51 protein-coding genes and 1 tRNA gene (2 of these 52 running past the window's edge) are annotated in these 57,023 nt (G+C 64.9%); 29 read left to right on the top strand and 23 right to left on the bottom strand.

The annotated features are described in order from the left end of the window. Positions 1-329 carry the 3' portion of a YbjN domain-containing protein gene (locus LDB29_RS07370; RefSeq protein ID WP_244968672.1) on the top strand. The gene continues 181 nt to the left of window position 1, outside the view, so only the last 329 of its 510 coding nucleotides appear in the window; the start codon falls outside the window, past its left edge; the stop codon is at positions 327-329. Between the two features lie 23 nt (positions 330-352). On the opposite strand, the gene moaB is transcribed toward LDB29_RS07370, so the two are convergent. The 3 genes from moaB to LDB29_RS07355 are packed head-to-tail and all read right to left on the bottom strand — an operon-like array spanning position 353 to position 3,392. Beyond that, positions 353-880, bottom strand: coding sequence for a molybdenum cofactor biosynthesis protein B (moaB, locus tag LDB29_RS07365; protein WP_025547406.1), 528 nt, complete (start codon positions 878-880; stop codon positions 353-355). After that, a complete protein-coding gene (locus LDB29_RS07360) occupies positions 880-2,679 on the bottom strand; it encodes a lytic transglycosylase domain-containing protein (RefSeq protein WP_099185769.1) in 1,800 nt (599 codons plus the stop codon). The genes moaB and LDB29_RS07360 overlap by 1 nt, the downstream gene beginning before the upstream one ends. Continuing rightward, positions 2,676-3,392, bottom strand: coding sequence for a uracil-DNA glycosylase family protein (locus LDB29_RS07355; protein ID WP_052816653.1), 717 nt, complete (start codon positions 3,390-3,392; stop codon positions 2,676-2,678). The genes LDB29_RS07360 and LDB29_RS07355 overlap by 4 nt, the downstream gene beginning before the upstream one ends. Before the next feature lie 128 nt (positions 3,393-3,520). Between LDB29_RS07355 and LDB29_RS07350 the strand changes: the two genes are divergently transcribed. From LDB29_RS07350 to LDB29_RS07320, 7 genes are read left to right on the top strand one after another with little or no spacing between them, the layout of a single operon-like run. Continuing rightward, positions 3,521-5,173: an electron transfer flavoprotein-ubiquinone oxidoreductase gene (locus LDB29_RS07350; protein WP_025547403.1), complete on the top strand. Its 1,653-nt coding sequence runs from the start codon at positions 3,521-3,523 to the stop codon at positions 5,171-5,173. Between the two features lie 31 nt (positions 5,174-5,204). After that, the gene (locus LDB29_RS07345; RefSeq protein ID WP_257556749.1) at positions 5,205-6,827 is read left to right on the top strand and encodes a tetratricopeptide repeat protein; all 1,623 of its coding nucleotides are present in this window, start codon (positions 5,205-5,207) and stop codon (positions 6,825-6,827) included. Continuing rightward, positions 6,814-7,713, top strand: coding sequence for a 4-(cytidine 5'-diphospho)-2-C-methyl-D-erythritol kinase (locus LDB29_RS07340; protein ID WP_025547400.1), 900 nt, complete (start codon positions 6,814-6,816; stop codon positions 7,711-7,713). Before LDB29_RS07345 ends, LDB29_RS07340 begins: the two co-directional genes overlap by 14 nt. Then, positions 7,710-8,426: an N-formylglutamate amidohydrolase gene (locus LDB29_RS07335; RefSeq protein WP_025547399.1), complete on the top strand. Its 717-nt coding sequence runs from the start codon at positions 7,710-7,712 to the stop codon at positions 8,424-8,426. The genes LDB29_RS07340 and LDB29_RS07335 overlap by 4 nt, the downstream gene beginning before the upstream one ends. A 37-nt stretch (positions 8,427-8,463) precedes the next feature. Then, entirely contained in the window at positions 8,464-8,805 is a 342-nt protein-coding gene (locus LDB29_RS07330) for a hypothetical protein (RefSeq protein ID WP_257556746.1), read from the top strand. Then, complete coding sequence (locus tag LDB29_RS07325; RefSeq protein WP_025547396.1) at positions 8,805-10,199, top strand: bifunctional ADP-dependent NAD(P)H-hydrate dehydratase/NAD(P)H-hydrate epimerase; 1,395 nt, start codon at positions 8,805-8,807, stop codon at positions 10,197-10,199. The genes LDB29_RS07330 and LDB29_RS07325 overlap by 1 nt, the downstream gene beginning before the upstream one ends. Continuing rightward, on the top strand, positions 10,196-11,401 hold the full coding sequence (locus LDB29_RS07320; RefSeq protein ID WP_025547395.1) for a class I SAM-dependent RNA methyltransferase: 1,206 nt from the start codon (positions 10,196-10,198) through the stop codon (positions 11,399-11,401). Before LDB29_RS07325 ends, LDB29_RS07320 begins: the two co-directional genes overlap by 4 nt. Before the next feature lie 74 nt (positions 11,402-11,475). On the opposite strand, the gene LDB29_RS07315 is transcribed toward LDB29_RS07320, so the two are convergent. The 6 genes from LDB29_RS07315 to LDB29_RS07290 form a co-directional block, all read right to left on the bottom strand. Beyond that, complete coding sequence (locus tag LDB29_RS07315) at positions 11,476-12,669, bottom strand: type III PLP-dependent enzyme (protein WP_025547393.1); 1,194 nt, start codon at positions 12,667-12,669, stop codon at positions 11,476-11,478. A 148-nt stretch (positions 12,670-12,817) separates the two neighbouring features. Next, the gene (locus tag LDB29_RS07310) at positions 12,818-13,990 is read right to left on the bottom strand and encodes a carboxynorspermidine decarboxylase (protein WP_025547391.1); all 1,173 of its coding nucleotides are present in this window, start codon (positions 13,988-13,990) and stop codon (positions 12,818-12,820) included. 118 nt (positions 13,991-14,108) lie between these two features. Continuing rightward, complete coding sequence (locus tag LDB29_RS07305; protein WP_025547389.1) at positions 14,109-15,314, bottom strand: saccharopine dehydrogenase family protein; 1,206 nt, start codon at positions 15,312-15,314, stop codon at positions 14,109-14,111. 142 nt (positions 15,315-15,456) lie between these two features. After that, positions 15,457-15,807, bottom strand: coding sequence for a GFA family protein (locus tag LDB29_RS07300; RefSeq protein ID WP_025547387.1), 351 nt, complete (start codon positions 15,805-15,807; stop codon positions 15,457-15,459). Positions 15,808-15,919: 112 nt separating this feature from the next. Then, positions 15,920-17,503 carry a cisplatin damage response ATP-dependent DNA ligase gene (locus LDB29_RS07295; protein ID WP_025547386.1) on the bottom strand — a complete coding sequence of 528 codons (1,584 nt, stop codon included), beginning with the start codon at positions 17,501-17,503 and terminating at the stop codon, positions 15,920-15,922. Then, positions 17,503-18,495 carry a ligase-associated DNA damage response exonuclease gene (locus LDB29_RS07290; RefSeq protein ID WP_099185770.1) on the bottom strand — a complete coding sequence of 331 codons (993 nt, stop codon included), beginning with the start codon at positions 18,493-18,495 and terminating at the stop codon, positions 17,503-17,505. The genes LDB29_RS07295 and LDB29_RS07290 overlap by 1 nt, the downstream gene beginning before the upstream one ends. A gap of 133 nt (positions 18,496-18,628) precedes the next feature. On the opposite strand from LDB29_RS07290, the gene LDB29_RS07285 reads away from it, so the two are divergent. Both LDB29_RS07285 and LDB29_RS07280 read left to right on the top strand, forming a co-directional pair. Then, positions 18,629-19,846, top strand: coding sequence for a DUF3419 family protein (locus LDB29_RS07285; RefSeq protein WP_025547383.1), 1,218 nt, complete (start codon positions 18,629-18,631; stop codon positions 19,844-19,846). After that, positions 19,846-20,493 carry a class I SAM-dependent methyltransferase gene (locus tag LDB29_RS07280; protein ID WP_025547381.1) on the top strand — a complete coding sequence of 216 codons (648 nt, stop codon included), beginning with the start codon at positions 19,846-19,848 and terminating at the stop codon, positions 20,491-20,493. The genes LDB29_RS07285 and LDB29_RS07280 overlap by 1 nt, the downstream gene beginning before the upstream one ends. A 146-nt stretch (positions 20,494-20,639) precedes the next feature. Here LDB29_RS07280 and hemA read toward each other — a convergent pair whose 3' ends face one another. Together hemA and murI are read right to left on the bottom strand one after the other, a co-directional pair. After that, a complete protein-coding gene (hemA, locus tag LDB29_RS07275; RefSeq protein WP_025547379.1) occupies positions 20,640-21,860 on the bottom strand; it encodes a 5-aminolevulinate synthase in 1,221 nt (406 codons plus the stop codon). 153 nt (positions 21,861-22,013) lie between these two features. Next, positions 22,014-22,817 carry a glutamate racemase gene (murI, locus tag LDB29_RS07270; RefSeq protein WP_025547377.1) on the bottom strand — a complete coding sequence of 268 codons (804 nt, stop codon included), beginning with the start codon at positions 22,815-22,817 and terminating at the stop codon, positions 22,014-22,016. 183 nt (positions 22,818-23,000) lie between these two features. On the opposite strand from murI, the gene plsY reads away from it, so the two are divergent. The 3 genes from plsY (at position 23,001) to topA (ending at position 27,360) form a co-directional block, all read left to right on the top strand. Beyond that, entirely contained in the window at positions 23,001-23,615 is a 615-nt protein-coding gene (gene plsY, locus LDB29_RS07265; RefSeq protein WP_037481602.1) for a glycerol-3-phosphate 1-O-acyltransferase PlsY, read from the top strand. Next, positions 23,612-24,694 carry a DNA-processing protein DprA gene (gene dprA / locus LDB29_RS07260; protein WP_099185771.1) on the top strand — a complete coding sequence of 361 codons (1,083 nt, stop codon included), beginning with the start codon at positions 23,612-23,614 and terminating at the stop codon, positions 24,692-24,694. The genes plsY and dprA overlap by 4 nt, the downstream gene beginning before the upstream one ends. Before the next feature lie 113 nt (positions 24,695-24,807). Then, positions 24,808-27,360 (top strand): type I DNA topoisomerase, encoded by a 2,553-nt coding sequence (topA, locus tag LDB29_RS07255; protein ID WP_099185772.1) that lies wholly within the window; start codon positions 24,808-24,810, stop codon positions 27,358-27,360. 117 nt (positions 27,361-27,477) lie between these two features. Here topA and era read toward each other — a convergent pair whose 3' ends face one another. The 4 genes from era to lepB form a co-directional block, all read right to left on the bottom strand. Next, the gene (gene era / locus LDB29_RS07250) at positions 27,478-28,386 is read right to left on the bottom strand and encodes a GTPase Era (protein ID WP_025547371.1); all 909 of its coding nucleotides are present in this window, start codon (positions 28,384-28,386) and stop codon (positions 27,478-27,480) included. 36 nt (positions 28,387-28,422) lie between these two features. Then, complete coding sequence (locus LDB29_RS07245) at positions 28,423-28,710, bottom strand: GIY-YIG nuclease family protein (RefSeq protein WP_099185773.1); 288 nt, start codon at positions 28,708-28,710, stop codon at positions 28,423-28,425. A gap of 79 nt (positions 28,711-28,789) precedes the next feature. Continuing rightward, on the bottom strand, positions 28,790-29,503 hold the full coding sequence (gene rnc / locus LDB29_RS07240) for a ribonuclease III (protein WP_048578033.1): 714 nt from the start codon (positions 29,501-29,503) through the stop codon (positions 28,790-28,792). Beyond that, positions 29,458-30,279, bottom strand: a complete 822-nt coding sequence (lepB, locus tag LDB29_RS07235; RefSeq protein ID WP_025547367.1) for a signal peptidase I — start codon at positions 30,277-30,279, stop codon at positions 29,458-29,460. The genes rnc and lepB overlap by 46 nt, the downstream gene beginning before the upstream one ends. 234 nt (positions 30,280-30,513) lie before the next feature. Here lepB and pgi point away from each other — a divergent pair, with 234 nt between their 5' ends. Next, entirely contained in the window at positions 30,514-32,019 is a 1,506-nt protein-coding gene (gene pgi, locus LDB29_RS07230) for a glucose-6-phosphate isomerase (RefSeq protein WP_025547365.1), read from the top strand. A 164-nt stretch (positions 32,020-32,183) separates the two neighbouring features. Beyond that, the gene (gene gor / locus LDB29_RS07225) at positions 32,184-33,530 is read left to right on the top strand and encodes a glutathione-disulfide reductase (protein ID WP_025547364.1); all 1,347 of its coding nucleotides are present in this window, start codon (positions 32,184-32,186) and stop codon (positions 33,528-33,530) included. A gap of 3 nt (positions 33,531-33,533) precedes the next feature. Here the strand turns inward: gor and LDB29_RS07220 are convergent, their stop codons facing one another. Both LDB29_RS07220 and LDB29_RS07215 read right to left on the bottom strand, forming a co-directional pair. Further along, a complete protein-coding gene (locus LDB29_RS07220; protein ID WP_048578029.1) occupies positions 33,534-34,241 on the bottom strand; it encodes a 2OG-Fe dioxygenase family protein in 708 nt (235 codons plus the stop codon). A gap of 89 nt (positions 34,242-34,330) precedes the next feature. Beyond that, positions 34,331-35,116, bottom strand: a complete 786-nt coding sequence (locus LDB29_RS07215) for an SDR family NAD(P)-dependent oxidoreductase (RefSeq protein ID WP_025547360.1) — start codon at positions 35,114-35,116, stop codon at positions 34,331-34,333. Positions 35,117-35,224: 108 nt separating this feature from the next. Here LDB29_RS07215 and LDB29_RS07210 point away from each other — a divergent pair, with 108 nt between their 5' ends. Then, a complete protein-coding gene (locus LDB29_RS07210; protein ID WP_025547359.1) occupies positions 35,225-36,121 on the top strand; it encodes a LysR family transcriptional regulator in 897 nt (298 codons plus the stop codon). Positions 36,122-36,158: 37 nt separating this feature from the next. Here LDB29_RS07210 and LDB29_RS07205 read toward each other — a convergent pair whose 3' ends face one another. Next, the gene (locus LDB29_RS07205; RefSeq protein ID WP_025547357.1) at positions 36,159-37,574 is read right to left on the bottom strand and encodes a short-chain fatty acyl-CoA regulator family protein; all 1,416 of its coding nucleotides are present in this window, start codon (positions 37,572-37,574) and stop codon (positions 36,159-36,161) included. A 121-nt stretch (positions 37,575-37,695) separates the two neighbouring features. Here LDB29_RS07205 and LDB29_RS07200 point away from each other — a divergent pair, with 121 nt between their 5' ends. From LDB29_RS07200 to alr, 8 genes are all read left to right on the top strand, one after another. Beyond that, a complete protein-coding gene (locus LDB29_RS07200) occupies positions 37,696-39,228 on the top strand; it encodes an acyl-CoA carboxylase subunit beta (protein WP_025547356.1) in 1,533 nt (510 codons plus the stop codon). A gap of 114 nt (positions 39,229-39,342) precedes the next feature. Next, positions 39,343-39,783, top strand: a complete 441-nt coding sequence (mce, locus tag LDB29_RS07195) for a methylmalonyl-CoA epimerase (RefSeq protein ID WP_025547355.1) — start codon at positions 39,343-39,345, stop codon at positions 39,781-39,783. 1 nt (position 39,784) lies between these two features. Further along, a complete protein-coding gene (gene scpA / locus LDB29_RS07190) occupies positions 39,785-41,950 on the top strand; it encodes a methylmalonyl-CoA mutase (RefSeq protein WP_061934215.1) in 2,166 nt (721 codons plus the stop codon). Next, complete coding sequence (gene bioB, locus LDB29_RS07185; protein ID WP_025547353.1) at positions 41,950-42,948, top strand: biotin synthase BioB; 999 nt, start codon at positions 41,950-41,952, stop codon at positions 42,946-42,948. Before scpA ends, bioB begins: the two co-directional genes overlap by 1 nt. 228 nt (positions 42,949-43,176) lie before the next feature. After that, complete coding sequence (locus LDB29_RS07180) at positions 43,177-45,177, top strand: acetyl/propionyl/methylcrotonyl-CoA carboxylase subunit alpha (protein WP_099185774.1); 2,001 nt, start codon at positions 43,177-43,179, stop codon at positions 45,175-45,177. 277 nt (positions 45,178-45,454) lie between these two features. Next, on the top strand, positions 45,455-45,826 hold the full coding sequence (locus LDB29_RS07175) for a tRNA-binding protein (protein ID WP_099185775.1): 372 nt from the start codon (positions 45,455-45,457) through the stop codon (positions 45,824-45,826). A gap of 247 nt (positions 45,827-46,073) precedes the next feature. Continuing rightward, on the top strand, positions 46,074-47,666 hold the full coding sequence (locus LDB29_RS07170) for an MFS transporter (protein ID WP_099185776.1): 1,593 nt from the start codon (positions 46,074-46,076) through the stop codon (positions 47,664-47,666). A 40-nt stretch (positions 47,667-47,706) separates the two neighbouring features. Then, positions 47,707-48,753 carry an alanine racemase gene (gene alr, locus LDB29_RS07165; RefSeq protein WP_099185982.1) on the top strand — a complete coding sequence of 349 codons (1,047 nt, stop codon included), beginning with the start codon at positions 47,707-47,709 and terminating at the stop codon, positions 48,751-48,753. A gap of 59 nt (positions 48,754-48,812) precedes the next feature. Here the strand turns inward: alr and LDB29_RS07160 are convergent, their stop codons facing one another. Together LDB29_RS07160 and LDB29_RS07155 are read right to left on the bottom strand one after the other, a co-directional pair. Further along, the gene (locus LDB29_RS07160; protein WP_025550859.1) at positions 48,813-49,985 is read right to left on the bottom strand and encodes an acetyl-CoA C-acetyltransferase; all 1,173 of its coding nucleotides are present in this window, start codon (positions 49,983-49,985) and stop codon (positions 48,813-48,815) included. A 50-nt stretch (positions 49,986-50,035) separates the two neighbouring features. Continuing rightward, entirely contained in the window at positions 50,036-51,124 is a 1,089-nt protein-coding gene (locus LDB29_RS07155; RefSeq protein ID WP_025550861.1) for an alpha/beta hydrolase, read from the bottom strand. On the opposite strand from LDB29_RS07155, the gene phaR reads away from it, so the two are divergent. Further along, positions 51,123-51,719 (top strand): polyhydroxyalkanoate synthesis repressor PhaR, encoded by a 597-nt coding sequence (gene phaR / locus LDB29_RS07150; RefSeq protein WP_025550863.1) that lies wholly within the window; start codon positions 51,123-51,125, stop codon positions 51,717-51,719. The genes LDB29_RS07155 and phaR overlap by 2 nt on opposite strands. Positions 51,720-51,928: 209 nt before the next feature. Beyond that, positions 51,929-53,455, top strand: coding sequence for an aminoacyl--tRNA ligase-related protein (locus tag LDB29_RS07145; RefSeq protein ID WP_025550865.1), 1,527 nt, complete (start codon positions 51,929-51,931; stop codon positions 53,453-53,455). Positions 53,456-53,577: 122 nt separating this feature from the next. Here LDB29_RS07145 and hslU read toward each other — a convergent pair whose 3' ends face one another. Together hslU and hslV are read right to left on the bottom strand one after the other, a co-directional pair. Then, positions 53,578-54,879, bottom strand: coding sequence for an ATP-dependent protease ATPase subunit HslU (gene hslU, locus LDB29_RS07140; protein ID WP_025550866.1), 1,302 nt, complete (start codon positions 54,877-54,879; stop codon positions 53,578-53,580). A 117-nt stretch (positions 54,880-54,996) separates the two neighbouring features. Beyond that, a complete protein-coding gene (gene hslV, locus LDB29_RS07135; RefSeq protein WP_025550868.1) occupies positions 54,997-55,563 on the bottom strand; it encodes an ATP-dependent protease subunit HslV in 567 nt (188 codons plus the stop codon). Positions 55,564-55,734: 171 nt separating this feature from the next. Here hslV and LDB29_RS07130 point away from each other — a divergent pair, with 171 nt between their 5' ends. After that, complete coding sequence (locus LDB29_RS07130; protein ID WP_025550870.1) at positions 55,735-55,923, top strand: hypothetical protein; 189 nt, start codon at positions 55,735-55,737, stop codon at positions 55,921-55,923. 17 nt (positions 55,924-55,940) lie between these two features. Here LDB29_RS07130 and LDB29_RS07125 read toward each other — a convergent pair whose 3' ends face one another. Then, complete coding sequence (locus tag LDB29_RS07125; protein WP_007685859.1) at positions 55,941-56,069, bottom strand: entericidin A/B family lipoprotein; 129 nt, start codon at positions 56,067-56,069, stop codon at positions 55,941-55,943. 134 nt (positions 56,070-56,203) lie between these two features. Here LDB29_RS07125 and LDB29_RS07120 point away from each other — a divergent pair. Together LDB29_RS07120 and LDB29_RS07115 are read left to right on the top strand one after the other, a co-directional pair. Further along, positions 56,204-56,278: transfer RNA gene (locus LDB29_RS07120), tRNA-Val, on the top strand. Positions 56,279-56,396: 118 nt separating this feature from the next. Beyond that, on the top strand, positions 56,397-57,023 hold the 5' end (the start) of the coding sequence (locus tag LDB29_RS07115; RefSeq protein ID WP_025550871.1) for a S9 family peptidase. Its footprint extends 1,593 nt past the window's final position; the window shows 627 of its 2,220 coding nt (coding positions 1-627); the start codon lies at positions 56,397-56,399; its stop codon lies off the right edge, out of view.

Here is a 57,023-nt window from a genome sequence, read left to right as displayed (position 1 = left end):
ATCCGAAGATCGAAAGCGCGGCGAGCGGTTATGATTACTCGATCTTCTTCTATGAATGCGAGCAGACGCGGCATTGCGGGTCGCTGCAATTTCAGGTGAGCTTTGAGGATGACGGCGGCAATACGCCGGAGCTTGCCAATAAATGGAACAAGGACAAGAGGTTCGCGCAGATGTCCGTCTGGGACGACGGATCGCTGGCGGTTGCCTATGACGTGACGACCGTCGGCGGGCTTAACCAGAAGAATTTCGCGGATGTGATCGACTGGTGGACGGTCATGCTGGGTGAGGCCAGCAAATTCTTCAAGGAGAACCCTGCGCCGACCAAATGAGGCCGCAAATTGTGGCGATGTCCTCAGCGTTCGGTCAGGCGCGGCATGAGTTCCACGAAATTGCAGGGCCGGAAACGATTGTCGAGTTGGCTGGCGAGGATGCCGTCCCAGGCATCCTTCACCGCGCCCGTCGATCCAGGCAACGCGAAGATATAGGTGCCCCGAGCGACGCAGGCGGTCGCCCGCGACTGGATGGTGGACGTGCCGATGCTTTGATAGCTGAGCCAGCGGAACAACTCTCCAAAGCCCGGAATTTCCTTGTCCTGCACCTGCGCCAGAGCCTCCGGGGTGACGTCGCGGCCCGTGACTCCCGTTCCGCCTGTCGTGATGATGCAGTCGATCTGCGGATCGTCGATCCATGCATGCAGGCGCGCGACGATGGCCGAGCGTTCGTCCCGCTCGATATGACGATCGGCCAGGACATGGCCGGCGGCGGCAATGCGATCCGCCAGAATGTCGCCCGACCTGTCGTCGGCGGCCGTGCGGCTGTCCGACACTGTCAGCAATGCAATCCGAACCGGCAGGAAGGGCCGGCCTTCGTCGATCGGCATCAGTCGGAACCGCCGGCAATGCTGGCGGCAATGCTTGCGCTGGCCATCGGCTTCCTGGGAGCCAGGCGCACCAGGCGCGTGCCCTTCGTTCCCGGAAAGGTCGGCCAAAGTCCCTGCGCCATGCCAGCCAGCGATTCCGCACTGCCCTTCGCCTGGATCTGATACATCCAATAGTTGCGCATCACGATGTTCACATAGGCGCGCGTTTCGTAATAGGGCAGGGATTCGATGAACAGCAGCGGGTCGCCATTGTCCTTCACTTCGCTGTTCCAACGCTCGACGGGCATCGGCCCGGCATTATAGGCGGCCATCACCTTGGGCAGCAGCCCGCCGGTCGCGCCCATGTCGCGCAGATTTTCGAGGTAGCGCTGGCCATATTCCATATTGGTCGACGGCACGAACAGTTGATCGGACGCGGAAAGGCCCATCAGGCTGCCCGTGCTGGGCAGCACCTGCATCAGTCCGCGCGCGCCTGCGCTGCTCACGACATCCCGGCGGAAACCGGATTCCTGGAGCGCATGGGCATAGATCAGCGCCGGGTCGACCCGCCATCCACCATCCGGCCGCCAATCGGGTGCGGGGAAGCGCGCGAAACTGCCCGGCTGCTTGCCAGCAGGACCGTTATGAGCGAGCCAGAGCTGGGTTTCCGGCAGGCTCAGCGCGCCCGCCAGCCGGATCAGCGCATCATATTGGCTGGTCCCGCCGATCTTCGCCTGATAGCGCAGGATCTGGTCCGCTCGTGCCGTTTCACCAATGGCTGACAGGGTAACGGCCGCCCGCACATTAGGGCTGTCCTTGAGCTGCTGCCATTCCGTAGCGCCGAAGCGAGGTGCGGCAGGCGCGCCGCCCAAGGGCACGGCCAGCGTTTCGCGGGCCAGCAGGCCGTAAAAGCTCTCTTCCGAGCGCGCAGCGGTCTTCAGCAGGGCTTCGACCCGCTCCGGTTCTCCGCACACCATATAGGCGCGCGCCGCCCAATAGGCGCCTGCTGCGCGCATGTCGCTATTGCCGGCCAGCGCCGCGACATTGCCGAAAGCGGGCGCAGCGGCCCGGCAGTCATTCTGGCGCCAGGCCGCAAGGCCGGTGGTCCAATAGGCCTGAACAGCCCAATCGCCGCCGCTGCGGCCTTCAAGGGCCTTCGCCGCCATGCGCCGGGCGTTGGCGTCGTCGCTTTCGATATAATAGGCCCAGGCGATGCGCTGCCGCACTTCGGTCAGGCCCTCCGGCGTCAGCCCCGCCTCACCGGTGGAAAGCAGGGCTTCGGCGCCGGCCGGATCGTCATTCTTGATGAAGGGCTGGATTTGACCGACCAGTGCCTGAGCCAGCGCATCGGTCTTCACCGCCGACACATATTCGCGGCGGGGCGCGCCACCCAGCCAGACCATCTTCTGCACCTGGGGCAGGGCGGGCAGGATCGTGGCGCCACGCTTCTGCGCCAGCCGGGAAAGCTGATCGGCCTTGTCCAGCCATGGCGCCTTGTTGATGAGGTCGAGCAGTTCGAACAGCTCGACCCTGGGGGAATTCCTTGCGAGGTAGAGTTCGGCCAGGGCGACCGGGCGGAAAGCGTCCTGCGCGTCCAGCGCGCCGATCATCGCCTTCGCATCCATCCATTTCTGGTCCCGCAAGGCGGCGTAAATGGCGCTGTACCGGCCCTTGTCGGCCTCGCTCAGCTGGAGAGGCGATGAAGGCAATTCCCGGGCAATCGCGGGAACAGTAACCGCCGTGTCGGCGTTTGCCGGCATGGCCGTCGCGGCGAAAGCCAGCGCTGCCAGGCATGATGAAAGGGTGGTTGCGCGAATCACTCAGTCATTTCCTCGATCAGACCTTGCAGCACACGCCAACATTCTGCCTTTGCTGCGGGTTGGCCAAGCAGCAAACGCGGGTGAAATGTGGCGAAGGCGGGTAAGGTGCCGCCATCATGGTTAAAATTCCGTAAACCTGTCTCCGGCGTTGGCAGAAGGGTGCGGATCGTTCGGTCGCCCAACAACAATAATCTTCGGGGGGAGGCAAGCATCACATGTGTGCGCATGCGCGCGGCGGCCGCCGCCAGATCCGACGCCTCCACCATCGCGCCCGGCGGACGGGACAGGAAGAGCGACCCCAGATGGATGTCCTGCCGCTTGAGGCCGATCGTCCGCAACATGGCATCGAACAATTGACCCGCGCGCTCGCTGAGCAGGGCTCCTGCCCCGATGTCTGCGGGATCGGGCATGTCGGTGATGACCATGAGAGGTGCGTTGACGGGCCCTGCGGGCATCAGCGCGGCGCCCGGCCAGCGCCGCTCCGGCTGGGCGGCGTCCTCCGCAAGCCAGGTCAGGAAGGAGTCGAAAGACTGGGGCTTAGTCTGGGCGGGAGCATCGTCGGGCGCGGCGATCCGCGTTCGCGGCGGCTCCTGAACGGGGCGCAACCAGTTGGTCGGTTCCTCCCCGATGGCGCAATCCACGCCGGCCAGCCTCCACCACGCCATATAGGCATTGGCGGTCTCCGCCAGATTTTCCTGCAATAATCCCCGCATCGATTGTCTTGGGCCAGAGGTTGACGCCGTGGTCAAGTTTCTTCATCGCGCTCAATGGCAAAACGTTTGGGTAGCGCGGCGACCGGATCAGGAAGGAAAACCGGCGGCGTCGACGAAATGGAGGGAATATGAGCGAACGGGATTCGATGCCCTATGACATCGTCATCGTCGGCGGGGGACCGGCGGGGCTGTCTTCGGCCATCAGGCTGAAGCAACTCGCGAACGAGGCTGGGCAGGAATTGTCGGTTTGCGTGCTGGAAAAGGGCTCGGAAATCGGCGCCCATATCCTGTCGGGCGCGGTGGTCGATCCCAAGGCGCTGGATGAGTTGTTCCCCGAATGGCGCGACATGGGCTGCCCGATGGCCGAAGTGCCGGTGACGGACAATCAGCACTGGTTCCTCAGCAAGGGCGGCAAGATGAGCATGCCGCACATCATGACGCCGGGATGGATGCACAACAAGGGCACCTATACCGGATCGCTGGGCAATCTCTGCCGCTGGCTGGCCGAACAGGCCGAGGGGCTGGGCGTCGAAATCTTCCCCGGCTTCGCGGCGGCGGAAATCCTCTACAATGAGGACGGGTCGGTGAAGGGCGTCGCGACCGGCGACATGGGTATCGACAGGGAGGGCAATCGCAAGCCTGACTATCAGCCTGGGCTGGAACTGCATGCGCGCTACACCTTCTTTGCGGAGGGCGCGCGGGGCCATCTCACCAAGATATTGAAGCGCCAGTTCGCGCTCGATGCCGACAGCGAGCCGCAGGTCTATGGCCTGGGCATGAAGGAATTGTGGGACATCGATCCCGCCAAGCACAAGCCCGGCCTCGTCATCCATACCCAGGGCTGGCCGCTGACCGACGCCTATGGCGGCGGCTTCCTCTACCATCAGGCCAATGGGCAGGTGGCGCTGGGCTTCGTCGTGGGGCTGGGCTATCGCAACCCCTATCTCTACCCGTTCGAGGAATTCCAGCGCTGGAAGCAGCATCCGGAAATCCGCAAATATCTGGAGGGCGGGCGTCGCGTCTCCTATGGCGCGCGGGCGATCAACGAGGGCGGCTGGCAGTCGATCCCCAAGCTCGCCTTCCCGGGCGGCGCGTTGATCGGTTGCTCGGCGGGCTTCGTCAACGTGCCCCGCATCAAGGGCACGCATACCGCGATGAAATCGGGCATGCTGGCGGCGGAGGCGGCCTTCGCTGCGATCCGGGCCGAACGGTCGAGCGATGTGCTGGACGATTATGAGGCCAATCTGCGGTCGAGCTGGATCGCGGCCGAACTGCAACTGGTCAAGAATGCCGAGCCGCTGCTGTCGAAGTTCGGCAACACCATCGGCACGGTGCTGGCGGGCATCGACATGTGGATGCGCACGCTGAAGATCGGCCTGCCCTTCACGATGAAGCACAAGCCCGATGCGGAGAAGCTGTGGCGCAAGGACGTGTCGAGGAAGATCGATTATCCCAAGCCCGATGGCGTGATCAGCTTCGACCGGCTGTCGTCGGTGTTCCTCAGCAACACCAATCATGAGGAAGATCAGCCGGTCCATCTCCAGCTCAAGGACCCGTCCATCCCGATTTCCTACAACCTGCCCCTTTATGACGAGCCGGCGCAACGCTATTGTCCGGCGGGCGTCTATGAAGTGGTCGGGCTGGAAGAAGGCGAACCCCGCTTCCAGATCAATGCGCAGAACTGCGTCCACTGCAAGACGTGCGACATCAAGGACCCGACCCAGAACATCAACTGGGTGGTGCCCGAGGGCGGTGGAGGACCGAACTATCCGAACATGTAGGCGCCTACCTCAACAGGCATTTGCTGCAATCATGCTGGTGCTGCCCGCCGCGGCGGGCGCATCGGTGGACCCCGGCAGCGCATTGCATGCCTATATGCGGGGGCGCCTGGCCGATGACGACGGCGCTCCCGGCCTTGCGCTGACCAGCTACCGGCAAGCGCTGGCGGGCGATCCCGCCAGTCTGGAGGTTGCACGCCGATCCTATTTCCAGGCGGTGATCAGCGGCGATATGGCGCTGGCGCTGCGCTCCGCCGCCGTGCTGGAAAGCGACGGCATCCTGCCGCGCGACGGCACCCTGCTCCAGATCGCGGACGCGCTGAACCGGAAGGATTGGGCAGGTGCAAGGCTGATCGTCGACCGCATGGTGGCGGAAGGCAATTTCGCCTTTCTGGCGCCGATCATGCGCAGCTGGATTTCGGTGGGGGAGGGGCGCTATGCGGCGCCTGTCATCGATCCCACGGATCGTTTCGCCTCCCTCGCGAAACGTTATCTGGACGAACATCTGGCGCTGCAGGCGCTGCGTAACGGCGACCTTCAGACTGCCCGGCCATCGATCAACCAGGCGCTTGCATTGCGGACCGCAGAGGCAGACGAACTGCGGCTGCTCTTCGCCGGACAATTGGCGGCGCGGGGCGCCAGGGCGGATGCGCTGGCGCTTCTGCCCGAAACCCACGCCAATTTCGCGCAGGCCCGCGAGGATATTGCCAGGGGCAAGGCGCTTTCGTTCCATGGCAAGGCCCTGACGGCGGGGCAGGGGTTCGCCCGGCTGCTTACCCGGCTGGCCGCCGACATATCCTCGGACGGCAGCACGGGGTCGCTGGGGATCAGGCTTGCGCGCATCGCCGCCTTTGCCGATCTTGCCGGGGCCGCGCCCCGCATCGTCGCCGCCGATTTGCTGAGCCGGGGCGGCTATGCGGCCTATGCGGTCGAGGAAGCCCGCAAGGTCCCCGGCGCCGGCTGGTACGGCGCGCTGGGGCAGGCCGAACTGGTCGAGGCATTGGCGGCGGCGGGCCAGCGGCCGGAGGCGATCACCCTTGCCCATGCGCTCGCAGCCGTCCCCAATGCGGAGCCGGAACGCCATGTCCGGCTGGGTCAGTTGCTGATGCAGGAAAAGGATTACCGGGCGGCCGCATCGGCCTTCCGCGCGGCGCAGGCAGGCTATTCGGACGATGCCGTTCCCTGGGCGCTGCTGCTGTTCGAAGGCAGCGCGTTGGAACAGGGCGCGCAATGGGACCAAGCGCGGGCCGTGCTGGAGCGGGCGGCCAAGCTGGCGCCGAACGAACCGGCCATACTCAATTATCTGGGCTATGCGCAGATCGAGCGGCGGCAGAACATGGATGCGGCGCTGGAGTTGCTGAAGAAGGCGAGCGCGCTGAAGCCGCAGGATGCATCGATCACCGACTCCCTGGGCTGGGCGCAGTTCGTGACCGGCGACATCGATGCCGCCGTGCCGATATTGGAGCGGGCAGCAGCGGGCGCGCCCTCAGACGCGACCATCAACGAACATCTGGGCGATGCGCTCTGGGCAGCCGGACGACGGTATGAGGCGCGCTATGCCTGGCGCGCCGCGGCCGTCTTTGCTGAGGGAGAGACGGCGCAGCGACTGGCCGCCAAGACCAGAGAGGGGATGAAGCCGGAATATGCCGCACGTTGAAGCGGAGGATGTCGCCGCCCGCCCCGTGGACGCGGGCGAACTGGTCGAAACCGCCTTTGCCAAGATCAATCTGGCGCTCCATGTCCGGGGCAAGCGGGCAGACGGCTATCATGCGCTGGAGAGCCTGTTCGTCTTCACCGAGTTGGGCGACAGGCTGACGGGCCGCATCCGCGCGGACGGAGAAATCAGGCTGGAGATGGATGGCCCGTTCGGTCCCTTGCTGGATGGCGGCCCGGACAATCTGGTGGTAAAGGCCGCCCGCGCGTTGCAGGCCCATCTGGGGGGAAGTCCCGGCGCCGATCTGAGGCTGACCAAGATATTGCCTGTCGCCTCGGGCATTGGCGGCGGTTCCGCCGATGCCGCGGCTGCGCTGCGTTTGCTGACCAGGCTCTGGAATGCGCCGATGGCTCCGCAGGCTCTGGAGCGCATCGCCCTTTCATTGGGATCGGACGTTCCCGCCTGCATCGGCAGCATCCCGCAAATGGTGCGTGGACGCGGCGAGATATTGCAGCCCCAGGCTGTCGAAGGCCTGACCGCCATGCCGATCCTGCTCGTCAATCCCGGCGTCGCCCTGTCGACCGCGGAAGTCTTCGGACTTTGGGATCGGCTGGACCGGGGTCCGCTTGCGGCAGAGGGGCTGGAACAGTTGATCATCGAGGGGCGCAACGACCTGGAGCAGGCCGCCATGGCGGCAGCGCCGGTCGTCGCGGATGTACTGGCGGCGCTGGGAGCCTGCGCCGGAGCGCGCCTTGTCCGCATGTCCGGGTCGGGCGCGACCTGCTTCGCCCTCTTCGATAGGGATCGGCAGATGGCGGAGGCTGCGGCAGTCTTGCGCGCTGGTTGGAACGGATGGTGGGTCGCGGAAACGAGGATCAGGGCGGCATGAGCGAGGCTTTCACACAGATCGATGGAGGCGACCTCAACATCCTGATCATTGCCGATCATGCCTCGGCGCATGTTCCGGCGGACATCGACCTGGGGATCGATGCCGCCTTGCTGAGCGATCATATCGCCATAGACATCGGCGTGGCGGAGGTCAGCGCGCTGCTGGCGCGGCAACTGGGCTGCACGGCGGTGCTCGGCGGCGTTTCGCGCCTCGTCATCGACCTCAACCGGGAAGAGGATGCACCCGGCCTGCTGCCCGTCATGAGCGATGGCCATGCCATTGCGGGAAACCGCCATGCCGACCTCGCCGACCGGATGATGCGGTTCCACCACCACTATCATCATCATGTCGCGCGGCTGCTGGACGGCATGGCTTCGCCGTTCATCCTGTCCGTCCACAGCTTCACGCCGCGCCTCGCCAGCGATCCCGATCAGAAGCGGCCCTGGGACATCGGCGTGCTCTACAACCAGGATGACAGGGCCGCCCGGATCGCCATTCCCATGTTGGAGGCGGCGGGGCTCAAAGTGGGTGACCAACTGCCCTATTCGGGCAAGGTGCTGAACGCCACGATGAACCGTCATGCGGAGAGGAACGGCATTCCCTATCTGGGCATAGAGATGCGGCAGGATCTGGTCAGCGATGAGGAAGGGCAAAGGCGATTTGCCGCAATATTGGCTCCGGTGGTTCTCGAATGCCGCAGCCGGCTCGCATGACGGGCAGCGGGCAGGAATGATGAAATCCCGCTCGTTGATGCATGATGCGCTTCTGTGTCTTGCGCTGGCGGGATGCAGCCCTCGCCCGGAGTCCGGCGAACTTGCGGGGAAAGGGCGGGAAAAGATTTTCTGCGCAATCGGACCGGGCGCGGAGTGGAGCGAGGATTGTGCGGTCGAGCGGGATGGGAAGATGCTGACGGTGCGCCATGCGGACGGCGGCTTCCGGCGCTTCCGGATAGTCCATGACGGACGCGGAATCGCGGTGGCGGACGGGGCAGAACAGGCCGGTATTCAGGTCGCCGGCAAGGGGGCAATCGCGTTGAGCGTCGGGCAGGACCGCTATCGCCTTCCCGCCCGCTTCTCCGAAGGGAAGAAATGATGCGGATGCATGCGATCCTGACGGCGGCCGAGATGCGGCGGGCGGAGCAGGCCGTGATCGCAGCCGGCATCCCCGAATATATGCTGATGGAGCGCGCGGGGGCCGCCGCTGCGGAGATCATCTGGCGGGCAGGTGGAAAGCGTGACTTGCTGGTCCTCTGCGGTCCCGGCAATAATGGCGGCGACGGCTTCGTGATCGCGCGGCTCCTTCGGGCGCGAAGCGTGCCGGTGCGCGTCGCCGCCCTTGGCGAAAGCCGAACGGATTCCAGCATGAAGGCGCGGGAGGCATGGGGTGGCCCCGTCGAAGCTTTCCTGGACGCGGCGCCGGCGACGCAGATCGTGGACGCGCTGTTCGGGACCGGCCTCTCTCGTGGGCTGGACTGGGCGATCGCGGCGAAGCTGCGCGCCCTTACCGAACAGGCGAGCTTCAGCTATGCCGTGGACCTGCCTAGCGGCGTGCAGACGGATAGGGGCGAACTGCTTTCCGATGTGCCTGTCATGGGCGTCTGTGTTGCCCTGGGTGCGCTAAAGCCGGCGCATATGTTGCAACCGGCCGCAGGATGCTGGCGGCGGCTGGTTTGCGCCGACATCGGCATTGTTGCGTCCGGCGCGAAGATTCACCGGCTGGCGCCGCCGCAATTGCATCCGCCGGCGCCCGACGCGCATAAATATAGCCGGGGGTTGGTCGCCGTGGTTGGCGGCGAAATGGCGGGCGCCGGACTGCTCGCCAGCCAGGCCGCGGCACGTGCGGGATCGGGCATGGTTCGGCATCTGGTGCAGGGTTTGGTGCATTTGGGGCCGGGCGCCATCGTCACGCAGCAGGCCGATAAGGCGGGGGATGTAGCGCGTTCTCTGAACGACGATCGGTTCAGGGCCATATTGGTAGGGCCGGGCCTGGGACGTGGGAGCGAGGCTTCGGATCGGTTGAAAGCCGTACTTGCCGCCGGGCATCCGCTCGTTCTGGACGCCGACGCGCTGGTCTTGCTGGGGGAAGAGGGGGTGGACGCCATTCCGCAGGGCTCGGTCCTGACGCCCCATGAAGGCGAATTTGTCCGCCTGTTCGGAAATCTGCCGGGCAGCAAGGTGGAGCGGGCGCTGGAGGCGGCGAAGCGGACGCGCGCGACGCTGATCTACAAGGGAAGCGACAGCATTGTCGCCTCGCCGGATGGGCGCGCTGTCCTTTCGCCGCCGGGTTCATCCTGGCTGTCGACGGCGGGGACGGGCGATGTTCTGGCGGGGCTGGTCGCTGCTCGGCTCGCTGTCACGGGGGACGGATTCCAGGCGGCATGTGAAGCGCTGTGGCTGCATGGAGAGGCGGCGAGGCGGGCGGGCGCGGCGTTCATCGCGGACGATTTGCTTGCGGAGCTGCCAGCGGCTATCGCCTCCCGCCTGTGACCGACCCTGATACCGACATCATCGTCCGCATCGCCGCGAAGGGCGATGGCGTGACCGCCCTTGGCCGCCATGTTCCGTTGACCGCGCCTGGTGACAGGATCGCGGCGGACGGCGGCATATTGCGGGGGCCGCATCATGTCAACGCGCCATGCGTTCACTTTCCGACCTGCGGCGGATGCGAGTTGCAGCATATCGACGATGCGAGCTACGCGGAGTTCGTGACGGCGCGCGTTGCAGGAGCCCTGGCAGGGCAGGGCGTGGAACCCGGCATGCTCCTGCCGCCGCATATCTCGCCGCCGAAGGTCCGTCGCCGTGCATCGCTGCGCGCAAGCAGACAGGGGCGGAAGGTCGTCATCGGCTTTGCCGAATCGGGCAGCCATATGCTGGTCGACCTCGCGATGTGCGAGATCCTCGATCCCCGGCTGTTCGCGCTGGTGGCGCCGCTGAGGAGCCTGTGCGCGGTCATCCTGCCCGAGAAGCGCGCTGCGCATGTCCGCATGTCGCTGACCGATCAGGGCGTCGACCTTTTGCTGGAGGGCGTGCGGATCGAGGGGCTTGCCGCAGACGAGGCGCTTCTAACTTTTGCGCGGGACCATGGGCTGGCTCGCCTGACCATCGATGAAGGGGACGGTCCGCAGACGCGGTGGGAACCGGAGCCGGTCACGGTCAGCTTCGGCGGCGTGCCGGTTGCTTTTCCGCCCTTCGCTTTTCTTCAGGCGACACCCGATGGCGAAGCCGCGCTGGTGCGGGAAGCGCAGGCCGCCATGCCGGCGGAGGGCGCCGTTGCGGATCTCTTTTGCGGGCTTGGCACATTCGCCCTGGCTTTGGGGGATGGGCGGCCCGTCTATGCGGCGGAGGCGGCGCGTGATCTTGTCCTCTCGCTCAAATCGGCGGCGAATAAGGCGCGGCGGCGCATGGTGGCGGATCATCGCGATCTGTTCAGGCGACCGCTGACGCCTGCGGAGATTGACCGGTTCGCGGGGATTGTCATCGATCCGCCGCGCGCAGGGGCGCGCGAGCAGGTGATGCAGCTCGCCGCATCGCGGGTGCCGGTGATCGCCTATATTTCGTGCAACCCTGCCAGTTTCGCGCGGGATGCCGCGCATCTGATCGCCGGCGGCTATCGGCTGGAGCGGGTTCGGCCGGTGGGGCAGTTCCGCTGGTCCACCCATGTGGAACTGGTCGGCATCTTCCGGCGCTGAGAGATTAGCCCCTCGCCGCGGGGGAGTGCGGCGAGGGGCCTTGCATCCTCTCCTCAAGGGGGAGGCCCAAGCCTCTACCCCAGCTTGATGACAGTTGCGCGACGGCGGGCCGGAATCGCATCGACATAGAGGCTCGCCATCGGCTCATCCTCCACCTCCACCACGGCTTCGGATGTGAAGCCGTTGAAGCCGGTGCGCATCGCAGCGCCATAGGCGCCGAGCATCCCGATTTCGATATAGTCGCCCGCCTGCACGTCGTCCGGCAGCATGAAGGGGCCGACCATATGGTCCATGTCGTCGCAGGTGGGGCCATAGAAGGAGAAGCCGGTCAGTTCCGCCTCGCTCTCTTCCTCGCGCAGCAGGGCCACAGGGAAGCGCCAGCCGATATGCGCCGCGTCGAACAGCGCGCCATAGGCGCCGTCGTTGATATAGAGTTCCGTGCCGCGACGGCGTTCGACGCGCACGACGACCGAACTGTATTCGGCGGAAAGGGCGCGGCCGGGCTCGCACCATAGTTCGGCCGAATAGCTGATCGGCAGGCTCTCGAAACCGCGATGGATCGCGTCGAAATAATTTTCGAGCGCGACCGGCTCCATGCCGGGATAGATGGACGGGAAGCCGCCGCCGACATCGATGATGTCGACCGTGACCGCCGCATCGACAATGGCCGCGCGCACGCGTTCGATGGCGTCGCTATAGGCCTGCGGGCTCATCGCCTGGCTGCCGACATGGAAGCAGATGCCCAGAGCATCGGCCGCCTGGCGGGTCGCCATCAGCAGTTCGCGGGTCTCGCCCAGTTCGGCGCCGAATTTGGACGCAAGGCTGAGTTCCGAATGTTCGGAGGAAACGCGCAGGCGCACGCACAGCTCAAGATCGGTCGCATCATTCGTGGCGCGCATGATCTTCGCAAGCTCGTCCAGCGTGTCGAGCGAGAAGGTGCGCACGCCATGGACGTGATAGGCCTCTGCAATCGCTTCCTCGGCCTTGACCGGGTGCATGAAGCAAAGCTTGCCCTCGCCCTGCAGCGTCTCCGCCACCAGGCGCACCTCCGCGATGGACGCCACGTCGAAATGCGTGATGCCGGAAGCGAAGAGGGTGCGGATCAGATCGGGAGACGGATTCGCCTTGACTGCATAGAGCGAGCGCCCCGGAAACTTCTCAGAGAAGAATCGGGCGGCCCGGGCCGCAGCCTGGGGACGGATCAGCGTTACCGGTGCTGCCGGTTTGAGGGCGGTCGCTACCCCCAGCGCGCTATGATGCTTGTGCAACTCAAGGGACCTCCAGGGTAGTCGTTGGCAAAGAAGCTGCCTTGCGGTGGAAGTCCCATGGGGCAGCGGAAGGGCGATATATGCGGCAGGGGTCCCCCTGTAAAGCGCATGCGTAAATTTTGTTGCGCGGCCGGCTATGAAATGTGCGTCAGGAGAGACGGGACTTGAAATCCTCGTAGGAAAACTCCCGGATTTGCTTGAGTTCGTCGGTTTCCGAGTTCCACAGCCAGATGGCCGGCAGCGGCACGCCGTTGAATGTGTTGGTCTTTACCATCGAATAATGGGCCTGATCGAGGAAGGCGATCCGCCGCCCCGGAGTCGCGCCGCCGGGGACTCGATAGTCCCCTATGATGTCCCCGGCGAGGCAGGATGGACCGCCGAGTCGGGTGACGGGGCCGTCCGCTTCCTCATGCAGCATGGCCGGGCGGTAGGGCGCCTCGATCACGTCGGGCATGTGGCAGGTGGCGGAGATGTCGGTGATCGCCACGGGCATGCCGTTGTCGATCACGTCGAGGATTTCGCCGACCAATATGCCCGCGTCCAGCGCCATTGCCTCGCCCGGCTCGATATAAAGTTCGAGGGCTGTTTGCGCCTTTATCGCCCGGAGGAAGGCGATCAGGTCGTCGATCTGGTAATCCGCGCGCGTGACATGATGTCCGCCGCCGAAGTTCAGCCATTTGAGGCGGCCGACATGGGGCATGACGCGGGATTCGATGGCGGCCCAGGTACGCTGAAGCGGCAGGAAATCCTGTTCGCACAGATTGTGGATGTGGAGGCCGTCGACGCCCTCCAGATGTTCGGGGCGCAGCTGGTCGATGGGAAAGCCGAGGCGGCTGTGCGGTTGGGACGGGTCATATTTGGGCACCTCCCCCTCCGCATGGAGGGGATTGAGGCGCAGGCCGATGTCGAAGTTCACACCGTTCATCCGGGCATCGTCGATGACCGGGCGCAGGCGCGCGATCTGGCCGGGGCTGTTGAAGATGACATGGTCTGAAATCCTAAGGATTTCGGCCAGATCTTCAGGCTTGTAGGCGGCGCAATAGGTGGCGACTTCGCCGCGATATTCTTCCCGGCCGAGGCGCGCTTCATATATGCCGGAGGCGCAGACGCCGTCGAGATATTCGCCGATCACGCCCCCAAGCGACCACATGGAGAAGGCCTTGAGCGCGCCCAGCACCCTGATTCCCGCGCGGTCGCGGATGTCGCGCAGGACCGACAGGTTGCGGCGCACCGCGGCCTCGTCCACCACGAAGGCGGGCGAAGGGACGCGGCGCAGGTCGAAATGGGCGAAGGCGGCGGGATCGCCGGCTTTGGTTTCCATCGGTTCATCCACGCCGCCCTGAGCCTGTTGAGGTGCGGCTTACTTTGAAGAAAAGTAAGGGGCTTCGACAGGCTCAGCCCGAACGGCGTCAGGAACGAAGCTTTTTTAAAAATCCAGTTTAGAAATCCAGCGGCGCGGGCAGTTCCTTCACCTGCCAGGGCAGGCCGTGCCGGTTCAGCATGTCCATGAAGGGATCGGGATCGAACTGTTCGATGTTGAACACGCCTTCACCCCGCCATGCGCCGGTCAGCATCAGCGCCGCGCCGATCATCGCGGGGACGCCGGTGGTGTAGCTGACCGCCTGGTTGCCGGTTTCGGCATAGGCGTCCTCATGGTCGCAGACATTATAGACATAGACCGTCTTCTGGCTTCCATCCTTGAGGCCGGTGGCGATGTCGCCGATATTGGTCTTGCCCCTGGTGGTCGAACCCAGGCTGGACGGTTCGGGCAGCACGGCCTTCAGGAACTGGAGCGGGATGATTTCCTGCCCATTGTACATCACCGGATCGATGCGGGTCATGCCGACATTCTGGAGCACTTCCAGATGCTTGAGATAAGCGTCGCCAAAGGTCATCCAGAAACGGATGCGCTTGATTTCAGGGTAGAATTTGGCGAGCGATTCCAGTTCCTCATGATACATGAGGTACATGTTCTTCTGCCCCACCTGGTCGAAGTCGAAGACCTGCTTGTGTTTCAGCGCCGGGCCCTCCACCCACTTGCCGCCTTCCCAGTGGCGCGAGGGCGCGGTGACTTCGCGGATGTTGATTTCCGGGTTGAAGTTGGTGGCGAAATGCTGGCCATGGTCGCCGCCATTGCAGTCGAGTATGTCGAGCGTGTCGATCCGGTCGAGCAGATGCTTCCTGATGTAGCTGGCGAAGACGCTGGTGACACCGGGGTCGAAGCCCGAACCCAGCAGCGCCATGATGCCGGCTTCCTTGAAGCGCTCCTGATAGGCCCATTGCCAGCTATATTCGAACTTCGCCGTGTCGCGCGGTTCGTAATTGGCGGTGTCGAGATAGTCGGTTTTGGTCGCGAGGCAGGCGTCCATGATCGCCAGGTCCTGATAGGGCAGGGCAAGGTTCACGACCAGTTTCGGCTGCACCCTTTCGATGAGGGCGACGGTTTCGGCGACATTGTCGGCGTCGACCTGCGCCACGTCGATGGTGACGCCGGTACGGGCCTTCACCGATTCGGCCACCTTCTCGCAGGAGACGATGCGGCGGCTGGCGAGTGTGATATGGCTGAAAATGTCAGAGTTCATCGCCATTTTGTGAACCGCGACAGACCCGACGCCACCCGCACCAATGACCAGAACCTTGCTCAATTCAACTGCTCCATAGCTGTGCCGCGCGATCCGCGCGAAAGCGCCCATATAGGGAGTTGGCGTTACAGCGCAAAGTCAGTCTGTCGAGAGGGAGCCCGGTCAGCCCCCTTCCCGCACGCCATGGGCTGAATATCGACCGGTCCTAGAAACTCGCCCCATCCACCTTGCTGATCCTGAGCGCGTCGAGATCGACGGAGGGCACGCAGCGCAGGTTGATGGCCTGCATGGCCGAGCCATCGGGGCCCTGGCCCTGCGCGAAGGCCTGCGTGCCGCAGTCGGTGCAGAACTGGTGCGTGATCCTGTGCCTGTAGAATTGATAGTCGCTCAGCTTGTCCGCACCGCTGTCGAGGGTGAACTGGTCCGCGGGGACGAAGGTCAGCATGAAGCCCTTGCGGCGGCAGTGGGAGCAGTTGCAGGTCATCGCCTCGCCGGGCGCATCGGCGGCTACGGTGAAGGTGACGGCGCCGCAATGGCAGCTTCCGGTGTAGGGCATTGGAATCTCCTTTTTTGGAGAGCCTAGAGGCATTGGGACTGGAAGGGAATTGGGGGAATCGGGTGATTTTCGGCCATAGGCCCGTCCCCTTCAGGTTCAGGCGCGGCGCGCGTCAGTTCACCAACCGTCTTAGTCCCTCCACCGTATCCGCCTCATGCGCAGGCTTGTCCTTCCGGATGCGCGCGATCCGGGGGAAGCGCATGGCCAGCCCCGATTTATGCCGCTTGCTTTCGTGGATGCTGTCGAAGGCGACCTCCAGCACCAGCGACTTTTCCACCTCCCGCACCGGGCCGAAGCGGTTGACCGTGTTGGTCCGCACGAAGCGGTCGAGCCATTTCAGCTCCTCGTCGGTGAAGCCGCTATAGGCTTTGCCGACGGGCAGCAGTTCGCCATCCGCCGTCCAGCAGCCGAAGGTATAGTCGGAATAGAAGGAGGAGCGTTTGCCATGGCCCCGCTGCGCGTACATCATAACGCAGTCGGCGGTCAGCGGATCGCGTTTCCATTTATACCAGAGCGCGGCCTTGCGCCCCGCGACATAGGGGCTGTCGCGGCGCTTGAGCATCACGCCCTCGATCGCGGCGTCGCGGGCGCCGGCGCGTATTTCCGCCAGGCTGTCGAAATCGGGTGCTTCGATGAGGGCCGAGATGTCGAAGCGGTGCGGGTCCAGCTGGGGCACGGTGGCTTCGAGGCGGAGGCGGCGCTGTTCCCAGGGGAGCGGCCGAAGGTCCTCCTCCGCGTCGAGCAATATGTCGTAGAGGCGGACGAAGGCGGGATAATCGTCCATCATCTTCGCCGTCACCGCCTTGCGGCCGAGGCGTTGCTGGAGGGCGTTGAAGCTGGCAGCCTCTCCGCCCTGAAACTCCCCTTTCACGAGCAGTTCCCCGTCCAGCACCGCATGATGGCGGAAGGCTTCGGCTATGTCAGGGAAGCTGCCGGTGATGTCGTCTCCGGCGCGGCTGTAGAGGCGGGTCTGCGCGCCCGTGCCGACGATCTGGATGCGGATGCCGTCCCATTTCCATTCGGCGGCATAGTCGGAAAGGTCGACGCTTTCGGCCTCCAGCGGATGGGCGAGCATGAAGGGGCGGAAGAAGGGCGTGCCGGCGGGATCCGGGCGGTCCGACCTGCCCTCCGCCCAGGCGAACAGGTCGGCATAGGGTGGGGCCAGAGCGTGCCAGCATTCCTCGACATCGTCGACGTCGAGCCCGAAGGCCTGGGCGAAGCCGGTCTTGGCGAGCCGGGCGGAGATGCCGACGCGCAGGCCGCCGGTCGCGAGCTTCAGCAGGGCGAAGCGGCCGGAGGCGTCGAGATGGTCCATCATCCGGGCCAGGGTCGTCGGGGCGGCGGCGCGGCTGGTGGCGTGGAGGCGGTCGACTATGGCGGATAGGGTGAGGGAGCCGTCGTCCACCTCCGGCGGCTGGTCCTCCGCCTTGGGCCAGAGGAGGGCCACGGTTTCGGCGAGGTCGCCCACATAGTCCCGGCTCATTTCGAAAAGGACCGGATCGACGCGGGCGCGGGTCATTTCCGCTATGGTGGAAGCCTTGACCGCTTTCAGGTCGAGATTGCCGGTGAGGGCGGCGAGCGCCCAGCCCCGGTCCGGGTCGGGGGCGCTGCGCATGTAGCTGGCGATAAGGTCCAGCTTGCCGTTGCGGGAGCGGGTGTAGACGAGGCCGTCGAGAAGCCGGGAGAAGGCGCGCATCAGCCTTCATCCTCGTCTTCGCGGCCCACCAGGGCAAGGGCGCGGGCGCGCATCTGGTGGGTCATGCACCAGTGGAGCAGGGCTTCCTCCCGCCCGTGGGTGATCCAGGTTTCCGATGGGGCCACCTCGCGGATGGTGTCGGTCAGCTCGTCCCAGTCGGCATGGTCGGAGATGATGAGCGGAAGTTCGACATTGCGCTGGCGGGCGCGCTGGCGGACGCGCATCCAGCCCGACGCCATGGCGGTGATCGGGTCGGGCAGGCGGCGGCTCCAGCGGTCGTTGAGGGCGGATGGGGGCGAGACGACGATGCGGCCGCGCATGTCCCCGGCGGGGAGGCCGGTCGCCGGGCGCAGTTCGCCCAGGGCGATGCCGAATTGTTCATAGAGCGCACACATCCTCTCCAGCGCGCCATGGATGTGGATGGGGTCGTGATGGCCCCGGGCGCGCAGTTCGCAGATCAGGCGCTGCGCCTTGCCCAGGGCGTAGGCGCCGACCAGGACGCAGCGGTCGGGATGGGCGTGCAGGGCGGCGAGCAGGCGGTCGACCTCGCTGCCCGTGTCGGGATGGCGGAAGACCGGCAGGCCGAATGTGGCTTCGGTGACGAAGATGTCGCAGGGGACGGGTTCGAAGGCTTTGCAGGTGGGATCGGGGCGGCGCTTGTAGTCGCCGGTGACGACTACCCGCTCGCCAGCGTGGGACAGCAGGATCTGGGCGGAACCGAGGACATGGCCGGCGGGCACATAGCTGATCGTGACGCCGTTCATGCGGATTTCTTCGCCATAGGGCACCGCCGTGCCCGACGCGGTGCCGTAGCGCAGGGCCATGATCGCCAGCGTTTCCTCCGTCGCCCAGACATGGCCGTGGCCGCCGCGCGCATGATCGGCATGGCCATGGGTGACGAGCGCGCGTTCCTGCGGGACGGAGGGATCGATCCAGGCATCGGCCGGGCGGACATAGATGCCGGTGGGGTGGGGTTCGATCCAGTGAGGCATTGCTGTGGAAGAAGGTGGAATGCGCCGCTTGGTTCCGCAAGGGCCTTCATATTGCCGTAACCCGATCGTCATGGGCACGACATGCCGTTGCCCTATGCGCCGCCGGACGACCGGCAGCGAGGAGGCGCGGCACATGGCATCTACGGCTCACCAGAATGTTACCCGCGCGGTGCACCGGCATCGGCATCTGTCGAAACAGGGCCTGCTGGAGCGGGCCTTCACCTTTGCGTTCCGGGGCCTTGTCTATGCGCAGATCTGGGAAGATCCGGAGGTCGACATGGAAGCGCTGGCGATCGGGCCGGACAGCCATGTCGTCACCATCGCTTCGGGCGGGTGCAATGTGCTGAGCTATCTGACGGCCGATCCGGCGAAGATCACAGCGGTCGACCTCAACACCGCGCATGTCGCGCTCAACCGGCTGAAGCTGGCGGCGGCGCAGGCATTGCCGGACCATCGGGCCTTCCATCGCTTCTTCGCCAGGGCGGATTGCAGAGAGAATTTGGCGGCCTATCGCACCTTCGTGGCGCCGGTGCTGGACGACGCCACGCGGCGCTATTGGGAGGGGCGGGATTTCATCGGGCGGCGGCGGATCGGCGGCTTTGCGCGGGGGATTTACAGGCATGGGCTGCTGGGGCGCTTCATCGGCGCGGCGCATCTGCTGGCGCGGTTGCATGGCGTCGATCCGCGGCGGATGCTGGATGCGAAATCGCGGGAGGAGCAGCGGGCGATCTTCGAAAGGGAGCTGGCGCCGGTGTTCGACAGCGCCTTCATGCGGTGGCTGACGAGCCAGCCGGCTTCGCTCTTCGGCCTGGGCATCCCGCCCGCGCAATATGAGGCGCTGGCCGGGGACGCGCGGATGGACGGCGTGCTGAAGGCGCGGCTGGAAAAGCTGGCCTGCGGCTTCGACCTCAAGGACAATTATTTCGCGGTGCAGGCTTTCGGGCGGGGTTATGCCGGCGGCGAGGGGCCATTGCCGCCCTATTTGCAGGCCGCGAACCATGCGGCCGTGGTGGAACGCGCCGGGCGGGTGGATGTCCGGCATGTGAACTTCACCGACTTTCTCGTGTCGCAGGAGGCGGGGTCCGTCGATCGCTACATCTTGCTAGACGCGCAGGACTGGATGGACGATGCGCAGTTGAACGCGCTCTGGGCCCAGATCACGCGAACGGCGAAGCAAAATGCGCGGGTGCTGTTCCGGACGGCGGGCGAACCGAGCATCCTGCCGGGGCGGGTCGACGATGCGCTGTTGTCGCGCTGGGACTATCGGGCGGAGGAATCGCGGGAATATACGGCGCGGGACCGGTCGGCCATTTATGGCGGCGTCCACCTCTATGTGCTGGGGAGGGCGTGATGACGGGCGGGCATGGCGGGCTGATGGACAGCGTCTATCGGCATCAGCGGCACATTTACGACCTGTCGCGGAAATTCTACCTGCTGGGGCGGGATGGGCTTATTGCCGACCTGGCGCCGCCGCGCGGTGGGGCGGTGCTGGAGATCGGCTGCGGCACGGGACGCAATCTGATCGCCGTGGGCAAGGCCTGGCCGGAGGCGCGGCTCTATGGCGTCGATATTTCCGAGGCGATGCTGGGGACGGCGCGCAAAGCCGTGGCGAAGGCGGGCCTGGGGGATCGCGTCGTGCTGGCGCAGGGGGATGCCTGTGCGTTCGATGCAGAGGCGCTGTTCGGGAGGGAACGGTTCGAGCGGGTGTTCATCAGCTATGCGCTGTCCATGATCCCGGACTGGGAAGCGGCTCTGGGGCAGGCGGCGGGTTGCGTCGCGCATGGCGGCAAGCTGGAGATTGTCGACTTCGGGCAGCAGGATGGTCTGCCGGGCTTGTGGAAGCGGGCGCTGTTCGGGTGGCTGGCGCGCTTTCATGTGTCGCCGCGGGCGGAATTCAGGCAGGCGATCGGCAGGGTGGCGGCGGACATGGGGGGCTTTGCGCATAGCCGGAGCCTGTATCGGGGCTATGCGGTCAGGGGTGGGTTGATCCGGCTGTGAGTTTTCGGCCGGTTCCCGGATCGGGGTTGCGAATTCCGGCCTGGCCGCTGGAAATTGCCGCTGATGTTGCGCCGACCCATCCCAGCCCCCGCCTGCGGGAGGGGAAATGAGGGCAGCGCCTCCAGCGGAACTCGCGCGGTTGCCGGTCAGGCCGCTTTCTTGAATTCCAGTTCGAGCCGGTCCCAGATTTCCACCAGAGCATCGACCAGTTCGCGCATCATTGCTTCGGTATGCGCCGGTCCGGGCGTGAAGCGCAGGCGCTCCGTGCCGCGCGGGACGGTGGGATAGTTGATGGGCTGCACATAGGCGCCATATTCCGCCAGCAATATGTCGCTGATCCGCTTGGCCTTCACCGGGTCGCCCACCATCAGGGGGACGATGTGCGTCACCGACGGCATCACCGGCAGGCCGGCTTCCGCCATCAGGCGCTTCAGGGTCGCGGCGGACGCCTGCTGGCCCTCGCGTTCCTCGCTCGACTGCTTGAGGTGACGGACGCTGGCCAGCACGCCGGCGACCAGCACGGGGGAGAGGGAGGTGGTGAAGATGAAGCCGGGCGCATAGCTGCGGATCACGTCGACGATCATCTGGTCGGCCGCGATATAGCCGCCCATCACGCCGAACGCCTTGCCCAGCGTGCCTTCGATGATGGTCACGCGATCGGCGACCTCGTCCCGTTCCGAAATGCCGCCGCCGCGCGCGCCGTACATGCCGACTGCATGAACCTCGTCCAGATAGGTGAGGGCGTTATATTCGTCGGCCAGGTCGCAGATCGCGGCGATGGGGGCGATGTCGCCGTCCATCGAATAGACGCTTTCGAAGGCGATCAGCTTGGGCGCTTCCGGGTCTTCGGCGGCCAGCAGTTCGCGCAGATGATCGACGTCATTGTGGCGGAAGACGCGCTTCTCGCAGCCCGAATTGCGGATGCCCGCGATCATCGAGGCATGGTTCAGCTCGTCGGAGAAGATGATGCAGCCGGGCAGGATCTTGGCGAGGGTCGAGAGCGTCGCTTCGTTCGAGACATAGCCCGAGGTGAAGAGCAGCGCGCCTTCCTTGCCGTGCAGATCGGCCAGTTCGGCCTCCAGATCGACATGATAATGGGTGTTGCCGCCGATATTGCGGGTGCCGCCGGAGCCCGCGCCGACATCGTGCAGTGCCTCTTCCATCGCGGCGACGACCTTGGGATGCTGGCCCATGGCGAGATAGTCGTTGGAGCACCAGACGGTGATGGGCTTGGGCCCGTTATGACCGTGGAAGCAGCGGGCGTTGGGGAAGGCGCCCTTGTTGCGCAGGATGTCGATGAACACGCGATAGCGGCCCTCGCTATGGAGCCGGTCGATCGCCTGCGTGAAGATGTGCTTGTAGTTCACTTGAACGCCCAGTCCCTATTCCCGCATCCCCTCTTTAGAGGGGCATTTATCCGCTGTTTTGGCCTATTACCAGTGATAAACGCTCGCAGCCTTAGGGAGAATTACCTATCACACTGATAGAAGGACTTGCGATTGGACCAAAGGTCCACCCCTTCAAAGTCCTTCGATCCGTTGCAAGCCATAGCCTTCCAGCGCTGGGCGGAGTGGCTCCACGCTCTCGTCCAGGCGAGTGAAGACCGCGGTTCCGGGCTGCGGTTCGGACGGCCATGGCTGCCCCTGGGTCAGATAGGCGATGCGGCGCGCAATTCCTTCACCGCCGTGCACGAATCTGAGCGGCCGGGGCGAAGCGGCGGCCAGTTCGGCCTCCACCAGCGGAAAATGCGTGCAGGCGAGGACCACTATGTCCATCCGATCGCCGCCCGGCTGGTCGAACAGGCCGGCCAGCGCGTCCCGCGCAATGGCGGGATCGAGCGGTTCGCCGCGCAGTTTCGCCTCGGCAAGCTGGACGAGCGCGGCCGACCCATGGCGCAGGACCGTGCAGTCGGCGCCATGTTCGGCCGCGAGCCTGTCGACATAGGGCTGGCGCACCGTGGCGTCGGTGCCGAGCACGCCGAATACCCGGCTTTGCGAGAGCAGGGCGGCAGGCTTGATTGCCGGTACCGTGCCGACAACGGGGATGTCGAGCGCGGCGCGGACCGCCGGCAGGGCGATGGTGGAGGCGGTGTTGCAGGCGATGACGGCGAGGCGCGGGCGGTAGCGCTCCACCAGCCGCCCGAGCAGGGCGGGCACGCGGGCGGCGATCTCCGCCTCGCTCTTGGTGCCATAGGGGAAGCCCGCGCTGTCCGCGGCATAGACGACCGGCGCGTTGGGCAGGGCGCTTCGTGCCGGGCCAAGGATGGAAAGCCCGCCGACGCCGGAATCGAAGAAAAGAAGGGGGGCATGGGGTGCGACTGTCATCGGGCAGACATGTCGCGGCATGGGGCGGGCCTGTCAACTTCCCTCAAGAGCCCTCCCCTTGAGAGGAAGGGCTAGATGGCGGGAACCCCCATCCCCGATATTCCGACCCATATTTCGTCACCTTCGCCATTGCCCGGTTCGCCGGGAACGCTATGGTCGCGCCGCAACCAATTTGGCGAGATCATGACTCCTCCCTGGCTACTTCCCGCATTCGTCCTGCTGATCGGTTATCTGCTGGGTTCCATCCCGTTCGGGCTGCTGCTGACGCGCCTCACCGGGGCGGGCGACCTGCGCAAGATCGGGTCGGGGAATATCGGCGCGACCAATGTGCTGCGGACCGGGCGAAAGGGGCTGGCTGCGGCGACGCTGCTGCTCGATCTGCTGAAGGGCGCGGCGGCGGTGCTGGTCGGCGCGGCGCTGGTCGATGGTGGCGGGCCGATGGCCGGGGCCATGGCCTTTATCGGACATTGCTATCCGGTCTGGCTGCGCTTTGCCGGGGGCAAGGGCGTGGCGACCATGATGGGCGTGGTGACGGCGCTGTACTGGCCGGCGGGGATCGTCTTCGCGGCCGTGTGGCTGGGGGCGCTGTTCGGAACCAGATGGTCGTCGGTCGGCGGCATGTCCGCGGCGGTCAGCGCGCCTGTCGCCATGTGGTGCTTCGGCCGGATCGAGCTGGTCCCCGTTGCGCTGGCGCTCGCGTTGATCGTGCTGTGGCGGCACCGGGAGAATATCGCACGGCTCGCCAGGGGAACCGAGCCGAAGGTGGGCGCTTCGAAAAAGGCGGCGGCCGGGGAATGAGCGAGCAGGAGCGGTTCAACCGCCTGCGCCTGATCCGTTCGCCGCGCATCGGCCCGGTCACCTTCCGCCAGTTGATGGCGCGTTTCGGCACGGCGGGCGAGGCCTTGCGCGCGGTGCCCGATCTGGCGGCGCGCGGCGGCGGCAAGGCCAGCATCGTGGACGCGAAGATCGTCGAGCAGGAGATCGCGCGCAGCCGGACGGCTGGCGCCCGCTACCTGATCATGGGCGATGCCGATTACCCCTTCCTGCTGGAGCAGATGGAGGGCGCGCCGCCGGCCCTGATCGTGCGCGGGGACGTATCGCTGGCGGCGCGGGATTGCGTGGCGATGGTAGGGGCGCGCAACGCCTCCGCCGCGGCGTGCCGCTTCGCCCGGATGCTGGCGCAGGATCTGGGACAGCATGGGGCGGTCGTGGTGTCGGGGCTGGCGCGGGGGATCGATACGGCCGCGCATCAGGGCGCGCTGGAGAGCGGCACCATCGCCGTCATCGCCTGCGGCATCGACATCGCCTTCCCGCCCGAAAATGCGGAACTGCAGGAGCGGCTGGCCGAGGAAGGGCTGCTGGTCACGGAGCATCCGCCGGGCACGCAGCCGCTGGCCCGGCAGTTCCCGGCGCGCAACAGGATCATCGCCGGGCTGGCGCGGGGGACCCTCGTCGTGGAAGCCGCGCCCCGGTCCGGTTCGCTGATCACGGCGCGGCTGGCGGGGGAGGCGGGACGGGAGGTGATGGCGGTGCCCGGCTCTCCGCTCGATCCCCGCGCCCAGGGGTGCAACCAGTTGATCCGGGAGGGCGCGGTGCTGGTCCAGAGCGCCGCCGACGTGATCGAGGCGATCGGCGCCATCGACCCGCGCATGGTTCGGCAGCCCGGCGGCCACTTCGCGGGCGAGCCGCCGTCCGGCGACGTGGCCGAGCGGGAGCGGGCGTCGGTCGTCGCGCTGCTGGGACCGGCGCCCGTGCCGGTGGATGAACTGATAAGGCTGTCGGGCCTTGGCCCCGCCGTGGTGCAGACCGTGCTGCTGGAACTGGAACTCGCCGCCCGGCTGGAGCGGCATGCGGGTGGGAAGGTCAGCCTGTCGTGACGGGGCGTCCCGACCGTGCGGAATGCCGCCTGCATCGCTGCGGCTTGACGGGGGGCGGAAACAGCTTTCAGACTCGCGCGTGTACGTGAGAGACAATTTGAACCGGGGCATGAATGCAGCTTGTCATCGTTGAATCGCCGGCCAAGGCGAAGACCATCGAAAAATATCTGGGCGGCGATTTCCATGTGCTGGCCAGCTATGGGCATATCCGCGACCTGCCGCCCAAGGACGGGTCGGTGGACCCCGACAACGGCTTTGCCATGAGTTGGGAAAATTATGGCGACAAGGGCAAGCAGCTCAAGGCCATAGCCGACGAAGCCAAGAAGGCGACCCGGCTGATCCTGGCGACCGACCCCGATCGAGAGGGGGAGGCGATAAGCTGGCATGTGCAGGAGGTGCTGCGGGCGAAGAAGGCGCTGCCGCAGAAGGTGGACCGCGTGACCTTCAACGCGATCACCAAGCAGGCGGTGACCGACGCGATGGCCCAGCCGCGCGCGCTGGACGAGGATCTGATCGACGCCTATCGGGCGCGGCGGGCGCTGGATTATCTGGTGGGCTTCACCCTGTCGCCGGTGCTGTGGCGCAAGCTGCCCGGCGCCAAGTCGGCGGGGCGGGTGCAGTCCGTGGCCTTGCGGCTGGTCGTGGACCGGGAGCGCGAGATCGAAAGCTTCGTGCCGCAGGAATATTGGTCGGTCGCGGCCGAGATGGAGCAGGGCGGACAGGGTTTCGTTGCGCGGCTGGTGCGCTGGCGCGGCGAGAAGATCGAGCGGCTGACCATCGGCAGGGAAGGCGACGCCATGGCCGCGAAGGCGGATGTGGAGGCCGGGCGCTTCACCGTCGAGAAGGTCGAGACCAAGCCGGTTTCGCGCAACCCTCCGCCGCCGTTCACGACCTCGACCTTGCAGCAGGAGGCGGCGCGCAAGCTGGGCTTTTCGGCCAGCCATACGATGCGGATCGCGCAGCAGCTCTATGAGGATGGCGCGATCACCTATATGCGGACCGACGGCGTGCAGATGGACGGCAGCGCCATCTCCGCCGCGCGCAAGGCGATCGCGGAGCGCTATGACGGCGGCTATCTGCCCGAAAAGCCGCGCCAGTACCAGACCAAGGCGAAGAATGCGCAGGAAGCGCATGAGGCCATTCGTCCGACCGAGTTTTCGCGCGACAAGGTGGGGTCGGGCGACCATGCGCGGCTGTACGACCTGATCTTCAAGCGGGCGCTGGCGAGCCAGATGGCTTCGGCGCGGCTGGAGCGGACGACCGTCGATCTGGTCGATGCGACCGGGCAGCATGGGCTGCGCGCCACCGGACAGGTGGTGATCTTTCCGGGGTTCCTGGCGCTCTATGAGGAAGGGCGCGACGATGCGGAAGACGATGATTCGAGGCTGCTGCCGCGCTTGGGCGTGGGCGACGCTCCTGCCAAGAAGAAGGTGACGGCGGAGCAGCATTTCACCCAGCCGCCGCCGCGCTATTCGGAAGCGTCGCTGGTCAAGAAGCTGGAGGAACTGGGGATCGGGCGGCCTTCCACCTATGCCTCGACTTTGCAGGTGCTGAAGGACCGCGACTATGTGCGGATCGAGAAGAACCGCTTCTTCGCGGAGGAGAGCGGGCGGCTGGTGACGGCCTTTCTGGAGCGTTTCTTCGAGCGGTATGTGTCCTACGACTTCACGGCGGGGCTGGAGGAGGAGCTGGACGATATTTCCGGCGGGCGGGCCCAGTGGCAGGCAGTGCTGGAAGCCTTCTGGCGCGACTTCAAGCCCAAGACCGCCGAGGTGATGGAGCAGAAGCCTTCCGACATCACGGCCGAGCTGGACAAGTTTCTGGAGCCGATGCTGTTCCCGCCCAAGGCGGACGGGTCCAATCCGCGTGCCTGCCCGATGTGCGGCGACGGGCAATTGTCGCTGCGCGGCGGGCGGTTCGGGGCGTTCATCGCCTGCTCCAACTATCCGGAGTGCAAATATACGCGCAAGTTCGGGCAGCCGGGCGGTGACAAGGATGGCGAGGACAAGGGACCGGAGGTGCTGGGCCAGCATCCCGAGACCGGGCAGGACATCGTCCGGAAATCCGGGCGGTTCGGGCCCTATATCGAGATGGGCGAGGGCAAGGAGGCCAAGCGCGGCTCCATTCCCAAGGATTTGCCCGATGGCGAGTTGACGCTGGACTGGGCGGTGAAGCTGCTGAGCCTGCCGCGCGAGATCGGGCTGCATCCGGAGACGGGGAAGCCCATCGTGGCGAATATCGGGCGGTTCGGGCCCTATCTGCTGCATGACGGCAAATATGGGCGGCTGTCCTCCACCGCGGAGATTTTCGAGGTGGGGATGAACAGCGCCGTGGCCAAGCTGGCCGATGCGGCGAACAAGGGCGGGCGTGGGTCTTCGTCGCGGGAGCCGCTGAAGGTGCTGGGCAAGCATCCGCGCACCGAAGCGGAGATCAAGCTGATGGCGGGGCGCTATGGTCCCTATGTGACCGATGGCACGACCAATGCGACGCTGCCCAAGACCATCGAGCAGGATGCCCTGACGCTGGAGGAGGCTGCGCAACTGATCGATGCGCGGGCTGCGGCGGCGCCTGCGAAGAAGGGGAAGAAGGCGCCGGCGAAAAAAGCTGGAGCTAAGAAGCCTGCCGCCAAGAAGGCGCCTGCGAAGAAGAAGGTAGCGGCGGAGTAATTATGCTCGTCATCCCCGGAAAGCGGGAATCCATCTCCCATAAATTGTGCCTGGCGCAAGGTCAGGTGATGGATTCCCGCCTGCGCGGGAATGACGCTGATTGATAAGCGGGTTGGCTTACTCCACCCAATCCAGGCCGATGTCGCGGTAGATGAAGCGGTCGTCTTCCCAATCTTCCTTCACCTTGACGTGGAGGTAGAGATGGACCTTGACCCCGAGCAGGCTGGCCAGTTCGGCGCGGGCCTTTGAGCCGATTTCCTTGAGGCGCTGGCCGCCCTTGCCCAGCACGATGGCGCGCTGGCTGGAGCGGCCGACGAGGATCTGCTGGTGGATTTCGACCGATCCGTCCTCGCGCTCGCTATATTTTTCCGTGTCGACGGCGGCGGCATAGGGGAGTTCGGCGTGGAGCTGGTGATAGAGCTGTTCGCGCGTGATCTCCGCCGCCAGCATGCGGTCGGTGGCGTCGGAAACCTGATCCTCCGGGAAGTGCCAGGGGCCTTCGGGCATAGCCCTGGCGAAGGCGGTCTTGAGTTCGGGAAGGCCGTCGCCGGTCGCCGCGCTGACGAAGAAGGTCTCCGCTATGTCGAGCTGTTCGTAGAGCCGCTGGGTGTGGACCAGCAGCTTTTCCTTGATGGCGATGTCGACCTTGTTGAGGATCAGCCATTTCCTCTCCGGCCGGGCGGCGAGGGCGCTGATGATCGGTTCCATCTTGGCGCCGAGGCCCGCCTTGCCGTCGACGACCAGCGCGATCAGGTCGGCCCCTTGCGCGCCGCCCCATGCGGCCTGCACCATGGCGCGGTCAAGGCGGCGCTTGGGGGCGAAGATGCCGGGGGTGTCGACCAGCACCATCTGCGCGTCGCCCTCGATCGCCACGCCCATGACGCGGGTGCGGGTGGTCTGCGCCTTGGGGCTGGTGATCGCCACCTTCTGGCCTACCAGCGCGTTGACCAGCGTGGATTTGCCAGCGTTCGGGGCGCCGACTATGGCGATGACGCCGCAATGTTGCTGAACTTCTGAACCTTCCAAATTTAACTCCGTTCGCCCTGAGCCTGTCGAAGGGCTTTACTTTTCCTGGTTCGAGCGCGCCAAGGTGGAGATGAGTTTCCAATCCTCGCGGATGAGCGCAAGTTTCTTGGCCCGGCTCCAGCCCTTGATTTGGCGCTCTGCTTCCAGCGCCTCCATACGGGTTCCGAACTCTTGCGACCAGACCAGTTTTATCGGGCGGCGGTTTTGGGTGTGGCCAGGGATTGCGCCTGCCTCATGTTGCGCGATGCGGGTTTGGAGATTGTCGGTGTGGCCGGTGTAGAAGCTGCGGTCGGCGCAGTGGAGGAGGTAGGTCCAGAAGGGCAATGTCGTTCCAGAAGAAAGAAAAGCCCTTCGACAGGCTCAGGGCGAACGGGGTGGGGTTTTGGACTTAGTTGTGGGCGGTTTACGCGGTCAGTTTGTCCAGCAGGGCCTTTGCCGCTGCGGTTTCCGCTTCCTGCTTGGAGCCGCCCGTCGCGCTTGCTTCGCCTGCGCCCTTGATGCTGACCGTTACCGTGAATTTCAGGGCGTGGTGGGGTCCGGAGCGGTCGGTCATCGCATATTCCGGCGGTTTGCGCTTGTTGGCTGCCGCCCATTCCTGGAGCGCGGACTTGGGGTGTTTGGGCGCGCTGGACTGGGTGTCGACGCGGTCGGCCCAGAGACGGCGTACGAGGGTGCGGGCCTCCTCCAGACCGCCCTCCAGATAGAGCGCGCCGATCAGCGCCTCCATGACGTCGCCCAGCACATTGTCGCTGTCGGCGGCGCCATCGTCGCGGGCCTGCTTGCCGAGCACCAGATGAGCCGGAACCCCGGCGCTGCGGGCGACTTCTGCGCAGGTCTCGCCGGAAACCAGCGCGTTGAAGCGGCGGGAAAGCTTGCCTTCGGGTTCGCCCGAAAAGCGGTCGTAGAGCCACTCCGCGATCAGCAGGCCGAGGATGCGGTCGCCTAGAAATTCCAGCCGTTCATAATTCACCGCATGGGCGCTGCCATGGGTCAGCGCCTGGTTGAAGGCGGCCGGGTCCTTCGGCGCGCGGCCGATCAGGGCGCTCAGCCAGCCTTCGGTGTCGGGTTTCGTCAAAAGCCTTCCCCGATGCGGCTCCAGCGCGCGGCGGACACCCATGTCCAGGGCAGCAGCCAGTTGGCGCTGCCGTCGGTCGAGAAGACGGAGATCATCGCCTTGCCGACCAGATTTTCCTCAGGAACCAGGCCGATGCCGCCGCCGTCGACCGCCGGGAAGCGGCTATCCGCGCTGCGGTCGCGATTGTCGCCCATCATGAAGAGATGGCCTTCGGGCACCACCACCGTGTCGCGGTCGTCGGCCGCGCCGTCCGGCACCAGGTCGAGGACATTGTAGCTTTTGCCGCCCGGCAGCGTCTCCCGATATTGGGGGTAGCGGCACTGGCGGCCGCCGGGTACGGCCTCCTCGAACTTCGGGCGGTAGCAGGGGGACGGACTGCCTTCCTTCGCCGCCGCATCCTCCATATTGGGCGTCACCGGTATGACGAGGTCGGCCACCTTCTGCTTCGGAATGGCCTGACCGTTCAGATAGACGGTGCCCCCGCGCACGGAGATCATGTCGCCGGGCAGGCCGATGACGCGCTTGATATAGTCGTTCTTCTGGTTCGGCGGCGCCTTGAACACCACCACGTCGCCGCGCTGCGGCGTCGAGGCGAAGATGCGGCCGGGGATCAGCGGTATGCCGAAGGGCAGCGAATAGCGCGAATAGCCATAGGGCCATTTCGCCACCAGCAGATAATCCCCGATCAGCAGGCGCGGCTGCATCGATTCCGACGGGATGTTGAAGGGCGACACGATGAAGCTGCGAAGGACGAAGACGAACACCGCCAGCTTTGCGAGAAACCAGAGGAAATCCCGCGTTTCGGATTTTGCGCTCATGCTTGGTCGTCTTTTCCTTCAATTCGCCCTGAAAACAGGCCGTCGCGGCTTTTGCGGGTTAGTAAAGCCGCCGTCAAGCGGGCTAGAGACCAACGGGTTGTCACTTCATGCTGCTCCGCAGCCCGATTTTTCCCCTCGAACGGTGCAATAGCGGAACGACTTGGCTAGGATGGGCAAGAATCGACAGGTGCAGCGTCGGTATCGATCAACGGCAAAACAAGAGGATATGTCCCAATGTCCAGCCCTGCACTGGCAGCGCTCGCGGCTCTTCCCCAGGCCGATCTCAAGTCCATCTTCACCACCGATCCCGACCGGCTGAGCAAGTTCACCCTGCGCCAGGGGCCCGTGCGCTTCGATTGGTCGAAAACGCATCTGACCGACGAGCTGTTCGAGGGATTCCTGGCGCTGGCCGAGGAAAAGGGCTTTGCCGCGCAGCGGGACGCCTTGTTCGCGGGCGAGGCGGTGAACAACACCGAGGGCCGCGCCGCCGAGCATCCCGCCGAGCGGGGCGAGGGCAATGCCGATAGCGTGGCGCGGGCCAAGATGTTCCATGCGCGGATGCGGGCGTTGATCGACGCCATAGAGGGCGAGGCGCTGGGGCCGGTCCGGCATATCCTGCATATCGGCATTGGCGGGTCGGCGCTGGGGCCCGACCTGATCGTCGATGCATTGGGCGGCGACGGAGCGCGCTATGACGTCGCCATCGTGTCTAATGTCGACGGCACGGCGCTGGAGCGGGCGATTTCGCGCTTCGATCCGGAGGCGACGCTGATCGCTGTGGCTTCGAAGACCTTCACCACCACGGAGACCATGCTGAACGCGGCGAGCGCGATCAACTGGATGGTTGAGGCGGGGGTGGAAGACCCCTATGGCCGGGTGATCGCGCTGACCGCATCGCCCGACAAGGCGATCGAATGGGGCGTGGACGAGACGCGCGTGCTGCCCTTCGCGGAGAGCGTGGGCGGGCGTTATTCGCTCTGGTCCTCCATCGGGTTTCCGGCGGCGCTGGCGCTGGGATGGGATGCGTTCGAGAGCCTGCTGGAAGGCGCGGCGGCGATGGACCGGCATTTCCGGCTGAGCGACCCCAGGCAGAACGCGCCGCTGATCGCCGCCTTTGTCGACCAATATTATGCGCGGGTGCTGGGATGCCAGACGCGGGCGCTGTTCGCCTATGACGAAAGGCTGCGGCTGCTGCCCTCCTATCTCCAGCAACTGGAGATGGAGAGCAACGGCAAGAGCGTGACGCGCGACGGCAAGCCCGTCGATGGACCGACGGCGGCGATCACCTGGGGCGGCGTCGGCACGGACGCGCAGCATGCCGTGTTCCAGTTGCTGCATCAGGGGACGATCCTGACGCCGGTGGAGTTCATCGCTTCCATCGATCCGGGCCATGCGCTCGATCCGGCGCATCATCGGGCCTTGCTGGTGAACTGCTTCGCGCAGGGCGCGGCTTTGCTGCGGGGCAAGGATAATGAGGCCGATCCGGCGCGGGCCTATCCAGGGAACCGGCCTTCGACCACCATATTGCTGGACGATGTGACGCCGGAGGTTCTGGGGGCGCTGATCGCTTTCTACGAGCATCGGACCTTTGCCAATGCGGTGCTGATGGGGATCAATCCGTTCGATCAGTTCGGTGTCGAGCTGGGCAAGGAAATCGCCAGGTCCATCGAGGCGGAGGGGCCGAAGGGGTTCGATCCTTCGACCATGGCTTTGATCGATCTGGCTTTGGGTGGGGTTTGACGAATGAATCCCTCCCGTTTGTGGGAGGGGGGTGGCGTTGGAAGGCGCGCTTTGCTCGCGCCCACCCCCGGCCCCTCCCGCCTGCGGGAGGGGAGAAAGAAGATTCTGGTTTGTAACTCCGCTGGGGACGCTCCATATGCGGGCGCAATCTAGCGGAGGGATGGATGAGCAATTACGACTTCGACCTTTTCGTCATCGGGGCGGGATCCGGCGGCGTGCGGGCTTCGCGCGTGGCGGCGGCGCATGGCGCGAAGGTGGCGGTGGCCGAGGAATATCGGGTCGGCGGCACCTGCGTCATTCGCGGCTGCGTGCCCAAGAAGCTGCTCATCTATGGCGCGCATTTTGCCGAGGATCTGAAGGATGCGCGGCGCTTCGGCTGGAATGTGCCCGATTGCGGCTTCGAATGGACGACGCTGCGCGACAATGTGCTGGCCGATGTCGACCGGCTGGAGGGCCTCTACAAGAACACGCTGGACAGCCATGAGGTCGAACTGATCCCCGAGCGGGCGACGATCACCGGGCCGCATGGCGTGAAGCTGGCCAGCGGGCGCGAGGTCACGGCCAGATATATCCTGGTTTCGACCGGCGCCTGGCCCATCGTTCCCGACATCGAGGGGGCGGAGCATGGCGTGACGTCCAATGAACTGTTCCACCTGGAGGAATGCCCGAAGCGGATCGTGATTGTCGGCGGCGGCTATATCGCCAATGAATTTGCGGGCATCTTCCACCAGTTCGGCAGCCATGTGACGATCGTCAACCGGTCCAACACCCTGCTGCGCGGCTATGACGAGCAGATCCGCGACCGGCTGCTCCAGATTTCGACGATGAAGGGGATCAATTTCCGCTTCAACGCCGAGATGGAGAAGATCGAGAAGAATGAGGACGGCACGCTGTGCGTCCGGTTCAGGAGCGGCGATCCGATCGCCTGCGACCTGCTAGTCTTCGCGACCGGGCGCAAGCCGCATGTCGATGGGCTGGGGCTGGAGAATGCCGGGGTCGAACTGAGCGACAAGGGCGCGATCAAGGTCGATGAATATAGCCGCACGAGCTGCGAGAGCATCTATGCGGTGGGCGACGTCACCGACCGGATGCAGCTCACCCCGGTCGCGATCCGCGAGGGGCACGCCTTTGCGGATACGGTGTTCGGGGACAATCCGCGCACGGTCGATTATGATTGCGTGCCCTCCGCCGTGTTCAGCCATCCGCCGCTGGCGGGCGTGGGGCTGACCGAGGCGCAGGCGAAGAACAAATATGGGACGGTGAAGGTCTATACCTCCGACTTCCGGCCGATGAAGAATGTGCTGGCCGGGCGGGACGAGCGGGCGCTCTACAAGATGGTGGTGGACGCGACGACCAATCGCGTGGTCGGGCTGCACATGATCGGGCCGGATGCGCCGGAAATCCTTCAGGCGGCGGCGATTGCGGTGAAGGCCGGCCTCACCAAGCAGGAGTTCGACGACACCGTCGCCCTGCATCCGAGCATGGCCGAGGAGCTGGTGCTGTTGAAATAGGGCTCAGGCGCCGGCCGCGAAGGTGAGGACGAGAGCGTCGCGCCAGGCGGGTTGCGCCGGGTCGACCGCGTGGATTTCGGTGACGCCGTGCATGATGCGGTGGTCGTCGATCAGCACCGCGTCCCCCGGGCGGGCAAGGGTGAATTCGCCCAATGCGCCGCCCTCCGGCGTGCCGATGCGGGTGACGCCTTCGCGGACGTTGCGGCGTTCGACCAGCATGACGAAGACCCAGTCCACGCCGTCGCGGTGCATGCCCTCCGGCGTGGGGCGGCCCAGTTCCCCGGTGCGGGCCTCTATGCGGAACTGGTGGAGTTCGACATGCTGCCGTCCGGTCAGGGGGAAGCTGCGCGCGCAGAAGGCGAAGATCGCCTGCATCGCGCTATTGTCGATGGTGCCTTGCTCGACGGGATCGAACCAGCGCTGCACATCGCCATTCAGGGGATTATAGTCGCGGCTCTGGAAATGCGGCTGGTGCGGTTGGCGCGTGAAGACGCCCTGTTCGCAGGCGAAGGTCGCGTGGCGGCGGCGGCGATAGCGCCCTCCGTCCGCCATATAGAGATCGGGGCCGAGATCGTCCCAGCTTCGCGCGAGCGCGTTCCAGCCGGCGGAGGGGAGCCGTTCGAACAGGTCTGCCCCGGACAGGCGGGCATAGCCGGCTTCCGCCAGTTCGTGCCGGAGGGGCGTGTCCATGAGAATGTCCGTGTCGCTCATCCGTCCTTCCTATCCGGAGAGGCAGACGAGCGACAGGGCCAGTTCCCGCAAGCAGGATATGGATCGGGCGCCCATATCGGGCGCCCCTATCAGGCTATGGTGGGGACGATCCCGCCCTCCGCCCGGATCGCCGCGCCGTTGGTGACGGCGGCGAGCGGGCTGGCGAGATAGGCGACCATCGATCCGATCTCGTCCGCCTCGATCAGCCGGCGGACGAGGGAGAGCGGGCGCAGCGTCCGGAAGAATTCCGCTTCGCGTTCGGCCTCGGGCGCGTCCTTGTTCTCGACCACCGACTGGATGAAGTCGACGATCCCTTCCGAACGGGTGGGGCCGGGCAACACCGTATTCACCGTCACGCCGGTGCCGCGCGTCTGTTCGGCCAGGCCGCGGGCGATGGCGAGCTGGGCGGTCTTGGTCATGCCGTAGTGGATCATCTCACCGGGGATCACCAGCGCGCTTTCGCTGGCGATGAAGATGATGCGGCCCCAGTTCTTCGCGATCATGCGCGGGAAATAATGACGGGCGAGGCGGGCGCCGCTGACGACGTTGACCTCGAAGAAATGATGCCAGTCCTCGTCGGAGATTTCGGTGAAGGTCTTCGCTTCGTAGATGCCGAGATTGTTGACGAGGATGTCGACGTCCGGAGCGGCTTCGATGAGCGTGGCCGCGCCCTGCGCCGTCGCGGGATCGGCCAGGATCGGGCGGACCCTGCCGGACTGGGCAAGCTGCGTGGCCGCATCGTCGAGCTTGGCCTGATTGCGGCCGGTGATCACGACCTCCACACCTTCTTCGGCAAGGCGCCTGGCGATGGCAAAGCCGATCCCGGCGGTCGATCCGGTGACGAGCGCGGTCCTGCCGTTGAGTTTCAGATCCATGGGGCAACTCCTGTTCTGCGTGGGTGAACGCAGAAATAGGAGAAGGGATCATTGATGATTAGAATGATCATCGTCACTATAGAAGTGATTTCAGATCATGAGCGATGCATGGACAACCGCTTCGGGGATATAGAGACGTTTCTGGCGGTGGCGCAGGAGGGCAGCCTTGCCTCCGCCGCCAGGGCCTTGCGGCTGACGCCGTCCGCCGTCAGCCGCAGCATCGCCCGGCTGGAGCAGCGGCTGGGCGTCACCCTGCTGCGGCGGACCACGCGGTCGCTGGCGCTGACGATGGAAGGGGCCGCCTATCGCGACCGGATGTCGGCGCTGATGGCGGAAATGACCGATGTCGAAAGCAGGCTGGGGCAGGAGGAGCAGGGACCGCGAGGGCTGTTGCGGGTGAATGCCTCCGTATCCTTCGGCATCCACTGCCTGTTGCCGATCCTGCCCCGCTTTCTGGCCCGGCATCCGGCCGTGACGGTCGATCTGGCGTTATCCGATGCGGTGGTGGACCTGGTGGAGGAGAGGGCCGACATCGCCATCCGGATCGGGCCGCTGCGCGATACGCGGCTGCGCGCCAAGAAGCTGGGGCGCAGCCGCATGGTGCTGGTCGCCAGTCCCGCCTATCTGGCTGCGCGGGGCATGCCGCTCAGGCCGGACGATCTGGACGGGCATGACTGCCTGCAGTTCAGCTTTCGTCGATCGGTGGACAGCTGGGCCTTCCGGATCGGCGGGCGGACGGTGCAGCGTCCGGTGCAGGGGCGTTTCTTCGGCAATTCGGGCGAGGTCGTGCGGCAGATGGCGATCGCGGGCGGCGGCATAGCGCGGCACGGGCGCTTTCACGTCGCCGCCGACGTGCGGGAAGGGCGGCTGGTCGAGGTGCTGGGCGATTTCAGCACGGGGGAGGGCGAGGATATTCACGCGCTCTATTCCGCGCAGGACCGGCTGGCGGCGCGGGTGCGGGCTTTTCTCGATTTTCTGGAGGAGGAGCTGGAATTGCCGGATTAGCCCAGCGGTCCGGGCGCTGCGAGGAAAGCGGTGTGCCTTAGCCGATCCAATAGGGCACGATCTGGCGATTGTCGGGATCGACGCGGATCGGGCGGTCCGCGGGCGGGAAGGCGCGTTGGTCGCAGCTCTGGCGGGGGCAGAGGCGGCAGGTGATGCCGATCGGGGTCGCCGCGCCCTCCACCTCCAGTTGCAGGCCGTCGGCATAGACGAAATTGGCGGCATGCGCGATTTCGCAGCCCAGCACGACGGCGAAGCGGCGCGGCGTGCGGCTGTAGCTGCCGGAGGGTTTAACCAGACCCTTCGCCATGGACACATAGCGGACGCCGTCGGGCGTTTCGCCCAGTTGCACGTTGATCCGGTCGGGGACGGCGACCGCTTCATGGACGTTCCATAAGGGGCAGGCGCCGCCGAAGCGGGCGAATTGCAGGCGGGTGGCGCTGTGGCGCTTGGTGATGTTGCCCGCCATGTCGACGCGGCAGAAGAAGAAGGGGATGCCCCGCAGGCCGGGCCTTTGCAGCGTTGAAAGGCGGTGGCAGGCCTGTTCGAAGCTGACGCCGAAGCGGCGCGCGAGACGGTCTATGTCATGGCGGACTTCGCGGGCGGCTTCGCGGAAGGGGGCATAGGGCATCAGCAGCGCCCCCGCCGCATAATTGGCGAGGCCGATGGCGAGCAGCCGGTCCGCGCCGGGCACGGGCAGCGCCGCCCTGTTGACCACGTCGGCGATCACGGCCTGCCCCTCCAGCATCATCAACTGGTGGGCGAGCATGAATTTGCGGCTTTCGGTGGGCAGGGCCGCGTTCACGAACAGGCGCTTTTCGCTGCTGGTATAGGAGCGGAGCGCGGAATCCGGCGTTTCCGCGATCAGCGTTTCGATGCCGTGGCGGCGGGCCAGCGCCTCCACCAGCATGCCTTCGTCCAGCGTCTGGCCGGCGGTGAAGCTGGCGGCCATGTCCTCCGCCAGACAGTCAAGGACATGGACGTAATTGCCCGCTTCGTGGAACCAGTCGCGCGCCGCTTCCCAGGGCAGGCGGGCCTGCACCGCATGATCGTTGGCTATGGCCTCCTCGATCATGTTGATGCGTTCATTGGCGCGCATATGGGCATTGTAGAGGTCGACATAGCGCGCCGCGAATTCGGGGAAATGCAGGTGCAGCTTCTCGATCCGTTCCGGCTCCATCGGCACGCCGGGCAGTTCGGGATGGGCGAGGGCGAAGGTGAAGGCGCCCAGAAGCTGTTCCTCCTCCCGGCTGTCGAAGCTGGCCCAGTCGGTGGGAAAGGCGCTGGCGACGGCCGCCTTGACCTTGGCCGTCAGGGGGCGGTCGTCATTCTCAAGCTGGCTGAGATAGGATACCGATATGCCAAGGGCCTGGGCCATGGTCGCCTGGTCCATGCGATGGTCGAGACGGAGTTGGCGCAGGCGCGGTCCTGCGAAGATTCGATTGCCACGAGCCATGGATCGTCCATAATTTGCAAAATCGCGATTTGCAAATTGGCAAAATTGCATTTGCGAAAATGCGGAAAGATTGGGAAGGGGCGGACATAGACGTCCGCGACAAGCCGGAGAAAAGCCTGATATGTCGAAGCTCGCCATCATCGAACAGCTCGAAGCCAAGCGGGAGGCCGCGCGTCTGGGCGGCGGACAGCGCCGCATCGACGCGCAGCATGCCAAGGGCAAGCTGACCGCGCGGGAGCGGCTGGACGTGCTGCTGGACGAGGACAGCTTCGAGGAGCTGGACATGTATGTCGAGCACAACTGCATCGACTTCGGCATGGACGGGCAGCATATCCCCGGCGACGGCGTCGTCACCGGATCGGGCACCATCAACGGCCGGCTGGTCTATGTCTTCAGCCAGGACTTCACCGTCTATGGCGGCGCGGTGTCGGAACGGCACGCGATGAAGATCTGCAAGATCATGGACATGGCGCTGAAGGTGGGCGCTCCCGTTATCGGCCTCAATGACTCGGGCGGCGCGCGCATCCAGGAAGGCGTGGCTTCGCTGGCGGGCTATGCCGAGATTTTCCAGCGCAATGTGCTGGCGTCGGGCGTGGTGCCGCAGATCAGCGTGATCATGGGGCCGTGCGCGGGCGGCGCGGTCTATTCGCCGGCGATGACCGACTTCATCTTCATGGTGAAGGATTCGAGCTTCATGTTCGTGACCGGCCCGGACGTGGTGAAGACCGTCACCAACGAGGTCGTGACGCAGGAGGAACTGGGCGGGGCGGTGACGCATACCACCAAATCGGGCGTGGCCGACCTTGCGTTCGAGAACGACATCGAGGCGCTGCTGGCGGTGCGCGATTTCGTGGACTTCCTGCCGGCGTCCAACAAGGAGCCGGTGCCGGAGCGGCCGAGCGCCGATCCGTGGGACCGGATCGAGGACAGCCTGGACACTTTGGTCCCCGCCAATGCGAACCAGCCCTATGACATGCATGAGCTGATCCGCAAGGTGGTGGACGAGGGCGACTTCTTCGAGGTGCAGCCCGCCCATGCGGGCAACATCATCTGCGGCTTCGGCCGGGTCGAGGGCAAGACGGTGGGCGTCATCGCGAACCAGCCGATGGTACTTGCCGGGGTGCTGGACATCAACTCGTCCAAGAAAGCCGGGCGCTTTGTGCGCTTCTGCGATGCGTTCGAGATTCCGATCGTGACCTTCGTCGACGTGCCCGGCTTCCTTCCCGGGACGGCGCAGGAGCATTCGGGCATCATCAAGCATGGCGCGAAGCTGCTGTTCGCCTATGCCGAGGCGACCGTGCCGAAGATCACCGTGATCACGCGCAAGGCCTATGGCGGGGCCTATGACGTCATGTCCTCCAAGCATCTGCGGGGCGACCTCAACTATGCCTGGCCCACCGCCGAAATCGCGGTGATGGGAGCCAAGGGCGCGGTGGAGATCATCTTCCGGGGCAAGACGCCCGAAGAGATCGCGGAAAAGACCAAGGAATATGAGGACCGCTTCGCCAACCCCTTCGTGGCGGCGGGCAAGGGCTTCATCGACGAGGTGATCCAGCCGCATTCGACCCGGAAGCGGATCGCCCTGGGACTGCGCAAGCTGCGGAACAAGGCTTTGGAGAACCCCTGGAAGAAGCACGACAATATTCCGCTCTAAGGTGAATCCGTCATCCCCGCGCGGGCGGGGAACCCTCTCCGGACATCATATCCGGGGAGAGGGCGGGAGATGGATTCCCGCCGTCGCGGGAATGACGAAGTTGGGAATGACGTTATGAAACTCGGCCGTCTCAATCATATCGGCGTGGCGACACCCTCGCTGGAAGCATCGATTGCCTATTATCGCGACGTCATGGGCGCGACCATCGCGCATGAGCCGTTCGACCTGCCGGCGCAGGGGGTGAAGGTCTGCTTCGTGGATACGCCGGGCGAGAACGGCACCGCCGGCACGCAGATCGAACTGATCGAACCCTTGGGCGAAAACTCGCCCATTCACGGCTTCATCGCCAAGAACCCGGCGGGCGGGCAGCATCATATGTGCTATGAAGTGCCCGACATTCATGAAGCCAAGGCGTGGTTCGAGGGGCTGGGCAAGAAGGTGCTGGGCGAGCCCCGCATCGGGGCGCATGGGACGCTGATCTTCTTCGTCCATCCCAGGGACATGAACGGGGTGCTGACCGAAATCATGGAAACGCCCAAGGAAGGCGCGCATTGATATGACAGAGAAGCCGACGCTGGACCAGTGGGCCGCCGCCGCCGCCAAGGAGGTGAAGGGCAAGGACCTGAACTGGGAAACCCCGGAAGGGATCACGGTCAAGCCGCTCTACACGGCGGAGGATGTCACCCCGGATAAAGTTGGCGATCCGGGCCTGCCCGGCTTCGCGCCGTTCACGCGGGGCGTGCGCGCGTCCATGTATGCGGGGCGTCCCTGGACCATCCGGCAATATGCGGGCTTTTCGACCGCGGAGGAATCCAACGCTTTCTATCGCCGCAATCTGGCGGCGGGACAGAAGGGGCTGAGCGTCGCTTTCGACCTCGCCACCCATCGCGGCTATGACAGCGACCATCCGCGTGTCGTGGGCGACGTCGGCAAGGCGGGCGTGGCGATCGACACGATCGAGGACATGAAGATCCTGTTCGACGGCATTCCGCTCGACCAGATGTCGGTTTCCATGACCATGAACGGCGCGGTGATCCCGATCCTGGCCTTCTTCATCGTCGCGGGCGAAGAGCAGGGGGTTGAGCGCAGGCTGCTCGACGGGACCATCCAGAACGACATTCTGAAGGAGTTCATGGTCCGCAACACCTATATCTACCCGCCCGAACCCTCGATGCGGATCATCAGCGACATTTTCGGCTATACCAGCCGGGAGATGCCCAAGTTCAACAGCATCTCCATCTCCGGCTATCATATGCAGGAAGCCGGGGCGACGCAGGTGCAGGAACTGGCCTTCACCATCGCGGACGGCGCGGAATATGTGCGCTATGGCGTGGCGAGCGGCCTAGACATCGACAAGTTCGCCGGGCGTTTGAGCTTCTTCTTCGCCATCGGCATGAACTTCTTCATGGAGATCGCCAAGCTGCGCGCTGCCCGCGTGCTCTGGCATCGGGTGATGACGAAGCTCGGCGCGAAGGACGAACGCTCCAAGATGCTGCGCACCCATTGCCAGACGTCGGGCGTGTCGCTGACCGAGCAGGACCCCTATAACAATGTCATGCGCACCACCATCGAGGCGATGGCGGCGATGCTGGGCGGCACGCAGTCGCTGCACACCAATGCGCTGGACGAGGCAATCGCGCTCCCGACCGATTTCTCCGCCCGTATCGCGCGCAACACGCAGATCGTCATCCAGGAAGAGACGGGCATGTGCAATGTCGTCGATCCGCTGGGCGGCAGCTATTATATCGAGGCGCTGACCCAGCAACTGGTCGACGCCGCGCAGGAGATCATCGACCGCGTCGAGGCCGAAGGCGGCATGGCCAAGGCGGTGGCCGCCGGCTGGCCCAAGGCGATGATCGAGACCGCCGCCGCCGCCCGTCAGGCGCGGGTCGACCGGGGCGAGGACGTGATCGTCGGCGTGAACAAATATCGCTTGGCGAACGAGGACCTGCTCGAGACGCTGGAAGTCGACAACAGCAAGGTCCGTGAAGCGCAGATCGCCCGCATCAACAAGGTGAAGGCGGAGCGTGACGAGGCCGCCTGTCAGGCCGCGCTGGATGCGCTGCGCCGGGCGGCAGCGGGCGAGCAGTCGATCGAGAACAACCTTCTCGCCCATGCGGTCGAAGCGGCGCGCGCCCGCGCCACGCTGGGCGAAATCTCCTCCGCCATGGAGGACAGCTTCAACCGATACGGCACGGTGCCGACGCCGGTGAAGGGCGTCTATTCCAAGCCCTATGCACGGGATGCCCGCTGGCAACAGGTTCTTGACGGGGTGCAGGCCGTCGAGCGGCGCCTCGGTCGCAAGCCGAAGATCCTTATCGCCAAGATGGGGCAGGACGGCCACGACCGGGGCGCCAACGTGATCGCGTCCGCGTTCGGGGACATGGGTTTCGACATCGTGTCGGGCCCGCTGTTCCAGACGCCGGAGGAAACGGTGGTGCTGGCGCTCGACAGCGGCGCGGACGTGGTCGGCGCCTCGTCGCTGGCCGCCGGGCACAAGACGCTTATTCCCGAACTCATCAGGCAGCTTCGGGAACAGGGCCGCAACGACGTCAAGGTGGTGGCGGGTGGGGTCATTCCGCCGCAGGATTACGACTTCCTCCGTGACGCAGGCGTCCAAGGGATTTATGGACCGGGCTCCAACGTCGTGGAATGCGCCGCCGATGTGCTGCGCCTCCTCGGCCACAACATGCCCCCGGCGGGGCTGGAGGAAGCCGCATAATGACTAAGACGCCTCGCACTGACTGGACCCGCGACGAGATTGCCGCGCTGTTCGACCTGCCCTTCAACGACCTGATGTTCGAGGCGCAGTCGATCCATCGTGCGAACTTCCCGCGCAATGAGGTGCAGCTTTCGACCCTGCTGTCGATCAAGACCGGCGGCTGTCCGGAGGATTGCGGCTATTGCAGCCAGTCGACCGAGGCGGAAAGCGGCCTCAAGGCCACCAAGCTGATGGACGTGCAGGCGGTGCTTCAGGCGGCGGCGCAGGCGAAGGACCATGGTTCGGGCCGTTTCTGCATGGGCGCGGCGTGGCGCAATCCCAAGGAACGGGACATGCCCAAGCTCATCGAAATGGTGAAGGGCGTTCGCCAGATGGGCATGGAAACCTGCATGACGCTGGGCATGCTGTCGGCTGGTCAGGCCAAGCAGTTGGCCGATGCGGGGCTGGATTATTACAACCACAATATCGACACCTCGCCGGAAAATTACGCCAACGTCATCACCACCCGGACCTTCGCGGACCGGATCGAGACGCTGGAAAATGTCCGGGACGCGGGCATCAATGTGTGCTGCGGCGGAATCGTCGGCATGGGGGAGACGCGATCGGATCGCATCGGTTTCCTGCATGCGCTCGCCACCATGCCGCATCCCGAAAGCGTGCCGATCAATGCGCTGGTGCCGGTCGAGGGCACGGTGCTGGGCGATATGCTGAAGGACACGCCGCTCGCGAAGATCGACGAGGTGGAGTTCGTCCGCACGGTCGCCGTGGCGCGGATCGTCATGCCGCAGTCGATGGTGCGGCTTTCCGCCGGGCGCGAGAGCATGAGCGAGGCCTGTCAGGCGCTCTGCTTCATGGCGGGGGCGAACAGCATCTTCACCGGCGACAAGCTGCTGACCGCGGCCAATGCCGGGGACGACAAGGATAGCGCGTTGCTCGGGAAGCTCGGGCTGACGCCGATGATGGCTCAGCCGCATGGGCATCTGGAGGCGGCTGAGTGAAATTCGGCCGAATGATGGCGGTGATCGTCGTTGTGCTGGCCGTGATCTTCTGGGGTTTGTTCTCGTCGGGCGCCTTCATGCACGGCGATTAGCATCAACCACCACCTCCGTTCGCCCTGAGCTTGTCGAAGGGCTGCACTTCTCTTCGAAAGGGAAGGAGGGGGCTTCGACAAGCTCAGCCCGAACGGGGTGAGAGGAACTGAATAAGGACTGGGGCAAGGATAGATAATGGCAATCACCAAGATCCTGATCGCGAACCGTGGCGAAATTGCGTGCCGCGTCATCCGCACCGCGCGGAAGATGGGCATCAAGACCGTTGCGGTCTATTCCGACGCGGATGCGCGCAGCCCCCATGTGCTGATGGCGGACGAGGCCGTGCATCTGGGCCCGCCGCCTGCCGCCCAGTCCTATCTGCTGGCCGACAAGATCATCGAGGCGTGCAGGGCGACCGGCGCCGACGCGGTTCATCCGGGTTATGGCTTTCTCTCCGAGCGGGAGAGCTTCCGCAAGGCGCTGGACGAAGCGGGCATCGTCTTCGTCGGTCCCCCGGCCAACGCGATCGCCGCCATGGGCGACAAGATCGAATCGAAGAAGCTCGCCAAGGCGGCCGGCGTCAATGTGGTCCCCGGCTATGTCGGCGTGATCGAGGATACCGAACATGCCGTCCGCATCTCGAACGAGATCGGCTATCCGGTGATGATGAAGGCATCGGCCGGCGGCGGCGGCAAGGGGATGCGCCTTGCCTATTCCGAGCAGGACGTTCGCGAAGGCTTCGAGGCGACCAAGCGCGAGGGGCTGAACAGCTTCGGCGATGACCGCGTGTTCATCGAGAAGTTCATCGAAAGCCCGCGCCATATCGAAATCCAGATATTGGGCGATCAGCACGGCAACATCGTCTATCTCAATGAGCGTGAATGTTCGATCCAGCGCCGCCACCAGAAGGTGGTGGAGGAAGCGCCGTCGCCCTTCGTGTCTCCCGAAATGCGCAGGAAGATGGGCGAGCAGTGCGTCGCCCTGGCGCGGGCGGTCGGCTATTTCAGCGCGGGCACGGTCGAGTTGATCGTGTCGGGCGCGGACAAGACGGGCGACGGTTTCTACTTCCTGGAGATGAACACCCGTCTGCAGGTGGAGCATCCGGTTACGGAAGAGATCACTGGCCTCGATCTGGTCGAGCAGATGATCCGCGTCGCCAATGGCGAGGAACTGGGCTTCGCCCAGGAAGATGTGAAGATCAACGGCTGGGCGATCGAGAACCGCGTCTATGCCGAGGACCCCTATCGCGGCTTCCTGCCCTCCACGGGCCGCCTGATCCGTTACAATCCGCCCGAAACCGGCGCGGATGAAACGGGGGCGCTGGTGCGTGTCGATGACGGCGTGGTCGAGGGCGGCGAGGTCAGCATGTTCTACGACCCGATGATCGCCAAGCTGATCACCTGGGCGCCGACCCGTCTGGAAGCCATAGACAAGCAGATCGCGGCGCTCGACCAGTTCGAGATCGAGGGGCCGGGGCATAATATCGATTTCGTTTCCGCGCTGATGCAGCATGAGCGCTTCCGTTCGGGCAACATCACCACCGGCTTCATCGCGGAGGAATATCCGGAGGGCTTCACCGGCGCGCCGGCTTCGGAGACGCTGCTGAAGCGTCTGTCGGCCATCGGCGCCTTTGCAGCCATGGCGCAGGCGGACCGGGCGCGCCGCATCGACGGGCAGCTTGGCAAGCGCCTCGCTCCGCCGACCGACTGGCAGGTGAAGGTCGGCGATGCGGTCCATGATGTCGTGATCAATGGCGATGACGTCACGGTGGATGGCGAAGCCATCGAACTGGCGCTGGAATATACGCCCGGCGATCGGCTGATCGAGGCGGAGTTCGGTGAGGAGCAACTGGCGGTGAAGATCGCGCCGGTGCGTTCGGGCTTCGTGCTGACCGCCCATGGCGCCAGCCACAAGCTGCGCATCCTGCCCGCCCATGCGGCGGTGCATGCCAGGCATATGATCGAGAAGATTCCGCCAGACCTGTCGCGCTTCCTGATCTGCCCGATGCCGGGCCTGCTGGTGGCGCTGAATGTGAAGGAAGGCGACAAGGTCGAGATCGGCCAGCCGCTGGCCGTGATCGAGGCGATGAAGATGGAGAATATCTTGCGGGCGCAGAAGGCGGGCGTGGTGAAGAGCGTGTCCGCCGCGCAAGGGGAAAGCCTGCCGGTCGACGCGATCATTCTGGAACTGGAATAAGCGCTTGCCTGGGGCGAGGTCGGGGGAACGGCCTTCCCGACCTTGCCATGGGACCGGTTCTTGAGCGGGCTGCTTTGAAATTGAATCGGATCGCCGTTCCAGATTCCTTGTTTTTCCGTGATTCTGGACCGGCGGTCGGTTCCGATCGCCTGGAAATCGCTCTGGAGCAGATTCCGATCCGATTGCATCGGCTCGACTGCTCCAAGTTTTTGTTTTGTCGCGTTTTCCGATTCAGCAGATGATTCCATCTGCTTGGAAAACGCTCTAGCATGCCGCCATGCATCTGAATCATGATTCCGCTTCGGCCGCCGCCGACATCATCGGTTTCGACGATTTTCTGAAGGTCGACATTCGCGTCGGCACGATCCTTTCGGCGGAGCCATATCCGGAGGCGCGCAAGCCAGCCTATAAGCTGGTGATCGATTTCGGTCAGGGCATCGGCCAGAAGAGATCGAGCGCGCAGATCACGGAACATTATGCGGTGGAGGACCTGCCGGGCCGACAGGTTGCGGCCGTCGTCAATTTTCCGCCGCGGCAGATCGGGAAGTTCCTGTCCGAGGTGCTGACGCTTGGCTTTGCCGATGAGGCCGGGGCCGTGGTGCTGTTTGCGCCGGATCGGGCAGTGCCGAATGGGGCGCGGCTGTTTTGAAGGGAGCGGGTCTGGATGAAGGGGAGCGGGCCTGCGTTCCGCGCGATCCCCTGGATCGCAACCCCCTCACCCAGCTACGACTAAGGCAGCAAGCTGCCAAGTCTGCGCAGCCCTCTCCCTTGAGGGAGAGGGATAAAGCGGGTGTCCGCTTCCCACGCATATCGCGTCCATTCGCACGTCGCGCTTGCCGGAGTTCGGCACTTCATTAGAACGTAGGCGAACAATCAGTCAGGCAAGCGGGGGCGGAATGGGTGGAAGTGCGGTCGGCACCGACTATGTGATGGATGCGAAGCGTGACCGGCTGGTCATCACCGCTTCGGCGCTCGGCACATTGTTCGAATGGTATGACTTCTACATCTACGGCGTCCTCGCCCCGATCATCGGTCGTACATTCTTCCCGACGGACAATCCGACCGTGGAACTCCTCTATTCGCTGGCAGGCTTCGCCATCGGTTTCGGGTTCAGGCCGCTCGGCGCGGCGTTGTTCGGCTATCTGGGCGACAGGCTGGGGCGCAAATATACCTTTCTGGCGACCATCGTGCTGATGGGAGCGGCGACGGCGGGCGTCGGGCTGACCCCGTCCGCCGCGAGCATCGGCGTCGCCGCGCCGGTCATCCTGATCCTGCTGCGGATCGCGCAGGGACTGGCGCTGGGCGGGGAATATGGCGGAGCGGCGATCTATGTCGCGGAACATGCGCCGCCGGGGCGGAGGGGTTTCTTCACCAGCTTCATCCAGGCGGGGGTGATCGGCGGCTTCATCCTGTCGCTGATCGTCGTGGTCGGCACGCAATGGATCGTCGGCAAGGCGGTGTGGGACGATTGGGGCTGGCGCCTGCCCTTCATCTTCTCGCTGGCGTTGCTGGCGATTTCGCTCTGGATGCGGCTGATGCTGCGCGAAAGCCCGATCTTCGCGGCGATGAAGGCGGCGGGCGAGCAATCGCGCAATCCGCTGAAGGAGGCGTTCACCTATCCCGGCAACAAGCGGCGGATGCTGGTGGCGATGATCGGCATCGCGGCGGGCTTCACCGTCATCGCTTATACGGTGATGTTCCAGGCGCTCTATTTCCTGCAGAACGGCCTGCATGTTGCGCCGGGCATCGCGCAGTTGCTGGTGGGCGGCAGCGCCTTTGCGGGCGTGGCGGCCTTCATCTTCTTCGGCTGGCTGTCCGACCGGGTGGGGCGGAAGAAGCCCATCGTCATCGGCTATGCGCTGGTGTTGTTGCTGCTCATGCCGCTCTATCAGTTCATGGGGAGCGTGGCGAACCCGGCCCTCTACCGGGCGGCGGAGCGCGCGCCGGTGATCGTCAGCGGCCCCGATTGCAGCTTCGATCCCTTCGCCAAGGTGCAGCCGACCGTCTGCGGCAAGCTGCTCGACCATTTTTCCAAGCGCGGCATCGCCTATGAAAAGCGGGAGGCGGCGACGCCTTCGGTCAGCGTCGGTTCCGTGGCGGTCGCGGACTTGAGCGCGGAAGGGCTGGATGCGGCGCTGCATGCGGCGGGATATGAATCGGCCCCCGTCACTCCGGACTGGCCGCGCGCCTTGCTGCTGTTCCTGGCGCTGCTGCTGCTCTGGACGCTGTCGGGGGCGACCTATGGTCCCGTCGCGGCGCTGCTGTCGGAATATTTCCCAGCGCGGATCCGCTATAGCTCGCTGTCGATCCCCTATCATATCGGGACCGGTTATTTCGGCGGATTCCTGCCGCTGGTCAGCCAATATATCGTGGCGCGGACGGGCGATCCCTATGCGGGGCTGTGGTACACCATCGCGGTGGTGGCGGTCGCGCTGCTGACCTGCATCGTCGCCCTGCCGGAGACGCGCGGGGCCGCGATGGATGCCTGATCCCTCGACGCTTGCGTCGCGGAGCGCTATCGGACAGGCGATGGCTGATTTTTCCGCACCTTTGCGCCTGCGTCTGGATGGAGGCGCTTTGCTCGCCAACTGGCGCTGGTTGAAGCGGCAGGGCGGCGCGGCGGCATGCGGGGCGGCGATCAAGGCCAATGGCTATGGGCTGGGCAGCGCGGAGGTGATGCGGCGCTTGCTGGATGCGGGGTGCCGGGATTTCTTCGTGTCCAACTGGGCCGAGGCGATGGCGCTGGAGCCTTTGATCGGCGAGGGCGTGTCGCTTTCCGTGCTGCATGGCGTGCGGGAGGAGGACATGGCGGTGGCGCTCGCCTCCCGCGCAAGGCCGGTGCTGTGCACGGAAGGGCAGATTGCGCGCTGGAAGGAGGCGGGCGGCGGGCTTTGCGACGTCATGGTCGATACCGGCATGAACCGCCTGGGGCTGGATTGGCGGGGCGATGTTTCGGCGCAGGTCGCGGGGCTGGAGGTGGCGACATTGCTCAGCCATCTGGCTTCCGCCGATGAGGATGTGCCGCTGAGCCAGGTGCAGTTGGAACGGTTTTCGGCGCTGCGGGGCGCAGTCAGGGCGGCGCGTTACAGCCTGGCGAACAGCGCGGGGATTTGCTTGGGCGCGGCCTATGCCTTCGACATGACGCGGCCGGGGATCGCGCTTTACGGCGGCGTGCCGCGCACCAAAGCGGCGGGGCGGATCGGGCAGGTCGTCTTTCCGGAGGCGCAGGTGCTGCAACGCCGCCGCGTCCGGGCTGGCGACACGATCGGTTATAACGCGACCCATCGCGCAGCGGCGGACATGGAGATCGCCGTGGTGAATCTGGGCTATGCCGACGGTTATTTGCGCGGCTTTTCAGGGCGGGGGTCCATGACTGTCGGGGACAGGCACCTGCCGGTGGTGGGACGGGTCTCGATGGATTTGACCGCCGTCGATGTGTCGGGTGTGCCCGAGGTCGCGGAGGGGGATTGGCTGGGCGTCGACTATGCGCTGGCGGAGGCGGCGGCGGTTTCCGGGCTGTCGCAATATGAGTTGCTGACGGGGCTGGGCGCGCGTTTCGACCGTATCTGGCGCTGACAGCAGAAGGCCGCCGATCCGGATTGGGATCGGCGGCCCTTCGTTGCTTTACCGCCGGCTTAGCGCTCGACGCACATGGCGACGCCCATGCCGCCGCCGATGCAGAGGGTCGCGAGGCCCTTCTTGGCGTCGCGCTTCTGCATTTCGTAGAGCAGGGTGGTGAGGACGCGGGCGCCCGAAGCGCCGATCGGATGGCCGATGGCGATCGCGCCGCCGTTCACATTGACCTTTGACGGGTCCCAACCCAGTTCCTGACCGACGGCCAGCGCCTGCGCGGCGAAGGCTTCATTGGCTTCGATCAGGTCCAGATCGGCCAGCGACCAGCCCGCCTTGGCCAGCGCCTGACGGCTCGCCGGAGCCGGGCCGATGCCCATGATCGAGGGATCGACGCCGCAGGTCGCGAAGCCGGCGATGCGCGCCAGCACGGTCGCGTTGCGCCTGGCGGCTTCATCGGCGCTCATCAGCACGAGGGCGGCGGCGCCGTCGTTGATGCCGCTGGCATTGGCGGCGGTGACGGTGCCGTCCTTCTTGAAGGCCGGACGCAGGCCCTGCATCGCCTCCAGCGTGGCGCCGGCGCGGATATATTCGTCGGCGTCGACGACGGTGTCGCCCTTGCGGCCCTTGATCGTCACGGGAACGATCTCGTCCTTGAAGCGGCCCGATGCGCGGGCGGCTTCGGCCTTGTTCTGGCTGCCGACGGCGAATTCATCCTGCGCCTCGCGGCTGATCTGGTACTTCTCGGCCAGATTTTCCGCCGTGATGCCCATGTGATAATTGTTGAAGGCGTCGGTCAGGCCATCATGCGTCATCGTGTCGATGAAGGAAATCGGCCCCATCTTCGCGCCGCCGCGCAGATATTGCGCATGGGGCGCCATCGACATGCTTTCCTGACCGCCCGCGACCATGATGCGGGCGTCGCCCGCGCGGATCGCCTGAGCCGCCAGAGCGACCGCGCGCAGGCCAGAGCCGCAAAGCTGGTTGAGGCCGATGGCGGTGCGCTCCACCGGAATGCCGGCGTTGACGGCGGCCTGACGGGCGGGGTTCTGGCCCTGCGCCGCGGTCAGGACCTGGCCCAATATGACTTCGTCCACTTCCTCCGGCGCGACGCCGGCCTGGGCGAGAGCGGCGACGATGGCGGTGCGGCCCAGCTCATGCGCGGGGGTCGACCCGAAGGCGCCCATGAAGCTGCCGACGGCGGTACGCTTGGCAGCGGTGATGACGATGTCTGACAAAGCCTTGATCCTCAGTTCCGGGGTGATTGTTTTCGCAGGCGCACATATCATCATCCGCCATGACTGGAAAGCCATTGGGACAAAGGCTCCCACAGCATCGCCCGTCCGTTGCCGCCCACGATCATGCCGACATGGCCAAGGCTCAAGGTCGTGTTCTCGCCCATTTTCGGGGCGGCGGCGGCGGGAACGATGCGGTCCGCTGCGGAACGGATTGAAAGCGTTGGACAAGTCAGCCGGCGGGGATCGACCGTTCGTCCGTCGATATGCCATTCCCCCCGTCCGCTCGCATTTGCGGCATAGAATTGTTCGAAAAGGTCACGCCCCGCAGCATAGCTGAGCGGTGGGCCGCCATTGGCCCAATCCTCGACCGCTAGAAAGGCATGCTCTTCGTCGGAACCCGGCTCCATGCCGGCAAAGGCCGCATATTTGCGAATCGTCCGGGCGGGGTCCATCGCCCAGAAGCCCGATTGCAGCACCTCCATCGGGACATAATCCAACCGTTGGCACATGGGCCTGGAACTGCGCCAGAGCGCGCCGATCTGTTCCCGGTCTGCCGCAGGGAACCCGTCGAAGTTCCAGGGCGCGGCAATCGTCGCCAACGCCCTTGCGGGTTGCAGCGCCGCAGCGCCGATGGCCAGATTTCCGCCGAGGCAATATCCCACCAATATGGGTGGCCGGGGCAGGGCGGCCAGCATCGGCAGCAGGCGGTCTGTCACATGCCGGTCGAGCCCCAGCGTGCCGTCGTCCGCCGCGGGTGTGCCCCAGTCGACCAGATAGGCGTCATGTCCTGCTGCGCGCATGTGGCGCAGCATGGACCGGCTGCCGGACAGGTCCAGCACTTGCGGCGGGTTGATCAGCGAAGGCACGAAAACCACGGGATGACGGCCGTTTTCCGTCCCATATCGAAGCAGCCTGGCGCTGCCTTCGCGAGCCACGACGGGAACGGCGGGGGGCGGGGCGGGGCGAATAGCCTCCTGATATTTCCGCAAACCCTGGAACGCCCGTTTGCGCAGTTCGGGATCATCCTGCGTCTCGCGCCATAAAATATTGAGAAAAAGAGGCAGGGGCCGCGGCCCATGTTGCGGCGCGGCATTCCCTTGTGCTAATGCGGAAAATGCAGGTGTGGGAGAGGTATCCATGGCCAAATCTAAGACCGCGAACGAATCCGAACCGGTCGTCATCAAGAAGTACGCTAACAGGCGGCTCTATAACACAGAAACGTCGAGCTACATCACGCTGGATCTTTTGTCGCAGATGACTCGTGAGGGGCGCGAGTTCGTCGTCGTCGATGCGAAGACCGGAGAGGACATCACGCATAATGTCCTGACCCAAATCATCATGGAGGAGGAGCAGCGGGGCAAGAACATGCTGCCCGTCAACTTCCTGCGTCAGTTGATCGCCATGTACGGCGATTCCATGCAGTCCATGGTGCCGCAATATCTGGAAGCGTCGATGGACGCCTTTCGCAAGAACCAGCAGCAGTTCCAGGAAGCCATGAAGGGTGCCTTCGGCGGCGGCCCGCTGGCCGAGATCGCCAAGCGCAACATGCAGATGTTCGAGGCGGCGGCGAGCGCCTTTGGCACGGGGATGCCGGGGATGCCCGGAATAGCTGGCATGGCGGCGCCGACATCTTCGCCCACGCCGTCCGCTGCCGAAGAGGCGAAGGACGATGAGATCGCGGAACTCAAGGCCCAGCTTGCCGCGCTCAACGCGAAGATCGACAAGCTTTCCTGATTTCCGTCATCCCAGCGTAAGCTGGGATCTCAGGCGGTACGACACAGCCTGGCCTTACGAGATCCCAGCTTTCGCTGGGATGACGATATTGTCGATGTTCGCCCTTTACTTGGGCTGGTTGCTCATTGGGGCGACGGCCCTTTGGGGTCGACAGGGGCGGCGCGCTTGGCCTATGGCGCGCCATCCACTCGAATTTTAAGGTCGATCCCGTGAAGCATGCCCTTTCCGTTACCCGCGAACAGGATTTCGCCGCCTGGTATCAGGCCGTCATTTCCGAAGCCGACATGGCCGAGGAAAGCGGTGTGCGCGGGTGCATGGTCATCCGTCCATGGGGTTACGGCATCTGGGAACGGATGCAGAAGCTGCTGGACGAGCGCATCAAGGCGACCGGCCATGAGAATTGCTATTTCCCGCTGTTCATTCCGCTTTCCTATTTCGAGAAGGAGGCGGAGCATGTCGACGGCTTTGCCAAGGAGATGGCGGTCGTCACGCATCACCGGCTGATCCAGAAGGACGGGAAGATGATCCCCGATCCCGAAGCGAAGCTGGAGGAGCCGTTGGTGGTTCGTCCGACGTCGGAGACGGTGATCGGCGCGGCCTTCTCCCGCTGGGTGCAGAGCTGGCGCGACCTGCCGGTGCTGATCAACCAGTGGGCGAATGTCGTGCGTTGGGAAATGCGCACGCGGATGTTTCTGCGCACGGCGGAATTTCTCTGGCAGGAGGGGCATACTGCTCACGCCAGCGTCGATGAGGCGATGGAAGAGACGCTCAAGATGCTGGAAGTCTATCGCGGCTTTGCCGAGGAGTGCGTGGCGCTGCCGGTGATCGCGGGTGAGAAGCCCGAGAATGAGCGCTTTCCGGGGGCCGTCGCGACCTATTCCATCGAGGCGATGATGCAGGATGGCAAGGCGTTGCAGGCAGGCACATCGCATTTCCTGGGCACGACCTTCTCTTCGGCGCAGAATATCAAGTTCCAGAATGCCGAGGGGCAGCAGGAACTGGCCCAGACGACCAGTTGGGGCGTGTCGACGCGGATGATCGGCGGGCTGATCATGGTGCATGGCGATGATGACGGGCTGCGCGTGCCGCCGCGGGTCGCGCCTTATCAGGTGGTCGTCGTGCCGATGCTGCGCGATACGGATGAGGATGCGGCAATCCTGGATTATTGCGGCGAGCTGGTGGCGGAGCTGAACAGGCAGGATGTGTTCCGGGAGCCGGTGCGCGCCTTGCTGGACCGGCGGCCGGCCAAGGCGGCGAACAAGCGCTGGGGCTGGGTCAAGAAGGGGGCGCCGGTCGTGATCGAAGTCGGCGGGCGCGACGTGGCCGGGGGCAATGTGTCCGTAATCCGGCGTGATCGGCTTTATCGTGAGGACGGGAAGCTCGATAGCCAGATTGTGGCGAAGGCGGACTTCCTTGGCGCGGCTACGGGTATGCTGGAGGATATTCAGCAGGCTTTGTTTGCGGATGCGCAGGCGCGGCTGCTGGGGAATATCGACAGGTCGGTGACGTCGCTGGATGGGCTGAAGGCTTATTTCGGCGCGAGCAAGAAGCCGGGCTGGGCGCTGGTGCAGTGGGCCAAGCCGACTGGGGCTGCGCTCGACAAGGTGGTTGAGTGGTTGAAGGGTGAGAAGCTGACGTTGCGCAATATTCCATCCGATGCGGAAGCGGCGGATGGGCTGTGCGTGTTCACCGGCGAGAAGGCGGTGGAGCGTGTGCTGGTGGGGCGGAGCTACTGACTTTTAATCAGTAGGTGGAGTCGGAACCGCTTCTGACTTCGCTTGATTGACAGAGGCGTCTGTAAATACGCCGTGTTCCTGCGCAGGCAGGAACACGGCGTTAATAAGGGCTAGCTTCGCCCTTACAGCACATATTTGCTGAGGTCGGTGTTGCGCGCCACTGCGCTCAACTGCTTCTCCACATAGGCCGCATCGATCACCAGCGTTTCGCCTTGGCGATCCTCGGCGTCGAAGCTCACATCCTCCAGCAGCTTTTCCATAACCGTCTGGAGGCGGCGAGCTCCGATATTCTCGACCTCGCTGTTCACCTCCGCCGCGATCTTCGCGACGGCGCGGATGCCGTCGGGCGTCAGGTCGATGGTCACGCCCTCGGTCGCCAGCAGCGCGCGATATTGCGCAACAAGGCTCGCCTTGGTGTCGGAGAGGATCGAGACGAAATCATCCTCCGTCAGCGCCTTCAGTTCGACGCGGATCGGCAGGCGGCCCTGCAATTCCGGCAGCAGGTCGCTGGGCTTCGCCACATGAAAAGCGCCCGATGCGATGAACAATATATGGTCCGTCTTGAGCGGGCCATATTTGGTCGAGACCGTCGTGCCCTCGATCAGCGGCAGCAGGTCGCGCTGCACGCCTTCGCGGCTGACGGAGCCGCCGCGCACGTCGCTCACCGCGATCTTGTCGATCTCGTCGAGGAAGACGATGCCGTTCTGCTCCGCGCTGGAAATGGCGACGCGGGCGACATCGTCCTGGTCCAGCCTCTTGTCCTGCTCCTCCTCGACCAGCTTGTCCCAGGCTTCCGCGACGCGCAGCTTGCGGCGCTTCTTCTGTTGTTGACCGAAGGCCTTGGACATCATGTCGCTGAGGTTGATCATGCCGATCTGGCCGCCCATGCCGGGGATTTCCATCGGCATGGAGGGGCTGTCGGTGACCTCCACCTCCACCTCGACATCGTTCATCTGGTTGTTCTCGATCCGCTGGCGGAAGGAGAGGCGGGTCGCCTCGCTCGCTTCCTTGCCGGTGAGGGCGTCGAGCAGGCGGGCCATGGCGGCTTCAGACGCGGCTTCGCGCACGGCTTCGCGGCGGCGGTCGCGTTCCAGGCGCACGGCTTCCTCGACCAGATCGCGGACGATCTGCTCCACGTCGCGGCCGACATAGCCGACCTCGGTGAATTTGGTCGCTTCCACCTTGACGAAGGGCGCGTCGGCCAGCTTGGCGAGACGGCGGCTGATCTCCGTCTTGCCGCAGCCGGTGGGGCCGATCATCAGGATGTTCTTCGGCGTCACCTCGTCGCGCAGGTCGGCGGAGAGGCGTTGACGGCGCCAACGATTCCGCAGCGCGACGGCGACCGCGCGCTTGGCGTCGGCCTGGCCGATGATGTGGGCGTCGAGGGCGGAGACGATGGCTTTGGGTGTCAGATTGTCGTTCATGGGATCTCTAAAAATCCGTTCGCCCTGTCTTCATGAGCCGCCTGGCTCATTCAAATGTCAAAGGGCGTTGCTTCTGAAGAAAGGAGGGGGCTTCGACAGGCTCAGCCCGAACGGGGTTCAAGCTACAGATTCCAGCTCTTCGACCACGAGCTGGTCGTTGGTGTAGACGCAGATGTCCGCCGCCACCTTCATCGCCTTGCGGGCCAGGGTTTCGGCATCTTCCTCATATTCCACCAGCGCCCGCGCCGCGGCGAGGGCGAAGTTGCCGCCCGAACCGATGGCCGCGACGCCGCCAACCGGTTCCAGCACGTCGCCATTGCCGGTCAGGATCAGCGTCACTTCCCTGTCCGCGACGATCATCATTGCTTCCAGGTTGCGGAGATATTTGTCGGTCCGCCAGTCCTTGGCGAGTTCCACGGCGGCGCGCATCAACTGGCCGTTGTGGCGCTCCAGCTTGGCCTCCAGCCGTTCGAACAGGGTGAAGGCGTCCGCCGTGGCGCCGGCGAAGCCGCCGATGACCGATCCATCGTGGAGACGGCGGACCTTGCGGGCGTTGGGCTTCATCACCGTCTGGCCCATGGAGACCTGGCCGTCGCCGGCCACGATCACCTTCCCGTTCTTGCGTACCGACATGATGGTCGTGCCATGCCAGACCGGCATGGAATGGGAGCGTTGGTCATTCATGGCCGGCATATGGGAGCGATGGTGACGGCGCGCAAGCATCCGCTGCATAAGCGCCGGATCGTGTCATTTTCTGGACAGATTTATTTCAATTCGTTCAGGAACCAATCTGGCGCAATTGACATTGTGCAACGCAGCAACAATCATTCGGGCATGTTGCAGAGAGGCAGGATCATGACCCTCAAGGCCAGAGCGCAGGAAAAGGTCGAACGTGCGGGAATATCGAACTATTCCTTCGACCAGGACGTGCTGGTGATGTGCGGCGTACGCTATACGATCGCCGCCTGCGATTGTGGCGAGCCGGAATGCGACGGCGTCCGCCTGGAGAAGGATGCGGCCGTTGCCGGCCGCATCCTCCAGTAACCGGCGGTCCCGCCGGATCAGTTGATGGCTTTTTCCCCGGCGCGGCCGACGGATTCGATGTCCCGGCCCGCACCCTTCACGGTGTTGCAGGCGGCCAAAGAGGTGAGAAGCAGCCCGGCAATGACCAGGGCGACGGTTTGACGCATGAATATGCACTCCTTCTGAAAGCGTATCGACTATAACGCGGATGAAGCGGATAAGTCCATTTTCGGAAAATAGCTTGTCCGATATGCTTGACAGGCGGCGCGGTGGATGCCAATGGCCGCCTCCTCCTTACAGGGGGCGCGTAGCTCAGCGGTAGAGCACACCCTTCACACGGGTGGGGTCACAGGTTCAATCCCTGTCGCGCCCACCATGATCCGGGCGATCATGGCGGAGAAATATTATTTCCCAACATTGATCTTTTCATCTGCTTGGCGCTAATTCTCTGCGCCATGTGATGCGGCGGTTTCGCCGCGAGGCAAGGGATGAAAATGTCGCCATATCTGAAAAGCGGCGCGGCTGTCGGCGCGCTGTTGCTTTCCGTGATGTCCGCCCAGGCGCAGGAAAAGCTGACCCTGGAGCGGGTGTTCGCCAGTCCGGACCTCTCCGGCCCGCAACCAAGGGCATTGAAGCTGTCGCCCGACGGCAAGCTGGTGACGCTGCTGAAGCCACGGACGGATGAGAAGGAACGGCTCGACCTTTGGGCGGTGGATACGTCCACGGGCGCGGAGCGGATGCTGGTCGATTCGAAGAAGACAGGCAGCGGCGCGGCGCTTTCCGAGGCGGAGAAGATGCAGCGGGAGCGGGATCGTTCCGTCGCGGGCAGCACCGGCATCGTCAGCTATGACTGGGCGCCGGATGGCAAGTCCATCCTCGTGCCGGTCGACGGCGACCTTTATCTGGCCGCGCTGGATGGGAAGGTCACGCGTCTCACCGACACGCCCGATGGCGAGTTGAACGGCGTGGTCAGTCCCAGGGGCGGCTATGTGTCCTTCGTGCGCGGCGGCAATTTCTTCGTTCAGCCAATGGGCGGCGCGGAGAAGCAGTTGACCCAGGGCGCCAGCGACACGGTGAGCTGGGGCGTGGCGGAGTTCGTCGCTCAGGAGGAAATGGACCGG

Origin of the sequence: Sphingobium sp. CFD-2 (assembly GCF_024611135.1) — a bacterium.
Classification (GTDB): Bacteria; Pseudomonadota; Alphaproteobacteria; order Sphingomonadales; family Sphingomonadaceae; genus Sphingobium; species Sphingobium fuliginis.
The sequence above is the reverse complement of the archived record's forward strand: the minus strand, read 5'-3'. Positions and strand labels throughout refer to the sequence as shown.

Coding starts and splice junctions, on each gene's coding strand:
- moaB (WP_025547406.1), bottom strand. CDS start 880: ATGCCGATCGACGAAGGCCGGCCCTTCCTGCCGGTTCGGATTGCATTG.
- LDB29_RS07355 (WP_052816653.1), bottom strand. CDS start 3,392: ATGCGGGGATTATTGCAGGAAAATCTGGCGGAGACCGCCAATGCCTAT.
- LDB29_RS07350 (WP_025547403.1), top strand. CDS start 3,521: ATGAGCGAACGGGATTCGATGCCCTATGACATCGTCATCGTCGGCGGG.
- LDB29_RS07345 (WP_257556749.1), top strand. CDS start 5,205: ATGCTGGTGCTGCCCGCCGCGGCGGGCGCATCGGTGGACCCCGGCAGC.
- LDB29_RS07340 (WP_025547400.1), top strand. CDS start 6,814: ATGCCGCACGTTGAAGCGGAGGATGTCGCCGCCCGCCCCGTGGACGCG.
- LDB29_RS07335 (WP_025547399.1), top strand. CDS start 7,710: ATGAGCGAGGCTTTCACACAGATCGATGGAGGCGACCTCAACATCCTG.
- LDB29_RS07330 (WP_257556746.1), top strand. CDS start 8,464: ATGCATGATGCGCTTCTGTGTCTTGCGCTGGCGGGATGCAGCCCTCGC.
- LDB29_RS07325 (WP_025547396.1), top strand. CDS start 8,805: ATGCGGATGCATGCGATCCTGACGGCGGCCGAGATGCGGCGGGCGGAG.
- LDB29_RS07310 (WP_025547391.1), bottom strand. CDS start 13,990: ATGGAAACCAAAGCCGGCGATCCCGCCGCCTTCGCCCATTTCGACCTG.
- LDB29_RS07300 (WP_025547387.1), bottom strand. CDS start 15,807: ATGCCCTACACCGGAAGCTGCCATTGCGGCGCCGTCACCTTCACCGTA.
- LDB29_RS07295 (WP_025547386.1), bottom strand. CDS start 17,503: ATGCGCGCCTTCTCCCGGCTTCTCGACGGCCTCGTCTACACCCGCTCC.
- LDB29_RS07290 (WP_099185770.1), bottom strand. CDS start 18,495: ATGCCTCACTGGATCGAACCCCACCCCACCGGCATCTATGTCCGCCCG.
- LDB29_RS07285 (WP_025547383.1), top strand. CDS start 18,629: ATGGCATCTACGGCTCACCAGAATGTTACCCGCGCGGTGCACCGGCAT.
- LDB29_RS07280 (WP_025547381.1), top strand. CDS start 19,846: ATGACGGGCGGGCATGGCGGGCTGATGGACAGCGTCTATCGGCATCAG.
- murI (WP_025547377.1), bottom strand. CDS start 22,817: ATGACAGTCGCACCCCATGCCCCCCTTCTTTTCTTCGATTCCGGCGTC.
- plsY (WP_037481602.1), top strand. CDS start 23,001: ATGACTCCTCCCTGGCTACTTCCCGCATTCGTCCTGCTGATCGGTTAT.
- dprA (WP_099185771.1), top strand. CDS start 23,612: ATGAGCGAGCAGGAGCGGTTCAACCGCCTGCGCCTGATCCGTTCGCCG.
- topA (WP_099185772.1), top strand. CDS start 24,808: ATGCAGCTTGTCATCGTTGAATCGCCGGCCAAGGCGAAGACCATCGAA.
- rnc (WP_048578033.1), bottom strand. CDS start 29,503: ATGGGTGTCCGCCGCGCGCTGGAGCCGCATCGGGGAAGGCTTTTGACG.
- lepB (WP_025547367.1), bottom strand. CDS start 30,279: ATGAGCGCAAAATCCGAAACGCGGGATTTCCTCTGGTTTCTCGCAAAG.
- pgi (WP_025547365.1), top strand. CDS start 30,514: ATGTCCAGCCCTGCACTGGCAGCGCTCGCGGCTCTTCCCCAGGCCGAT.
- gor (WP_025547364.1), top strand. CDS start 32,184: ATGAGCAATTACGACTTCGACCTTTTCGTCATCGGGGCGGGATCCGGC.
- LDB29_RS07220 (WP_048578029.1), bottom strand. CDS start 34,241: ATGAGCGACACGGACATTCTCATGGACACGCCCCTCCGGCACGAACTG.
- LDB29_RS07215 (WP_025547360.1), bottom strand. CDS start 35,116: ATGGATCTGAAACTCAACGGCAGGACCGCGCTCGTCACCGGATCGACC.
- LDB29_RS07210 (WP_025547359.1), top strand. CDS start 35,225: ATGGACAACCGCTTCGGGGATATAGAGACGTTTCTGGCGGTGGCGCAG.
- LDB29_RS07205 (WP_025547357.1), bottom strand. CDS start 37,574: ATGGCTCGTGGCAATCGAATCTTCGCAGGACCGCGCCTGCGCCAACTC.
- LDB29_RS07200 (WP_025547356.1), top strand. CDS start 37,696: ATGTCGAAGCTCGCCATCATCGAACAGCTCGAAGCCAAGCGGGAGGCC.
- mce (WP_025547355.1), top strand. CDS start 39,343: ATGAAACTCGGCCGTCTCAATCATATCGGCGTGGCGACACCCTCGCTG.
- scpA (WP_061934215.1), top strand. CDS start 39,785: ATGACAGAGAAGCCGACGCTGGACCAGTGGGCCGCCGCCGCCGCCAAG.
- bioB (WP_025547353.1), top strand. CDS start 41,950: ATGACTAAGACGCCTCGCACTGACTGGACCCGCGACGAGATTGCCGCG.
- LDB29_RS07180 (WP_099185774.1), top strand. CDS start 43,177: ATGGCAATCACCAAGATCCTGATCGCGAACCGTGGCGAAATTGCGTGC.
- LDB29_RS07175 (WP_099185775.1), top strand. CDS start 45,455: ATGCATCTGAATCATGATTCCGCTTCGGCCGCCGCCGACATCATCGGT.
- LDB29_RS07170 (WP_099185776.1), top strand. CDS start 46,074: ATGGGTGGAAGTGCGGTCGGCACCGACTATGTGATGGATGCGAAGCGT.
- alr (WP_099185982.1), top strand. CDS start 47,707: ATGGCTGATTTTTCCGCACCTTTGCGCCTGCGTCTGGATGGAGGCGCT.
- phaR (WP_025550863.1), top strand. CDS start 51,123: ATGGCCAAATCTAAGACCGCGAACGAATCCGAACCGGTCGTCATCAAG.
- LDB29_RS07155 (WP_025550861.1), bottom strand. CDS start 51,124: ATGGATACCTCTCCCACACCTGCATTTTCCGCATTAGCACAAGGGAAT.
- hslU (WP_025550866.1), bottom strand. CDS start 54,879: ATGAACGACAATCTGACACCCAAAGCCATCGTCTCCGCCCTCGACGCC.
- hslV (WP_025550868.1), bottom strand. CDS start 55,563: ATGAATGACCAACGCTCCCATTCCATGCCGGTCTGGCATGGCACGACC.
- LDB29_RS07130 (WP_025550870.1), top strand. CDS start 55,735: ATGACCCTCAAGGCCAGAGCGCAGGAAAAGGTCGAACGTGCGGGAATA.
- LDB29_RS07125 (WP_007685859.1), bottom strand. CDS start 56,069: ATGCGTCAAACCGTCGCCCTGGTCATTGCCGGGCTGCTTCTCACCTCT.